At 43.8% G+C, this 57,671-nt stretch carries 56 protein-coding genes (1 of these 56 running past the window's edge); 36 read left to right on the top strand and 20 right to left on the bottom strand.

The features are described 5' to 3' along the window. Positions 1–640 precede the first annotated feature (640 nt). Positions 641–3,106 (top strand): replication restart helicase PriA, encoded by a 2,466-nt coding sequence (gene priA, locus QVD32_RS03720; protein ID WP_118686889.1) that lies wholly within the window; start codon positions 641–643, stop codon positions 3,104–3,106. Between the two features lie 31 nt (positions 3,107–3,137). Further along, a complete protein-coding gene (locus QVD32_RS03725) occupies positions 3,138–4,226 on the top strand; it encodes an SGNH/GDSL hydrolase family protein (protein WP_118686888.1) in 1,089 nt (362 codons plus the stop codon). 61 nt (positions 4,227–4,287) lie between these two features. On the opposite strand, the gene QVD32_RS03730 is transcribed toward QVD32_RS03725, so the two are convergent. The 6 genes from QVD32_RS03730 to pyrB are packed head-to-tail and all read right to left on the bottom strand — an operon-like array spanning position 4,288 to position 9,042. Beyond that, entirely contained in the window at positions 4,288–5,001 is a 714-nt protein-coding gene (locus QVD32_RS03730) for an SGNH/GDSL hydrolase family protein (RefSeq protein ID WP_229033609.1), read from the bottom strand. 60 nt (positions 5,002–5,061) lie between these two features. Then, positions 5,062–6,342 carry a serine hydroxymethyltransferase gene (gene glyA / locus QVD32_RS03735; protein WP_021891123.1) on the bottom strand — a complete coding sequence of 427 codons (1,281 nt, stop codon included), beginning with the start codon at positions 6,340–6,342 and terminating at the stop codon, positions 5,062–5,064. A gap of 23 nt (positions 6,343–6,365) precedes the next feature. After that, positions 6,366–7,055 (bottom strand): porin family protein, encoded by a 690-nt coding sequence (locus QVD32_RS03740; protein ID WP_021891122.1) that lies wholly within the window; start codon positions 7,053–7,055, stop codon positions 6,366–6,368. A 10-nt stretch (positions 7,056–7,065) separates the two neighbouring features. Beyond that, the gene (locus QVD32_RS03745; protein WP_046411325.1) at positions 7,066–7,632 is read right to left on the bottom strand and encodes a flavin reductase family protein; all 567 of its coding nucleotides are present in this window, start codon (positions 7,630–7,632) and stop codon (positions 7,066–7,068) included. A 12-nt stretch (positions 7,633–7,644) separates the two neighbouring features. Beyond that, positions 7,645–8,106, bottom strand: coding sequence for an aspartate carbamoyltransferase regulatory subunit (pyrI, locus tag QVD32_RS03750; protein WP_021891120.1), 462 nt, complete (start codon positions 8,104–8,106; stop codon positions 7,645–7,647). Positions 8,107–8,127: 21 nt separating this feature from the next. Continuing rightward, positions 8,128–9,042, bottom strand: coding sequence for an aspartate carbamoyltransferase (pyrB, locus tag QVD32_RS03755; protein ID WP_046411328.1), 915 nt, complete (start codon positions 9,040–9,042; stop codon positions 8,128–8,130). A gap of 350 nt (positions 9,043–9,392) precedes the next feature. Here pyrB and QVD32_RS03760 point away from each other — a divergent pair, with 350 nt between their 5' ends. Then, positions 9,393–11,756, top strand: coding sequence for a transglycosylase domain-containing protein (locus QVD32_RS03760; protein ID WP_373134880.1), 2,364 nt, complete (start codon positions 9,393–9,395; stop codon positions 11,754–11,756). A gap of 60 nt (positions 11,757–11,816) precedes the next feature. Here QVD32_RS03760 and QVD32_RS03765 read toward each other — a convergent pair whose 3' ends face one another. The 3 genes from QVD32_RS03765 to QVD32_RS03775 are packed head-to-tail and all read right to left on the bottom strand — an operon-like array spanning position 11,817 to position 13,449. Further along, positions 11,817–12,410, bottom strand: a complete 594-nt coding sequence (locus QVD32_RS03765) for a LysO family transporter (RefSeq protein ID WP_021891116.1) — start codon at positions 12,408–12,410, stop codon at positions 11,817–11,819. Next, positions 12,407–12,682, bottom strand: a complete 276-nt coding sequence (locus QVD32_RS03770; protein WP_157260369.1) for a LysO family transporter — start codon at positions 12,680–12,682, stop codon at positions 12,407–12,409. The genes QVD32_RS03765 and QVD32_RS03770 overlap by 4 nt, the downstream gene beginning before the upstream one ends. 38 nt (positions 12,683–12,720) lie before the next feature. Beyond that, complete coding sequence (locus QVD32_RS03775) at positions 12,721–13,449, bottom strand: tyrosine-protein phosphatase (RefSeq protein WP_008862568.1); 729 nt, start codon at positions 13,447–13,449, stop codon at positions 12,721–12,723. A 136-nt stretch (positions 13,450–13,585) separates the two neighbouring features. Here QVD32_RS03775 and QVD32_RS03780 point away from each other — a divergent pair, with 136 nt between their 5' ends. The 4 genes from QVD32_RS03780 (at position 13,586) to QVD32_RS03795 (ending at position 16,983) form a co-directional block, all read left to right on the top strand. After that, complete coding sequence (locus QVD32_RS03780) at positions 13,586–15,442, top strand: biotin/lipoyl-containing protein (protein WP_118686886.1); 1,857 nt, start codon at positions 13,586–13,588, stop codon at positions 15,440–15,442. Between the two features lie 183 nt (positions 15,443–15,625). Then, positions 15,626–15,877 carry a type B 50S ribosomal protein L31 gene (locus QVD32_RS03785; protein ID WP_008862566.1) on the top strand — a complete coding sequence of 84 codons (252 nt, stop codon included), beginning with the start codon at positions 15,626–15,628 and terminating at the stop codon, positions 15,875–15,877. Positions 15,878–16,042: 165 nt separating this feature from the next. Next, complete coding sequence (locus tag QVD32_RS03790) at positions 16,043–16,423, top strand: diacylglycerol kinase family protein (RefSeq protein ID WP_046411335.1); 381 nt, start codon at positions 16,043–16,045, stop codon at positions 16,421–16,423. Positions 16,424–16,425: 2 nt separating this feature from the next. After that, the gene (locus tag QVD32_RS03795) at positions 16,426–16,983 is read left to right on the top strand and encodes a phosphatase PAP2 family protein (protein WP_118686885.1); all 558 of its coding nucleotides are present in this window, start codon (positions 16,426–16,428) and stop codon (positions 16,981–16,983) included. Positions 16,984–17,160: 177 nt separating this feature from the next. On the opposite strand, the gene nqrF is transcribed toward QVD32_RS03795, so the two are convergent. The 6 genes from nqrF to QVD32_RS03825 are packed head-to-tail and all read right to left on the bottom strand — an operon-like array spanning position 17,161 to position 23,032. Then, positions 17,161–18,429: an NADH:ubiquinone reductase (Na(+)-transporting) subunit F gene (gene nqrF, locus QVD32_RS03800; RefSeq protein WP_008862557.1), complete on the bottom strand. Its 1,269-nt coding sequence runs from the start codon at positions 18,427–18,429 to the stop codon at positions 17,161–17,163. Between the two features lie 25 nt (positions 18,430–18,454). Next, positions 18,455–19,069 (bottom strand): NADH:ubiquinone reductase (Na(+)-transporting) subunit E, encoded by a 615-nt coding sequence (gene nqrE / locus QVD32_RS03805; protein ID WP_008862556.1) that lies wholly within the window; start codon positions 19,067–19,069, stop codon positions 18,455–18,457. A 24-nt stretch (positions 19,070–19,093) separates the two neighbouring features. After that, complete coding sequence (locus tag QVD32_RS03810; protein ID WP_229033610.1) at positions 19,094–19,714, bottom strand: NADH:ubiquinone reductase (Na(+)-transporting) subunit D; 621 nt, start codon at positions 19,712–19,714, stop codon at positions 19,094–19,096. 2 nt (positions 19,715–19,716) lie between these two features. Further along, positions 19,717–20,427 (bottom strand): NADH:ubiquinone reductase (Na(+)-transporting) subunit C, encoded by a 711-nt coding sequence (gene nqrC, locus QVD32_RS03815; protein WP_118686883.1) that lies wholly within the window; start codon positions 20,425–20,427, stop codon positions 19,717–19,719. An 8-nt stretch (positions 20,428–20,435) separates the two neighbouring features. After that, on the bottom strand, positions 20,436–21,653 hold the full coding sequence (locus tag QVD32_RS03820; protein WP_195242022.1) for an NADH:ubiquinone reductase (Na(+)-transporting) subunit B: 1,218 nt from the start codon (positions 21,651–21,653) through the stop codon (positions 20,436–20,438). 29 nt (positions 21,654–21,682) lie between these two features. Beyond that, the gene (locus tag QVD32_RS03825) at positions 21,683–23,032 is read right to left on the bottom strand and encodes a Na(+)-translocating NADH-quinone reductase subunit A (RefSeq protein WP_021891108.1); all 1,350 of its coding nucleotides are present in this window, start codon (positions 23,030–23,032) and stop codon (positions 21,683–21,685) included. A gap of 579 nt (positions 23,033–23,611) precedes the next feature. On the opposite strand from QVD32_RS03825, the gene QVD32_RS03830 reads away from it, so the two are divergent. The 25 genes from QVD32_RS03830 (at position 23,612) to QVD32_RS03950 (ending at position 46,756) form a co-directional block, all read left to right on the top strand. Continuing rightward, positions 23,612–24,421 (top strand): MotA/TolQ/ExbB proton channel family protein, encoded by an 810-nt coding sequence (locus QVD32_RS03830; protein WP_008862551.1) that lies wholly within the window; start codon positions 23,612–23,614, stop codon positions 24,419–24,421. A gap of 27 nt (positions 24,422–24,448) precedes the next feature. Then, positions 24,449–25,063: an ExbD/TolR family protein gene (locus QVD32_RS03835; protein ID WP_008862550.1), complete on the top strand. Its 615-nt coding sequence runs from the start codon at positions 24,449–24,451 to the stop codon at positions 25,061–25,063. A gap of 26 nt (positions 25,064–25,089) precedes the next feature. Then, positions 25,090–25,773, top strand: a complete 684-nt coding sequence (locus QVD32_RS03840) for a biopolymer transporter ExbD (protein WP_008862549.1) — start codon at positions 25,090–25,092, stop codon at positions 25,771–25,773. Between the two features lie 25 nt (positions 25,774–25,798). Continuing rightward, positions 25,799–26,617, top strand: coding sequence for an energy transducer TonB (locus QVD32_RS03845; RefSeq protein WP_008862548.1), 819 nt, complete (start codon positions 25,799–25,801; stop codon positions 26,615–26,617). A gap of 93 nt (positions 26,618–26,710) precedes the next feature. Next, entirely contained in the window at positions 26,711–26,941 is a 231-nt protein-coding gene (locus tag QVD32_RS03850; RefSeq protein ID WP_008862547.1) for a hypothetical protein, read from the top strand. Between the two features lie 8 nt (positions 26,942–26,949). Then, entirely contained in the window at positions 26,950–27,915 is a 966-nt protein-coding gene (locus QVD32_RS03855) for a PstS family phosphate ABC transporter substrate-binding protein (protein WP_021891106.1), read from the top strand. A 31-nt stretch (positions 27,916–27,946) separates the two neighbouring features. Next, on the top strand, positions 27,947–29,620 hold the full coding sequence (locus QVD32_RS03860; protein WP_021891105.1) for a tetratricopeptide repeat protein: 1,674 nt from the start codon (positions 27,947–27,949) through the stop codon (positions 29,618–29,620). Positions 29,621–30,104: 484 nt separating this feature from the next. Beyond that, positions 30,105–30,455, top strand: a complete 351-nt coding sequence (locus tag QVD32_RS03865; protein ID WP_008862544.1) for an NADH-quinone oxidoreductase subunit A — start codon at positions 30,105–30,107, stop codon at positions 30,453–30,455. Further along, complete coding sequence (locus tag QVD32_RS03870; protein ID WP_008862543.1) at positions 30,446–31,030, top strand: NADH-quinone oxidoreductase subunit B; 585 nt, start codon at positions 30,446–30,448, stop codon at positions 31,028–31,030. The genes QVD32_RS03865 and QVD32_RS03870 overlap by 10 nt, the downstream gene beginning before the upstream one ends. 14 nt (positions 31,031–31,044) lie before the next feature. Then, on the top strand, positions 31,045–32,667 hold the full coding sequence (locus QVD32_RS03875; protein ID WP_021891104.1) for an NADH-quinone oxidoreductase subunit D-related protein: 1,623 nt from the start codon (positions 31,045–31,047) through the stop codon (positions 32,665–32,667). 33 nt (positions 32,668–32,700) lie between these two features. Beyond that, entirely contained in the window at positions 32,701–33,777 is a 1,077-nt protein-coding gene (nuoH, locus tag QVD32_RS03880) for an NADH-quinone oxidoreductase subunit NuoH (protein ID WP_021891103.1), read from the top strand. 38 nt (positions 33,778–33,815) lie between these two features. Next, a complete protein-coding gene (gene atpD, locus QVD32_RS03885) occupies positions 33,816–35,327 on the top strand; it encodes a F0F1 ATP synthase subunit beta (protein WP_008862540.1) in 1,512 nt (503 codons plus the stop codon). 14 nt (positions 35,328–35,341) lie between these two features. Then, on the top strand, positions 35,342–35,575 hold the full coding sequence (atpC, locus tag QVD32_RS03890) for an ATP synthase F1 subunit epsilon (protein WP_021891102.1): 234 nt from the start codon (positions 35,342–35,344) through the stop codon (positions 35,573–35,575). 16 nt (positions 35,576–35,591) lie between these two features. Beyond that, positions 35,592–36,671: a F0F1 ATP synthase subunit A gene (gene atpB, locus QVD32_RS03895; protein ID WP_021891101.1), complete on the top strand. Its 1,080-nt coding sequence runs from the start codon at positions 35,592–35,594 to the stop codon at positions 36,669–36,671. A gap of 26 nt (positions 36,672–36,697) precedes the next feature. Beyond that, positions 36,698–36,952: an ATP synthase F0 subunit C gene (atpE, locus tag QVD32_RS03900; RefSeq protein ID WP_008862537.1), complete on the top strand. Its 255-nt coding sequence runs from the start codon at positions 36,698–36,700 to the stop codon at positions 36,950–36,952. A gap of 3 nt (positions 36,953–36,955) precedes the next feature. Then, on the top strand, positions 36,956–37,453 hold the full coding sequence (gene atpF, locus QVD32_RS03905) for a F0F1 ATP synthase subunit B (RefSeq protein ID WP_008862536.1): 498 nt from the start codon (positions 36,956–36,958) through the stop codon (positions 37,451–37,453). A gap of 6 nt (positions 37,454–37,459) precedes the next feature. Beyond that, positions 37,460–38,002 carry a F0F1 ATP synthase subunit delta gene (locus QVD32_RS03910; RefSeq protein WP_021891100.1) on the top strand — a complete coding sequence of 181 codons (543 nt, stop codon included), beginning with the start codon at positions 37,460–37,462 and terminating at the stop codon, positions 38,000–38,002. A gap of 1 nt (position 38,003) precedes the next feature. Then, positions 38,004–39,581, top strand: a complete 1,578-nt coding sequence (atpA, locus tag QVD32_RS03915; RefSeq protein ID WP_008862534.1) for a F0F1 ATP synthase subunit alpha — start codon at positions 38,004–38,006, stop codon at positions 39,579–39,581. Between the two features lie 12 nt (positions 39,582–39,593). Further along, positions 39,594–40,466, top strand: a complete 873-nt coding sequence (gene atpG, locus QVD32_RS03920; RefSeq protein ID WP_118686881.1) for an ATP synthase F1 subunit gamma — start codon at positions 39,594–39,596, stop codon at positions 40,464–40,466. Positions 40,467–40,559: 93 nt separating this feature from the next. Then, entirely contained in the window at positions 40,560–41,027 is a 468-nt protein-coding gene (locus tag QVD32_RS03925) for a NuoI/complex I 23 kDa subunit family protein (protein WP_008862532.1), read from the top strand. An 8-nt stretch (positions 41,028–41,035) separates the two neighbouring features. Next, positions 41,036–41,554, top strand: coding sequence for an NADH-quinone oxidoreductase subunit J family protein (locus QVD32_RS03930; protein ID WP_008862531.1), 519 nt, complete (start codon positions 41,036–41,038; stop codon positions 41,552–41,554). Positions 41,555–41,560: 6 nt separating this feature from the next. Continuing rightward, positions 41,561–41,872 carry an NADH-quinone oxidoreductase subunit NuoK gene (gene nuoK / locus QVD32_RS03935; RefSeq protein ID WP_118686880.1) on the top strand — a complete coding sequence of 104 codons (312 nt, stop codon included), beginning with the start codon at positions 41,561–41,563 and terminating at the stop codon, positions 41,870–41,872. Between the two features lie 5 nt (positions 41,873–41,877). Then, positions 41,878–43,785 (top strand): NADH-quinone oxidoreductase subunit L, encoded by a 1,908-nt coding sequence (nuoL, locus tag QVD32_RS03940; protein ID WP_008862529.1) that lies wholly within the window; start codon positions 41,878–41,880, stop codon positions 43,783–43,785. 35 nt (positions 43,786–43,820) lie between these two features. Continuing rightward, entirely contained in the window at positions 43,821–45,311 is a 1,491-nt protein-coding gene (locus QVD32_RS03945; RefSeq protein ID WP_046411356.1) for a complex I subunit 4 family protein, read from the top strand. Positions 45,312–45,322: 11 nt separating this feature from the next. Next, on the top strand, positions 45,323–46,756 hold the full coding sequence (locus QVD32_RS03950) for an NADH-quinone oxidoreductase subunit N (RefSeq protein WP_008862527.1): 1,434 nt from the start codon (positions 45,323–45,325) through the stop codon (positions 46,754–46,756). 113 nt (positions 46,757–46,869) lie between these two features. Here the strand turns inward: QVD32_RS03950 and QVD32_RS03955 are convergent, their stop codons facing one another. Next, on the bottom strand, positions 46,870–47,739 hold the full coding sequence (locus tag QVD32_RS03955; RefSeq protein WP_118686879.1) for an AraC family transcriptional regulator: 870 nt from the start codon (positions 47,737–47,739) through the stop codon (positions 46,870–46,872). Between the two features lie 139 nt (positions 47,740–47,878). On the opposite strand from QVD32_RS03955, the gene QVD32_RS03960 reads away from it, so the two are divergent. After that, on the top strand, positions 47,879–49,822 hold the full coding sequence (locus tag QVD32_RS03960; RefSeq protein ID WP_195242023.1) for an alkyl/aryl-sulfatase: 1,944 nt from the start codon (positions 47,879–47,881) through the stop codon (positions 49,820–49,822). 234 nt (positions 49,823–50,056) lie between these two features. Here the strand turns inward: QVD32_RS03960 and QVD32_RS03965 are convergent, their stop codons facing one another. Together QVD32_RS03965 and pta are read right to left on the bottom strand one after the other, a co-directional pair. Beyond that, positions 50,057–51,265 carry an acetate kinase gene (locus tag QVD32_RS03965; RefSeq protein ID WP_046413059.1) on the bottom strand — a complete coding sequence of 403 codons (1,209 nt, stop codon included), beginning with the start codon at positions 51,263–51,265 and terminating at the stop codon, positions 50,057–50,059. Between the two features lie 16 nt (positions 51,266–51,281). Continuing rightward, the gene (pta, locus tag QVD32_RS03970; protein ID WP_287710150.1) at positions 51,282–52,289 is read right to left on the bottom strand and encodes a phosphate acetyltransferase; all 1,008 of its coding nucleotides are present in this window, start codon (positions 52,287–52,289) and stop codon (positions 51,282–51,284) included. Between the two features lie 229 nt (positions 52,290–52,518). Between pta and QVD32_RS03975 the strand changes: the two genes are divergently transcribed. From QVD32_RS03975 to QVD32_RS03985, 3 genes are all read left to right on the top strand, one after another. Then, positions 52,519–52,902: an START-like domain-containing protein gene (locus tag QVD32_RS03975; RefSeq protein WP_046413063.1), complete on the top strand. Its 384-nt coding sequence runs from the start codon at positions 52,519–52,521 to the stop codon at positions 52,900–52,902. Between the two features lie 120 nt (positions 52,903–53,022). Next, positions 53,023–54,966 carry an LptF/LptG family permease gene (locus QVD32_RS03980; protein ID WP_021891614.1) on the top strand — a complete coding sequence of 648 codons (1,944 nt, stop codon included), beginning with the start codon at positions 53,023–53,025 and terminating at the stop codon, positions 54,964–54,966. 2 nt (positions 54,967–54,968) lie between these two features. Next, positions 54,969–56,186, top strand: coding sequence for a bifunctional 3,4-dihydroxy-2-butanone-4-phosphate synthase/GTP cyclohydrolase II (locus QVD32_RS03985; RefSeq protein ID WP_008862520.1), 1,218 nt, complete (start codon positions 54,969–54,971; stop codon positions 56,184–56,186). Between the two features lie 119 nt (positions 56,187–56,305). Here QVD32_RS03985 and QVD32_RS03990 read toward each other — a convergent pair whose 3' ends face one another. After that, on the bottom strand, positions 56,306–57,436 hold the full coding sequence (locus tag QVD32_RS03990; protein WP_021891613.1) for an AAA family ATPase: 1,131 nt from the start codon (positions 57,434–57,436) through the stop codon (positions 56,306–56,308). 214 nt (positions 57,437–57,650) lie between these two features. After that, positions 57,651–57,671, bottom strand: the 3' portion of a protein-coding gene (locus QVD32_RS03995) for a hypothetical protein (RefSeq protein WP_021891612.1). It continues 618 nt past the right edge of the window; the window shows 21 of its 639 coding nt (coding positions 619–639); its start codon lies off the right edge, out of view — the gene reads right to left on this strand; its stop codon occupies positions 57,651–57,653.

Below are 57,671 nucleotides of genomic sequence, written 5' to 3' on the forward strand. Positions count from 1 at the left end.
GGGAGAGGGTTGATACCTTGATACGTTTTCTCTGTTGCGGATATTTTTTAACCCCTCCGTCACTACGTGCCACCTCCTCTATATTTTGCGTTGCAAAACGCAGGGGAGGAGTGTAGAAATCTTTCGATAACATGGTTCTACTGTTTTTACTCTCCGGCTGTGCTACCTTGCTCTATACTTTGCGTTGCAACCCCCGTAAGGCTACGAGACACGGCTAGGGAGGAGTGTGTGAATGTCTTGCAATGCCGTGGAGTGTAGGGGGGGTAAAGGGACAAATCTCACTGATTTCCTACTGTGCCCGAATAAACCCGTTTCTACCTTTGACTTTCACTATATTTATATAGATACGGTTCGGCATAGTCAAGTCGGAAATATGATTTCCGTTTGTCTTTGCACTCTCTTTTCGCTATCTTTGAGTTGAAACTCGAAGATACCTCCGCTCGGCAGAATAAAATTAAAGCGAGCTTTGTTTTGCTCTGCTCTTGCTTATATGTATCTTTGTCACTATGGAGATAGGGTTCGGTTCGGCATGGTCAAGTCGGAAATGAAATTTCCATTTGCCTCTGCTCTCACCTTTCGCTATCTTTGCATGAAAGAGAGAGGGTATTTTCGATTTCTCTTGGAAAGAACAGGACTTGATATGAGCACACTTGCCGACGTTGTATTACCGCTGCCGTTATATAAATATTTTACGTATCGGATTCCTTCCGATTTGCAGGAGGCTTTGCAAATTGGCAGTCGGGTCGTGGTTCCTTTCGGCAGGAAAAAGTATTATACGGCTATTGTAGTTCGGTTGCACGATGTCATGCCACAGGGATACGAGGTGAAAGAGCTTATTTCGGTGCTTGACGAGCGTCCTGTTTTGCGCCGTCCCCAATTACAGTTCTGGGAATGGATCGCCGATTATTATCTCTGTTCGGTCGGCGATGTGTATAAAGCAGCGTTGCCTTCGGGATTGAAACTCGAAAGTGAAACGACGGTCACGTTGAATACGGATTTCGAGGAACCGGACGATAATCGTTTGAAAGAGCGCGAATGGATGCTGTTGGCGGCATTGGGCAAGAAGTCACGCATGACCGTGCAGGAACTCGAAAAGGAGAGCGGAATGCGCAATATTTTACCTACTTTGCGGGTGTTGCTCGAACGAGAGGCTGTTTTTGTCTCCGAACAGTTGAAGACGAACTACCGTCCGAAAACGGAAACTTATATTCGTTTGACGTTCCAACAAGGCGATGATGCGGCTTTGCGCCATGCGTTTGAATGCGTGAAGCAAGCCAAGAAGCAGGAGACGATGCTACTGTCGTTTCTCGATTTATCTTTGTTTATGCAAAAGGGAAAACTGAGAGAGGTTTCCCGGAAGAGCTTACTCGATCGTTCGGGAATGTCTTCGGCGGTTTTGGGTGCTATGGTCGAGAAGGGGCTGTTCGAACCGTATAAGAAAGAGATAAGTCGTTTCGAGGCAGAGGTTTATACTGTTCAAGAGGCTGCTCCGTTGAGCGATGCCCAACAAGTTGCATATCGGCAAATATCTGATTCATTTAAAGAGCATTCCGTCACGTTGTTGCATGGAGTCACATCGAGCGGGAAAACAGAGATTTATGCTCATTTGATAGACCGTGTTCTGCACGAAGGCAGGCAGGTATTATACTTGGTTCCCGAAATAGCATTGACGACACAGTTGACGAATCGTTTACGCAAAATTTTCGGGGATAAATTGATGATTTATCATTCGAAGTTCTCGGATAACGAGCGGGTGGAGATTTGGAATACATTGCTCGACGACCATTCTCCCCGAATCGTTTTGGGTGTGCGGTCTTCCATTTTTTTGCCGTTCGGCGATTTGGGATTGGTAATTGTCGACGAGGAGCATGAAACTTCGTATAAGCAGTACGACCCGGCTCCCCGTTATCATGCTCGTAATGCGGCGATCGTTTTGGCGTCGATGCATGGGGCTAAGACTTTGTTGGGAACGGCTACCCCGGCTGTCGAAACTTATTTCAATGCGAGGCAGGGGAAATATGGTCTGGTAGAATTGAAGAGTCGATTTAACGATGTGGAGTTACCCGAAATTATCCCGGTAGATGTGCGGGAGATGAGGAAAAAGAACCGTATGCGAGGGAATTTTACACCTGAATTGCTCAATCGCATGCAGATTGCTTTGGACGGGGACGAGCAAGTTATTTTGTTTCAAAATCGGCGGGGATTCGCGCCCATGGTGGAATGTAAACAGTGTGCATGGGTTCCCAAGTGCGAACATTGCGATGTGAGTCTGACTTATCATAAGCGTTTTAATCAGCTGACGTGCCATTACTGCGGTTTTACGTATGAGATACCGAAAGTGTGTCCGGCTTGCGGACAGCCTACGATCGGGGTGATGGGTTTCGGAACGGAACGGATAGAGGAGGATATTGCTCAACATTTCCCGAATATACCGGTATCTCGTATGGATTTGGACACGACCCGTTCCCGTAGTGCTTATGAGCAGATCATCGAAGATTTTTCAAAGAAAAAGAATAAAATCCTTATCGGCACGCAAATGATTACGAAGGGATTGGACTTCGACCATGTGAGCGTGGTGGGGATATTGAGTGCCGACTTGATGATGAATTATCCCGATTTCAGAGCCCATGAGCGAGCTTTCCAGATGATGGAGCAAGTTTCGGGACGAGCCGGTCGGAAAAATCGGAAGGGCGTGGTCGTATTACAGACTTCTCAGCCGGAATCTCCTCTGATACGTCAGGTAATCGCTCATGATTACGAGGGTATGTATAACATGCAGTTATCCGAGCGAAAGGCTTTTTCTTATCCACCTTATACCCGGTTGATATATATTTATCTGAAACATAGGGACGAGACTCTTTTGCAGGAGTTGTCGGTACGATATACATCTCTGTTGAGAGAGGTATTCGGCGCACGTGTGTTAGGCCCCGATAATCCGCCTGTGGCTCGTATTCAGTCTTTATATATACGGAAGGTCGTCTTGAAAATGGAACTTTCGGCATCGATGCCGAAAGTAAAGGAGATTTTGAAACAGGTCTATGAAAATATGTTGGTGGACGACCGGTTTAAGACTTTGTTGCTCTATTATGATGTAGACCCGATGTAGTGTAATCAATAACTAATTTATAATCATATCCATGGAACATAGAAATTTAATTGCCGCTTTGTGTATGATTTCGGCTTTTATTTTGCCAATAAATGCGGAATTGAAGTATGTAGATGCGTCTCGTTTGACGCTCATCGGGAAAGTGATGCCGACTCCCGAAAATGTCTATCACCGGGTCGATACGGTGAAGTATAACGATATGCCGTTTCAAGTAAAGCGGTTGTTTACGCATTCGGCCGGATTGGTCGTTAGTTTTAAGACCAATAGCCCGACGGTTGCCGCTCGTTGGACAACGAAGGGAAAAGGTGTGATGGGAAACGTTACGCCGATATGCGATAGAGGATTGGATTTGTATATGAATGACGGCGGAAAATGGATACCGGTGGGCGCAGGCACTCCGTCGGCAGGAAAAGCGGAGCAAGAGCGGGTCATCACCAAGAATTTAAAGCCGGGGGTACATAGGTTTTTGTTATATCTTCCGTTGTTCGAAGAGGTACGTTCGTTGGAAATCGGAGTAGACGAGGGGTCTTTTATCGAGGCAGAGCCGTCTCCGTTCCGTCATACGGTTCTTATGTATGGATCGAGTATCTTGCATGGGGCTTGTGCCAGTCGTTCGGGGCTGGCGTACCCTGCGCGAATGTCGAGAAATACGGGTATCAATTTCGTGAATTACGGTTTGAGCGGAAACGGTAAAATGGAGGCTGCGGTGGCCGATATGTTGAAAGATATCGATGCCGATGCTTTTATTTTGGATTGTATGCCGAATCCTTCTCCTAAGGAAATCACGGAGCGTACTCAATATTTGGTGAACACGATTCGGAAATATCATCAGGGAACTCCTATTATCATGATAGAGACTTATATGAGGGAAAACGGATACAGTGACCAAGCTGTGCACGATCGTTGTACCCGTCAAGGCGAGGCATTTGTGAAACAGTATGAACTGTTAAAGAAACAAGGTATAAAAGACCTGTATTTGATTCGGGACAATCATGCCATCGGGACAGATCATGAAGGTTCGGTGGACGGTACTCACCCTAACGACTTGGGATTCGATCGTATGGTAGAGCAATACCAACCTCAGATTATGAGGATATTAAAGAAATACGGAATCAAATGATAAAAAGAAAAAGGCTCGAAAAATTCGAGCCTTTTTATGGAAATCGCTTGGAGATGGCGACCTATGGGCGGGATAACGCTCGTTTGATTCCTTTAACAACCAATGGTTCCATAACTTTGTATCCGTCGAGGTTGGGGTGGACGCTATCCCTGCCGTAATTGGGGTTTAACCCTTTTTGTTCATCGACAAGGGCGGTATAAAAATCGACGTAAACCAATCGTTTCGAGCGGGCGTAATCTTTAATGAGTTCGTTCAAGGCAATAATCGTATCTGCCGGTTGGACTTCGGGAGACCAGCCGTATCGATTGGCAGGGAGTACGGAACATAAGACGACTTTTATATGGTTGGCTTGTGCCAGTTCTGTCATGGATTTGATATTGTCCATGATCATATCGATATTCGTCGGGCCGGTATTCCCGGCTATGTCGTTTGTCCCGGCCAATATGACGACTGCTTTGGGAACCAGATGTATCACGTCTTGTCGGAATCGCAGAAGCATTTGAGAGCTGGTTTGTCCGCTGATTCCTCTTCCGATGTAGTCATTTTCGGAAAAGAATTGCGGATCCAGAGAAGCCCAATTTTGTGTAATTGAATTACCCATGAAGACAACCCAATTTTTACGGGCATCTTCCGAGTCGTTTTTCCTCATTTCCATAATAGCTTTGTTGGCATCGCGATAACGATTCAGATTGGGCCAATCTTGCGCTGCGCATTCAAGAGTCAGTATTGCTGTAAAGAATATGAATGGTAAAGAAAGTTTCGATAGAAGTTTCATGGTATTTAAAATGAAGTAAGAACACTCCATTCGGAGTGTTCTTGAAATGAATAAACGGTGTTAATAAGCAAAGATGGGGTATTCTTTCATCATGCCGTTGACCTTTTCCCGAACGGCTTTGATGACGGCTTCACTTTCTGGATTGGCCAAAACCGTGTCGATAAGTTCTACGATTTCGCACATCATTTCTTCTTTTGCTCCACGAGTCGTTATCGCCGGAGTTCCCACACGGATACCCGATGTTTGGAACGGAGAGCGGCTATCGAACGGAACCATGTTTTTATTCACCGTGATGTCGGCTTGAACCAATGCTTTCTCGGCGACTTTTCCTGTCAATTCGGGGAATTTGGTACGCAAGTCGATGAGCATGCAGTGGTTGTCAGTACCGTTGGATATGATTTTGTATCCTTTATCCATGAATGCTTTTGCCATAGCAGCGGCATTTTTCTTCACCTGAGTCTGGTATTCGATGTATTCGGGTTGCAGGGCTTCGCCGAACGATACAGCTTTAGCTGCGATAACGTGTTCAAGCGGACCACCTTGTACTCCCGGAAAGACTGCCGAATCGAGTAATGCTGACATTTTCTTTATTTCTCCCTTAGGTGTTTTTTTACCCCAGGGGTTTTCAAAATCTTTACCCATGAGGATAATACCTCCACGGGGCCCGCGCAGGGTTTTATGAGTGGTCGAGGTGACGATGTGAGCGTATTTCAAAGGATTGTCCAACAATCCGGCGGCTATGAGCCCGGCGGGGTGAGCCATATCAACCATAAAAATGGCGCCTATTTCATCGGCTATTTTGCGCATGCGGGCATAGTCCCATTCGCGAGAGTAAGCCGAGGCTCCGCCGATAATCAGTTTCGGACGTTCGCGCAAGGCTACCTCTTCCATCATGTCATAATCGACGTATCCGGTATCTTCTTTCACACTGTACTCCAACGGGTGGAACATCAGTCCGGAGAAATTTACGGGGCTTCCGTGCGAAAGGTGGCCTCCATGTGAAAGGTTCAGCCCCAAGAATTTGTCACCGGGGTTCAACACGGCCATGAATACGGCCATGTTTGCTTGTGCTCCCGAATGCGGTTGAACATTCGCCCATTCGGCATTGAACAGTTTCTTGATACGGTCGATAGCGACTTGTTCGCTTTGGTCTACCACTTCGCAACCTCCGTAGTAGCGTTTCCCGGGATACCCTTCGGCGTATTTGTTGGTCAGGCAAGAACCCATTGCCTGCATGACCTGATCGCTGACAAAGTTTTCCGAAGCAATCAATTCAATGCCTTTTCGTTGTCGTTGATTCTCTTTTTCAATGATGTCGAAAATAATGTCGTCTCTTTTCATATTGTGTTGTGTATTAAAAGTTTTTACCATAAATATCCTATTGAAATGCTCAATTCGTTGACGGCTCTGGACAGTTTTACCTGACTGGTTTGGAGCTCATCGGGATTGACTTTGAAAGATAAATCTTTGGAATTTCCCACACAATAGGCATACCGAAAGTCGATGTATAGATGCCCTATGGTGGTGCTCAATCCGCCGATCAAATAGAATGAAAAGCTGTTAGGGGATTCATCGTAGATTAGGTTGCGGAATGAACCTCCCGTAGTGCTTATTCCGCTTGTTTCATTAAAGATGTAGGAAACCCGGGGACCAGCAAAAAGATTCATGAGGTATGGGCCATGTTTGGTGATGTTATAGCCATATAGTATGGGAACATCGAGGGTATAAGCCGAAGTATTGATTTTACGTAATTCGTAGTCGGGATTATATAGCCGGGTATGGAACTGATGCATGCCCACTTCGAGTTGTATATAATGTTTTTTGAAATTGTATCTTCCTATAAAAGAGCCGGATAATCCCAGCCTCGATTCGGAATCGGATTCGTCGACTTTGTTTCCGTTCAGGGTCAAATGTCTTATGTCGACTAACGGCGCATTGACTCCCAAGCGGATTCCCCAATTGAATCGCTTGCTTACGTTCAATTCTTGTATTTGAGCTTGAACTGTAAGAATCCATAAGAGTGCCATGCAGATAACCGTAGTGATTCTCTTCATACCTGTCTATTTATTTTTTCTTTTGGACAGACCAACCGAATTTCCCTATTTCTTTTCCTATTTCGTAGTAATGCCCGTGGGAATAGACCAATAGATCGGCCTTTTGCATATCGAACGCGCCTGTCTCGGGATTTATATATTTATCATCGGCCAATATGTTTACTACGTCGGATATGAACATATCGTGGGACCCGAGGCTGATAATTTCTCTTACCTTGCATTCTATACAGAGGGGAGATTCCTCGACGTAGGGAGCTTTTACGATTTGAGCGGTTTTCGGAGTGAATCCTGTTTTTTCGAATTTGTTATAATTCTTTCCGGAGGAAACGCCGCACCAATCGGTCGCTTTTGCCATTTGAACGGTCGTGAGATTGATTACGAACTCCATGTTTTTTCTTAGAATCTCGTAGGAATATCTTTCCGGTCGAACGGATATGTAGCACATGGGAGGATTGGTACAGAGCGTGCCGACCCAACTTACCGTAATGAGGTTATACTCTTCGGGCGTATTACCGCAACTGACCAGAACAGCCGGCAACGGGTAGATGGTAGTCCCGGGTTTCCAACTTTGTTTCATATATCGGAAGAATTAACAGATTTCTATTTCTTCTTTGGTTACCGACCGCTCGCAATAATGGCATTTTACTTGGACATCGATTTTGTCGGTCACATGAAATATGGTTTCCATCGGTTCGTTATTCGTGATGCATTTGGGGTTTCCGCAGCGGATAATGCCATGCACGATGTCCGGTAAAGATACTTTCCGTTTTTCGATGACTTGGTAATCGCGGATAATATTGATTTGTGCAGCCGGGGCTACCAATGCGATCTTATTCAAGTCTTCTTCTTTGAAGAAACGGTCGGCAACTTTGATGATACCTTTTTTCCCTATTTTTTTACTGGCTAAGTTATTGCCGATGGTGATGCTGTTCGTACAGTTTTCAAGTCCTAAGATAGACACTACTTTGAATAATTGGCTCGAAGGTATATGGTCGATGACGGTTCCGTTTTCGAGAGCCGCTACTTTTAGTTCTTTTTTTTCGTCGTTCATGATTACCGAAAATAAAAGGGGTTAAACTTCAATTCCTAAAACTTTACAGATAATGGCTTGCCGAGCGAATAGTCCATTTTTGGCTTGTTGGAAATAATAGGCTTTGGGATTGCTGTCGACATCGTAAGAAATTTCATTAACCCGGGGGAGCGGGTGTAAGATTCTCAGATTAGCTTTGCTGTGTTCGAGCATACTGTTGTGCAGCGTATATACGTTTTTAACTTTTTCGTATTCCATGAGGTCGGTGAATCGTTCGCGTTGAACCCGGGTCATGTATAGAATATCCGCTTGATTGATTACCTCTTCGGAAAATTCGGTGTGTTCGAAGTAGGGAATATGATTTTGTTCACAGAAGAGTTTATACTCGATAGGCATTTTCAGTTCATCGGGTGCGACGAAATGAAATGTGGGATTGAAATGAGACATAGCCATCAGCAGGGAGTGTACGGTACGTCCGTATTTTAAATCTCCCACCATAGTAATGTTCAGGTTCGATAGAGTGCCCTGTGTCTTGTAGATGGAATATAAATCGAGCATGGTTTGCGAGGGGTGCTGATTCGCTCCGTCTCCTGCATTGATAACGGGAACGGAAGAAATTTCAGAGGCATAACGGGCAGCACCTTCGAGATGGTGGCGCATGATGATTAAGTCGACATAGTTGCTTACCATCATGATGGTGTCTTTCAGTGTTTCTCCTTTTGAGGAGCTGGTCGTGCTGGCGTCTGAAAATCCAATGACTTTTCCGCCTAATCGGTTGACAGCGGTTTCAAAGCTGAGTCGAGTGCGGGTAGAAGGCTCGAAGAACAGAGTCGCCACGACTTTACCTTCCAGAATTTTTCGATTGGGATTTTCTTCGAATCGACGCGCTTTTTCGAGAAGATCCAGAATTTCTTCTTTTGAAAAATCGGTAATAGATACTAAACTCTCACGTTTCATCGTCGGTATGATTTGTTTTTATATTACAATGCTCGTTAACAAAAAAGCCAACACGACTATAAAAGTCATATTGGCTTTTTATTTTGTTTCTCTTCAAGAGAATATATTTCTTGGCTTTTATAAAAATGCCTGTGCCGTAATGGATTATATGTTTGTTCTTGCCCACTCATTTCACTAAGCAAAGATAGTAAAAAAAGACCGAAAGCCAAGTGTTCAGACATAAAAAATATTCTTTATAAATCTACAAAATGTATTCGGATAAAATATATTTGTTACCTTTGCTTTAACAATTGGCTGCGGATAGAGCGAATGGCTTTTAAGACTTTGTTAATAAATGCATAGATGGAGAGATGAAAGTGGGTAAGTTGAAAAAATCTATCGGGGATACATCGCGTATTGTGCGGTATATGTGGTATGCCTTTGGGGGAATCGTTGTTCTTGTCGTTGCGGCCTTTGCGATGATTGCATGGGGGTGGATAGGATATATGCCGCCGATAGAGGATATGGAAAATCCGAAAGATAAATTCGCCTCGGAGATTTATTCTTCCGATATGGAAGTAATAGGCCGGTTTTATCAAAGCAAGAGTAACCGGGTGTATGTACATTATGATGAAATTTCTCCTTATTTGGTCAATGCTCTTATCGCTACGGAGGACATTCGTTTCAAGGACCATTCCGGCATAGATGTGAAGGCTTTGTTCCGGGCTTTTATCAAACGAGGGCTATTATTTCAAAAGAGTGCGGGGGGAGGAAGTACGATTACCCAACAGTTGGCCAAACTCCTTTATTCTCCTAATGCCGATAATGTGGTGGAACGGTTGTTCCAGAAGCCGCAGGAATGGGTTATAGCTGTACAGCTCGAACGTTTTTATACCAAAGAGGAAATCGTGAATATGTATCTGAATCATTTCGATTTCCTGAATAATGCAGTCGGGATACAATCGGCGGCATACATTTATTTTCATACGACTCCCGATAAGTTGAAAATAGAGGAGGCTGCGACGTTGGTGGGTATGTGCAAGAATCCCTCGTATTATAATCCCCGCAGGTTTAACGAACGCACGAGGGGGCGTCGTAACACGGTTTTGAACCAAATGTATAAGGCCAAGTATATTACAAAGGCGGAACTTGACTCTTTACAAGCTTTGCCTTTGGAGCTGAAATATACCCGGGTGGATCATAAAGAGGGGTTGGCTCCTTATTTCAGAGAGCAATTGAGATTGATGATGACGGCAAAAAAGCCTGTGAAATCGGAATATCGGGGGTGGGAAGCTCAAAAATTCATAGACGATTCCATTGCTTGGGCGAATAATCCGTTGTATGGTTGGTGCGAGAAAAATGTGAAGGCTGACGGAACCAAGTATAATATTTATACCGATGGGTTGAAAATCTATACGACGCTCGATGCGCAGATGCAACGGTATGCCGAGGAGGCTGTGGAAAAACATTTGGGCGGGTATTTACAACCTCGCTTCTTCGTCGAGAAAAAAGGACGGAGTTATGCGCCGTTCTCCCGAAGCATAACTCGGGAAGAGCGGGAGTCAATCTTGGATAGGGCGATGAAGCAGTCGGATCGTTATCGGGCGATGAAGGCGTCGGGTGCGAGCGACGAGCAGATTCGAAAGGCATTTATTACTCCTGTCGAGATGCAGGTCTTTTCGTATCAAGGTTCGATCGACACGATTATGTCTCCATTGGATTCTATCCGTTATCAGAAATCTTTCTTGCGAGTGGGATTTATGTCTATGGATCCGAATACAGGTCATGTGAAGGCTTATGTGGGCGGTCCTGATTTTACGCATTTTCAATATGATATGGCTTCGGTGGGACGGCGCCAGATAGGATCGACCGTGAAACCGTTCTTATATACATTGGCGATGGAGGAGGGATTTACTCCTTGCGATATGTTTTTAAATGAACAGCCTACATTGATTACAGAAGACGGGAAGCCCTGGTCTCCTCGGAATTCGTCGAAAGCGCGTGTGGGCGAGATGGTTTCTTTGCGTTGGGGGTTGGCAAATTCGAATAACTGGATTTCTGCTCGATTGATGGATAAGTTGTCGCCCTCGTCATTGGCGAGGTTGATGCATTCGTTCGGGATTAAAAATAAGATAGATGAAGTCATCTCTCTTTGTTTAGGTCCGGTCGAGGTCTCGGTCGAGGAAATGGTGACGGCTTATACAGCCTTTTCGAACAAAGGCGTGCGTGTAGACCCTTTGTATGTGACTCGTATAGAGGATAATTTAGGGAATGTAATAGCCGAGTTCACGCCTTCGATGACCGAGGTTTTCAGTGAACAGGCTTATTATCGCATTTTGCCGATGTTGAAAGATGTGATAGATCACGGAACGGGCGGTCGTGTTCGTTTCCGTTATGGTATTACTGCTCCTATGGGAGGTAAAACAGGGACGACCAATAATAATTCGGACGGTTGGTTTATGGGATTTACTCCCGATTTAGTTTCCGGTGTATGGGTAGGAGGCGAGGATCGCTCGATTCACTTCGATGGTATGGCCGATGGGCAGGGAGCCAGTATGGCATTGCCTATTTATGGTCTTTATATGCAGAAAGTTTATGGGGATCAAAGTCTGGGTTATTCACAAGATAGCGACTTCGAGATTCCTGAGGAGTATTCCGATCCTTGTAGCGGAAGTTCATATATCGAAGAATCCGTTACAGCTCCCGTGGAGAGCATAGAGGGTATATTCGATTGATTTTTGCACCGTTTTGGTCGTTTTGACAGATACCCGTGTGGTTCTGTATGTCGGGGGCAATCACAGGTATAATAGCCAGATGAGGACGGGAACTGAAATATCGACGATGATGCCGTGAAAGATGGCGAAGATGACGTATTTTTCTCCGAGGGTGGCGCTGATGAGAGGTAGAGTCGTGTCGATGGAGGTTGCTCCTGCGGCTGTAATCGGGGCTAATTTCCCGCAATAACGGGCAAGTAGCGGAATTGTAAGAAGTGTCAAAAGCTCTCTGCTCAGATTACAAATAAGAGCGATAGTACCGATGTCGGCTCCTGCAAGCTCGTTCAGTAAAATTGCCGATAGACTGTAATATCCGAATCCGCAACCGATGGCAACGGTTTCTCGTAACGGAACGGGACAGAATAGCGAGAACAGACAACAAGCGGCGATTGTCCCGACGATCGTGGATAACGGTATTAACAAAATCTGGAATTTATATTTTTTGATGGGAGCGGATAGTGCGGTTAAATCACTGCCGAGTCCTATTCCCACCAAGAACATCATGACGTACAGGATATAGAGGCTGAGGGAGTCGTCGCACTCGGGAATTATGCCCCAGTAGGAACAGAGTACTCCCGCCGCAAAACATAACAGAATGATGAGACTATTTTTCATGATCGTTGGTCATCTTCTTTTTTGAATAGGTGACGGTAAACGATCCATGATAAAAATACGCTCCCTGCAATGGATACAACGGAGATTGCGATACCTAAGAGGCCGAGGGTTCCCAGCCCTTGTATAACTTGCGGGTTGCTACCTACCGATAGACCCATCACGAAAAGTAACAGGAAAATAATGTAAATGTTGATTTTGGAAACGAGGGCGGGTATGGCTCGAATATTCCGTAGTATATATCCGATCAGAACACCGGATAACATGACTATCATTACACCGAACATGCCGTTGAAATTGAAATAATTTTATTTTACAAGTGGTTGTTTTTTATGTGGATATTTCTCATGTGCTTGGGATATTCTTTCCCGGATAAATATTTGTTGATGTGCAGGACATGGGAACTGTTGTGCAAATCGCTTCCCAGGTAGTCTACCATCTGTTTGGAAATCAGCCATTCGGCGACCTCTTTCGCTCTTTTGTTGTAATACCCTGCGAGGGAAAGTAGATTGACTTGAAATTCACACCCTTGTTCATGTAGCTCTTTGTAGATTTTTTTGTCATCGTAATAATAAGCATATCGTTCGGGGTGGGCTAAAATGGGGGAAAGTCCTTTAATCTGCAAATCGAAGACGAGACTTTTGATGTTCCAGAACGGTTGTAGAAAAGAGTTTTCGATAAGGATATGGTTGCCCGGCATGGGTATGATTTCTTCTCTTTGCAGTATGCCCAAAAAGTTATCGTCCATTCGGTATTCTGCGGAGTAGCAGAGTTTAATTCCCAGTTCGTCCAAATTGGTCTCTTGGCAAAGCCGGGAGTATGCCGACCCGATGGTTTGTGGAGTGTTTTCGAATGAAGCCTCGGTCACATGAGGCGTAGCTATGATTCGTTCAAGTCCCCATTCTTTCATTTGATGAATGAGGGCGAGGGAGTGTTCTACATCGGGAGACCCGTCGTCGATACCCGGTAATACATGGCAGTGAACCTCTGTCGTATAGGGTAATTTGGGAGTATTGTTTTTCTTTTTTAAGAAATTAAACATATCTGAATGGCGTAAAGATTTTATTTGTGATACAAAAGTACGCTTTTTCCTTTGATAATAAGTTAAAGAATATTATTTTTGTATTCTTAAATTCATGTAATGTGAATAGATGTAACACCTATAAAATCAAATGGCTATGTCAAGAAAATTGAAAATCCGAGATCTTACTCTTCGTGACGGGCAACAGTCTTTGTTTGCAACTCGTCTTACCCAAGAACAGATAAACCGCGTTTTACCTTATTACAAGGATGCCGGTTTCTTTGCGATGGAAGTTTGGGGTGGTGCTGTGCCCGATTCGGTGATGCGTTATTTGAACGAGAGTCCGTGGACTCGTCTTAAAACAATCAGTGAAGCTATTGGGGGAGCATCTTATTTAACGGCACTTTCTCGTGGCCGTAATTTGTTCGGGTATGCGCCTTATCCCGATACGGTTCTTGACGGATTTTATCGCGAGGCCGTGGCAAACGGGTTGGGTATCATGCGTATATTCGATGCACTCAACGATTTGAACAATGTAAAATCTTCTGTGGAAAAGATAAATGCTGTCGGGGCGATTTCCGATGGAGCCGTATGTTACACGGTAGATCCGCATTATACCATAACGTTTATGGATCGAGTAAAGGCGTTGTTCGGTAAAAAATTGCCGAAACCTATCTTTACCGATGAATATTTTGTGGAAAAAGCACTCGGTTTTGAAAAGTTGGGTGCAAAGATGGTTACTCTCAAAGATATGGCCGGATTGGTGAATCCTTCTCGAATCGCTTCTTTGATGCCTAAATTGAAACAGTCTTTGAAAGTGCCGGTCGATTTTCATACCCATTGTACACCGGGGTGTGGCCTCGCATCGTCGTTGATGGCTGTTATACACGGTGTGGATATTTTGGATACTAATATTTGGTATTTTGGCGGAGGTTCGGCGGCTCCGGCCATAGAATTGCTCTATATTTTCTGTAATAAATTGGGCGTAGAGATGGAAGTCAATATGGCAGCCGTAAGTAAAATACGTGCCGAGTTGCTCGGTATTCGTCGCGAGCTGGCTGCATACGACTTGAAGAAAGACTCGTTCCCCATTGCGTTCGATCCGTTGATCGATAAGTTGCCCGATCATATCGACAAGTTGTTCGATACGGCTATCGAAGCCGCGCGTCAGAATAACGAAGCCGCTTTGCTGGATGCTTGTCATGCCATCGAAGATTATTTCGGATTCCCGAAACCGAATGAGTTGGTGAAGGCTGCGGAGGTTCCCGGCGGTATGTATTCCAATATGGTGGCTCAGTTGAAGCAGCTTAAAGCCGAGCATGTGCTCGATGATGCCATGCGATTGATTCCGAAGGTTCGTTCTGATGCAGGATTGGTTCCTTTGGTTACGCCTACCAGCCAGATTGTAGGAAGCCAAGCCGTAAGTTGTGCTTTGGATAAATTGAAAGGGAATCCGGAATATACGACGGTTTCCAACCAGTTCAAGGCTTTGGTGAAGGGAGAATATGGCAAGACTCCGATCCCTGTCGATCCTAAATTCCGTGAAAAGATTACCGGCAGTCCGATTGAGACTCCGTATGATACGAACTCTTACAAGGCTCCCGAAAATCCTGTGTTGCCGGAGTATGGCAATGTGAAATTGGCCGAAAATGAACAGGAGTATTTGCTGCTCGAACTTTTCCCCAACGTTGCCACCACTTATTTGAAGGGTGTGCGGGCAGCTGAGTATGAGGCTAAGAAACCGGCTGTCGAGGAGGTGAAAGAGCCCGCAGAGGAAGCAGCTCCCGTAGAACCTATAACGGGCCCGACTATCGATGCTCCTATGGGAGGGAAGGTTGTCGAGATAAAAGTGAAGGTTGGAGACAAAGTGAAAAAAGACGATGTCGTGCTGGTGTACGAGGCCATGAAGATGGAGAACGATATACTCTCCACCCTTGAAGGAACCGTGAAACGTATTCTGGTAAAAGAAAACGATGTAGTGGGTACTAACGAACCGTTGATCGAGTTCGAATAATCGTCAGATTGCAAAATTAAAACATAGTCCGGTCGGCGCATCTTTGTCGCCGGCCGGCTTTTTTATGAAAAAGTGGAATAAATATTTTTCTAAATGAAAAGTTATCCCTACATTTGCAAGCCATTACGAAAAATCACGCTACCAACGTGAACATTTGATAATAATTAAAAAGACGATATAACAATGAAAAAAGGAATCCATCCTGATAACTACCGTCCCGTAGTTTTCAAAGACATGTCGAACGAAGAAATCTTTATCACTCGTTCAACCGTAGCAGCCAAAGAGACTATCGAAATTGATGGTGTTACTTATCCTTTGGTAAAACTTGAAATTACCAGTTCTTCACACCCGTTCTTCACCGGTAAACAGAAATTGGTGGATACGGCCGGTCGTGTAGATAAGTTCATGAGCCGTTATGGTAATCGTAAGAAATAATTGATTTTTTTCAATTATATGTTTGTGCCCCGGTTGTCAAATCGGGGCACAATAGTTTATATAGGTTGTTTCCCGATTTTATTGAAACGGATCTTAAATTCATAAATCTGTTTTATCTTTGTATTCAGGTATGACAATAGTCTGTACATGTAACGGTGTGATTCGATGGAAAATAAAAGATTCAGTATCAAGGATAGGATTTATAGTTTCAAGTATGCGGGGCGGGGCGTAGTTCGGCTTGTCAGCAGGGAACATAATGCATGGATACACTGTGCGGTGACCGTGTGTGTGATTGTAGCCGGGGGGCTATTGGGCCTCTCGACTTTCGAGTGGATCGCTGTAGTTCTATGTATCGGAGCCGTGCTGGCAGCCGAGGGTGTCAATTCGGCTATCGAGGCATTATGCGATAAAGTGTCGCCCGAGTACGACGAAGCTATCAAGCATACGAAGGACTTGGCGGCGGGGGCCGTGTTGATATTGGCTGTCATGTCGGTGATTGTAGGTTTGTTGATTTTTGTTCCTAAGATATTATCACTCTTTCATTGAGTATGTTTCGTCGAATTGTCGTGCATATATGTTCGCTCCTTTTATTTGTGTTTCCTGCTGGGGCAGAGGGTTTGAGTCGGGAACGAAAAGCTGTTAAGGTGTCGGGCGATGTATTGTTGGCTGCTATGCCCGTGGCTACGGTTGCCACTGTTTTGGCTATGAAGGACTGGACCGGGGCCAAGCAGGGGCTTTTTACGGGTGTGACGACACTCGGTGTTTCTTATTTGCTGAAATTTACGGTAAAGAAGGATCGTCCCGATCATAGCAATCGATATTCTTTTCCTTCGGCCCATACTTCTCTTCTGTTTGCCAATGCTGCTTTTGTTCAACGCAGATATGGTTGGAAATGGGGTGCTCCCGCCTATGTGTTAGCTTCGTATGTGGGTTGGAGTCGTGTGTATGGACGGAAGCACGATTGGTGGGATGTGGCGGCGGGAGCTGTTATAGGAGCCGGTTGTGCATATATTTATACTCGTCCGTTCGCTCAAAACCATAGGTTGGTTATATCGCCTCTTACCGATGGGAATTCTTTCGGGGTGTATGCTTCCATGACATTTTGATTGATCGGGGTGTAGGGGGTAAATTCCCTTTTTGTTACCGACTTCGTTTTTCATGCCAGCCGTGCAGAAGGTGGGAGTCAGTCGTTTATGTGTCTATCTGGTGATTATACGATAAAAAGCAGGCAGGAAAATCAATCGATTTTCCTGCCTGCTTTTCAATATCTGTCGGGTGATTTATTACCCTCCGAAGTTGTCGTACATCAGATTTTCTTCCGGTACACCCAAATCCCATAGCATTTTTTCTACGGCTTTGGACATCGGGCCGGGGCCACACATGTAATATTCTATATCTTCCGGGGCCTCATGGTCTTTCAGATAGGTATTGTATATAACTTGATGAACGAATCCCGGCGTGTATTTAACTCCTGCCGCATCGGCTGCGGGATCGGGGCGGTCGAGTGCCAAATGGAAAGAGAAGTTGGGGAACTCTTTTTCCAGATCCAAGAAATCTTGTAGGTAGAATACTTCGTTTAATGCTCGGGCTCCGTAGAAATAAGACATCTTCCGGTCGGTCGTATGAAGCGTCTTGGTCATGTGCATGATTTGTGACCGCAATGGAGCCATACCTGCACCTCCGCCTATCCACATCATTTCGTTTTTGGAGTCGAATATGGGGTGGAAATCGCCGTAAGGGCCGCTCATGATAACTTTGTCGCCCGGTTTCAGCGTAAAGATATATGACGAGGCGATACCCGGCATCACATCTTGGAAGCCCACCTGCGGTTTCGGTTTGAACGGTGGCGTGGCGATACGCACCGTCAACATGATTCGATCTCCTTCTGCCGGATAGTTCGCCATAGAATAGGCGCGAATCGTAGGTTCCGTGTTTTTACATTTCAATCCGAATAACCCGAATTTTTCCCATGAAGGCAAGTATTCATCTCCGATGAGGCTTTTATCGATATCTTTGTCATAGTCCATCGTGTAGGCGGGAATTTTGATTTGAGCATAAGAACCCGGAATAAAATTCATGTGTTCTCCGGGTGGCAGGGCAACGATAAATTCCTTGATGAAAGTCGCTACGTTTTTATTTGAAATCACTTCACATTCCCATTCTTTTACACCTAATACCGATTCGGGAACGATTATTTTCATGTCGTTTTTCACTTTCACCTGACAGCCCAGCCGCCAATGGTTCAGTTGTTGTTTCCGGGAGAAGTGTACTTGTTCTGTCGGTAAAATTTCTCCCCCGCCTTCCAATACCTGACAACGGCATTGGGCACATGAGCCTCCACCTCCGCACGCCGACGGCAGGAATATTTTTTCGTTAGATAGCGTGCTCAGTAAACTGCTTCCTGTTTCGACTTCGATTTGCTTGTCGTTATTGATGGTGATTGTCGCTTTCCCCGACGGGACAAGATATTTTTTTGCAACGAGCAGTATCACGACTAAAAGTATCGATACACCCAAGAATAAAACGATACTCGATATGATAGTACTTGTCATTGAACTTATTTCTAATAACATCGTTTTAAAGTTTAATTCCTAAAAAGCTCATAAAGGCGATACCCATTAGTCCTGTAATGATAAATGTGATACCTATACCTCGCAATGGAGCCGGTATGTTTGAATAACTTAATTTTTCTCGAATGGCCGCTAAGCATACGATGGCGAGCATCCAGCCTATTCCAGAACCTATCCCGTAAACGGTCGCACTCGTAACAGAGGGGAAGTTGCGTTGTTGCATGAATAGCGAGCCTCCCAATATGGCGCAGTTTACAGCAATCAGCGGCAGGAATATTCCTAAGGAGGCGTATAGGGAGGGTGAATATTTTTCTACGAACATTTCGACCAATTGTACCATCGAGGCAATAATAGCGATAAACATGATTAGGCTCAGGAAGCTCAAATCGAGTTGAGCGTATTCGGCTCCCAACCATTTCAAAGCGCCTGCTTTCAAAACATAGGTCTCTAACAGATAATTGACCGGCAAAGTAATCGCTAGTACAAAGGTCACGGCGATACCCAGTCCAAAGGCTGTTTTTACATTCTTCGATACGGCCAAATAGGAACACATACCGAGGAAGTAGGCAAATATCATATTGTCTATAAAAATAGACTTGACGAACAGATTTAAATTTTCCATATATAGTTATCTTATCTCTGTTTCTTATTGTTGCAAATCTTTATTTCGAGAACGGTGTACCCAAATGATACAAGCTACGGTAATAAGGGCCATAGGCGGAAGTATCATTAAACCGTTGTTCTGATAGCCCCAATCGTATAATTGTTGAGGTATGACCGGATATCCGAATAGCGTACCCGAACCTAGCAGTTCTCTGAAAAAGGCGACTATGACTAATATGATTCCGTATCCTATTCCATTTCCTATACCGTCTAAGAACGACTCCCACGGTTTATGACTCAGAGCGAAGGCTTCGAGACGACCCATGAGGATGCAGTTGGTAATGATAAGTCCCACGAACACCGAGAGCTGTTTGCTCACTTGGTACATATGGGCTTTGAGAATTTGGTCTACGATAATTACCAGTGCGGCGACGACGACTAATTGAACGATGATGCGGATACTGTTGGGTATCGTGTTTCGCAGTAACGAGATGATGACATTGGCAAATGCGACCACGGCGGTAACCGATACTGCCATAACAAGAGCCGGTTCGAGTTTAGCCGTGACGGCTAATGCCGAGCAAATACCTAATATTTGTACGATAACCGGGTTATTCTTGGAAAGGGGGCCTAAGAGAATCTCTTTGTTCTTTTTTGACAACATGGTTATATATTCTTTGAATTAAGCGATTCTAAAAATTTGGCATAAGGCTTTACACATTTTTGAAGCATGGTTTGTACTCCTTTGCTTGTGATTGTCCCTCCTGAAACAGCATCGACATAGTCGGCTCCGTTTTGGGGCTTTTGTCCTGTTTTTTCAACAGCGATGGAGGTAAAATTGCCGTCTATGAAAAAGTGTTTCCCTTGAAACTGTTCTTGAAACTGAGGTTTTTCTATTTCGGCTCCGAGACCCGGGGTCTCGCCTTGATGAGCGAAATAAGCACCATAAACCGTATTGCCATCGTTTTCCACCGATATGTATCCCCAAATGGGTCCCCATAGCCCGCTACCGGAAAGAGGGATAATGTATTTGGGAGACTCGTTATTGTCGGTGTAGATGAATACGGGCAAGGTTTGTCGGTTTTCAGGCAGTTTCAGTTGATCTGCAATGTTTATCGAGAAAGATTCCCCTTTTGCCAATTCGCCTTTCGAATTGATTATAAAAGAATCGTCGATATATTTTCCGTATAACTCCTGAGCGTTCTCGGGAGTCGATGCGATGTTTACGGAGTTGAGTATTTGGCTCATCTTGTCAATAGCGATGTTTCGTTCCTGTGCAGGTTTTAGTCCTATCGCTGCAAAGGCCAAAATAAAAGCTACGGCAATAACCATGACCGAGGTATAAATAATTGTGTATGTATTACCTTGTTTATTCATAGCTGTTTTTATTTTGTCAAGTTTTTTGCTCGTTTGAGTCTGTGGCGAATGTTGGCTTCGACTACGAAGTAATCTATGAGAGGAGCAAAAGCGTTCATGAGCAGGACTGCCAGCATGGCGCCTTCGGGGTATCCGGTATTGAACACCCGGATTAAAATCGCTAATACGCCGACTAAAAATCCGAATATATATTTTCCTGTATTAGTCCTTGACCCGGTTACGGGGTCGGTAGCCATGAATACGGCGGCGAATGCAAATCCTCCCAAACATATTTGACAGGCCGGCGAAAGCTGTGCTGCCGGATAAATGTCGGGGTTGGCGAACCAGTTACAAATGTAGCTCATGAAAATGCCTCCTGCAAAAACAGAGAGCATGACTCTCCAACTGGCTATCCCGGTAATTAGCAGTATGGCTCCACCGATGAGTATGGCTAATGTCGAAGTCTCTCCTATGGAACCGGGTATAAATCCGAGGAACATGTCATTCAGGAAAAGGGGATTTCCCAATATATCGGTTAGTTGGAGCGGCCCTCCTGAATGGGTAGCGGCTTGTCCGAGAGGGGTAGCCCCCGAAAAACCTTCTACTATTTGACCGGCTCCTAATCCGAATGTATCGCTCGTGCGGATAAAGACTTCGTCACCGGACATTTTTGATGGATAAGCGAAGAAGAGGAATGCCCTTGTTACCAACGCTATATTGAAAATATTCATTCCCGTACCTCCGAATACCTCTTTTGCGAAGATTACGGCAAAGGCAGTCGCGACGGCGATCATCCATAAGGGTGTATCTACCGGTACGATCATGGGAATGAGCATGCCCGAAACGAGGAATCCTTCTTGTATTTCATGATGCCGTATTTGGGCGGCGGTAAACTCTATTCCCAATCCAACTACGTATGCTACGACGATTTTGGGCAGAACTGCCAAAAAGCCGAAGAAGAATATCGACCAGAATGAGGTACGAGCCAATTCTCCTATCGACAAGTAATGTTGATAGCCTACGTTATACATGCCGAATAGCATTGCAGGCAATAAAGCGATGATAACGACAATCATCGTTCGTTTAGAGTCTATACTGTCATGAATGTGAACACCGGATCGTGATGTGGTGTTGGGAACAAAAAGGAATGATTCAAACCCTTCGAACACAGATTGGAACATAGACAATTTTCCTCCCGGTTCAAAATGGGGCTTGATTTTGTCTATATAATTCTTTAAAGCTTTCAAGGTTGTTTTGTATTAATGTTGTTACTGAATTAGTTCATTTCCTTCATAAGTCTGTCGAGACCGTCGCGCACGATTTTTTGTAATTCGAGCTTCGACGTATCGACAAATTCGCAAAGCGCGAAATCTTCCGGGGCGACTTCGTAGATACCCAAGTTTTCCATTTTATCGATATCGAATGCTAAAATGGCTTTGATAAGATACTCCGGGTAGATGTCCATCGGGAAAACCCGGTCGTATTCGTCCGACATGATAATGGCTCGTTCTCCGCCCCTTATTCTGGCATCGATGGTGTATTTTTTCTTTTTTCCCAATAGCCAAGAAAAATAAGAGTGACTCGTGCTATATTTATGGGGATTGAGAGAAGCCCAACCTAAAAATTCGTCGTAATTGTTTCCTTCGGGGATTACCGTTATTTGAGAATGGGTCGCTCCGATGTAACCGTCTGCATTGGTTTTAACCCCCGTCAATACATTTCCGCTGATATAGCGTTGTTCGTATTCGACCGCTTTTACCATACCTTGTGTGATAGAAGCGATGGATGCGCCTATACGGGTGCGTACGTAGTGCGGGTCGTCTATTTCTGAGCCTGTAACGGCGACTATGCGAGAAAAGTCGGCGATGCCTTTGTCGAATAGTCTTCCTATGAAGAGTACGTCGAGAGCGCTCATCGTCCATACTGTGTCTCCTTTATTGATTGGAGCGATATGATTGATTTGTATACCTACGTTTCCAGCAGGATGCGGTCCGTCGAATATAACAGACGTAGCATTTTTTACGTCTATGGGTTGTCTTTGTGATATACCTACGTAAACTTTTCCGCTTGTGAGTTTATTTAACGCTTTTAATCCGGTTTCGAAGTGCTGTTTTTCTTCTTTGAGAATGAAGGCATAATCGGGGGCCAAAGGAGCGGAGTCGAATGCCGTAACGAATATGTCGCGAGGAGCGGTATCGGGATTCGCTACGATATCGTAGGGCCGCTGTTTTATAAAGGCGAAAATGCCCGATTTCAACAATAAATCTTTGATTTCGGAGCTGTCCATGTTTTCGAGATCGAACCTTCCGAACTCTAAGGCTTGTTGAGAGGCATCCGGCTTAATGGTTATTTTTATGACTTTTCGCCTTTCTCCTCGCTCTATTGTTACAATTTCACCACTGACAGGCGAGGGCACGACGATATTCGGGTGCGTTTTATCGTGTATGACCGGAGAACCGGTTAAGACTTTTTCTCCGGGTTTAACAATTACTTTGGGAGTCAAACCTACAAAATCGTCGGGAATAATGGCGTATAGCTGACTATCCGGTGTATTAGATATTTTAGGGCTTGGAATTCCTTCTAATTGAATATCAAGTCCTTTCTTTATTTTGACTACATGATCCATATTGATATTTGTAGAAAATGAATTTTGTCGCAAAATTACAATTCTTTTCGATTCGTTGATAGAATCTTTGCCTCATTTTTTTCTGAGAGCTCGTACTAATTGAATTTTATCTTTTTTGTTCTGCTGGAATCCCTGTAAATGGATTAAATAATGTTATTTTAAAATTAAAAACTCGTGTGTTTTTTCTGTTTGAGGAGCAAAGTCTATTGGCTTTCTCTTTTACTATTATAGTATAAAATAAAAGGATATGAGTGAAATTTATATTTTATAACGTGTGAAGGGGTAGGCCGTCAGGCCTGTTTGGACGGGGTGTTGCGTTCGTAAAAAAAAGCGAATTATTTTTTTTGTATGGAAATAATGTGCTACATTTGACGCACGAATGCGAAGAAAGAGAAAGGAAAGGTGCATGTAAAGTGCTAAATTTTTATACTTGTTTCTTTGCATATAATATTGTGAAAATAGATGCGTTTCTTATAGAGGGTGGAAACACAATGAGTGGAGATACTGATATAGGAAGTTACAAAGGATTGGATACTAATTTTAAAATAACTAATACAAACACTTAGATTTTATTTAATTATGGAAGCTAAAAAGGCTAAAAAAAACAAAGTGCGCGGTATTAAAAACGCGTTTATTGTAATTATCATCTGTTTTATCGTTGCTTTGGTAGTATTTACCCAAGTACTTGGTGCTCCTGAAAACTTTGAAGGTGGAGATCCTGCCGGAGGACATCCTCTGAATTTGTTAGGTACAATTTATAAAGGAGGTTTTATCGTACCTATTCTTCAAACTTTGTTATTGACTGTGATTGTTCTTTCGGTAGAACGTTTCATCGCTATGCTTAGCGTAAAAGGAAAAGGAAATACCAATAAGTTTATCGCTGCCGTGAAAGCTGCTTTGGAAAAAGGCGACATCGCCGGTGCTCAGGCTCTTTGCGACAAACAACGTGGAACCGTTGCAAGTGTTGTTTCTTCGGCTTTGATTAAATATAGCGAAGTTGAAAAAGACGATACTTTGTCGAAAGAACAAAAAATCGAGGCTATCAAAAAACAATTGGAAGAAGCCGCTGCTCTTGAAATGCCTTCCATGCAACAGAATTTGCCTATCGTAGCGACTATGACGACGCTGGGTACTTTGGTCGGACTTCTTGGTACTGTGTTGGGTATGATCAAATCGTTCCAAGCTTTGGCTACCGCCGGTGCTCCTGACTCTGTGGCTTTGTCGACCGGTATTTCGGAGGCACTTGTGAACACTGCTTTCGGTATTGCAACCGGTGCTTTGGCTGTTATTTCATATAACTATTTCTCTAACAAAATTGATAATGTTACCTACGCTATCGATGAGGTAGGTTTCTGTATTGTTAACACGTTCGCTGCTACTCACAAGTAATCGGCATAAAATCGAAAGGACCATTATATGGCTAAAGTAAAAGTAAAAAGGAAGAGTACGCTCATCGACATGACAGCGATGAGTGACGTTACCGTGCTTCTGCTTACTTTCTTCATGCTGACATCGACCTTCGTTCAGAAAGAGCCTGTGCAAGTGAGTACCCCATCTTCGGTATCTGAAATCAAAATCCCAGAAATTAATGTTCTGCAGGTGTTGGTTGAACCGTCCGGGAAAATCTTTATCAGCCTCGACAAACAAGAGGATAGGGTGAATGTATTGAACGCAATGAGTAGTATGTACGGAGTACCGTTTACTCCAGAGCAAATAAATAAGTTCAGATTGGCAAATTCGTTTGGTGTGCCTATCAAACAAATGCCGGGATTCTTGGATTTGAAATCCGATATTCAGGATCAAACTTTGAAAAATTATGGTATCCCGTGCGATAGCGCCAATAACGAGTTTAAAGAATGGGTGCGTGCTGCACGAAAAGCAAATCGCGATTTGAAGATTGCCATCAAAGCCGACCAGGCTACACCGTATGACAAAATCAAAAACGTGATGTCTTCGTTGCAGGATATCAAAGAAAACCGTTACAATCTGCTTACGTCGTTGAAGACTTTACCCGCAGAAGAAGAACAATAACCAAGTCATGAAAGGAAAGAAAAATTATGGCAGAAGTAGAAGTAAAAGACTCGGGTAAAGGCGGTAAGAAAGGTCAACAGAAGAAAATGAAAATCCATGTGGACTTTACCCCCATGGTTGATATGAACATGCTTTTGATAACCTTCTTCATGTTTTGTACTACGTTGAGTAAACCGCAGACGATGGAAATCAGTATGCCTACCAACGATAAGGTAACAGAAGAAGAGCAGAATAAGGTGAAGGCTTCGGAGGCTATCACAATCCTCTTGGGCGATAATGACAGGGTATTCTATTATTTGGGTGAGCCCCAGTACGAAGATTACACTTCGTTGATCGAGACATCTTATAATGCCGATGGTATCAGAGCCTTGCTCCTTGATCGTAACAAAGAAGTTGTTGCCAAGGTGAAAGATTTGAAGGAACGTAAAAAACGCGAGGAGATCAGTGAAGAAGTTTTTGACTCGTTGGTCGTAGATGCCAAAAAAGCCAAAGGCGCTCCGGTGGTCATGATTAAAGCGAAATTGCCCGATGAAGAAGGAAAGAACGGTGCGACTTACCGCAATTTGATAGATGCTCTTGATGAGATGATCATTTGCAGTATCGGTAAGTATGCTATCGTTGACATCACAGAAGGTGATTTGTTCCTGATGGAGAATTATGAGAAGAAGGGTGCTCTTTCCGATCAGATAGACACCAGTAAAAAGAACTAATAGTACACATTAAAAAAGAAGAGAAATGTCAAAGAACGTAGATTTAACTTCGAAAGAATGGTGCGATTTAGTTTTTGAGGGAAAAAACAAAGCATTTGGAGGGTATCTTTTACGGGTTAACTCGCCGAAGCGATATACATGGGCTACCGTTGGCGTAATCTGTGTGGTTGCATTTGCTTTCGTACTTCCCTATATTGTCGAGTCATTTAAGTTCGGAGAAGTTGAAGAAGAGACAACAGTAGTTGTGGAGATGACACAATTGCCAGAGGCCGAGGTAGAGAAACAAGAAGTTCAACCGTTGGTTGAAACTCCTCCTCCCCCTCCGTTGAAGAGCTCCATTAAGTTTACTGCACCTGTCATTAAGAAAGACGAGGAAGTGTCTGATGAAGAAGAATTGAAATCGCAAGATGAATTGACACAATCCAAAGTGAATATTTCTATTGCCGATGTGAAAGGTAATGACGAAGAACACGGACAGGATATCGCTGATTTCCGAGAAGTAATCGCCGAGCCTGTCGTAGAGGAAGAAAAGCCCTACGAGGCAGTAGAACAGATGCCTACTTTCCCGGGTGGAGAGACCGAGTTGATGAAGTTTATTCGTGATAACCTCAAATATCCGGTTATAGCTCAGGAAAACGGTATTCAGGGTCGTGTTATTTTGCGTTTCGTTGTTTCGAAGACAGGAACGATTGATAATGTTACGGTTTTGCGTAGTTTGGATCCTACTTGTGATAAGGAGGCTATTCGAGTAGTGAAGAGTATGCCTAAATGGATCCCGGGTAAACAAAACGGTAATAATGTGCCAGTTTATTTTACACTGCCTGTTGTATTTAAACTTTTGTAATCTCTTGTTTGTTTAAGAAGAGATTCGTGAAATATAGTACTCGCAGCCTATTATCATAGATTTTAGGTTGCGGGTATTTTAAAAAGTTCGATTATGGAAGAAAAGTATGGCCATTACAACGATGATACGGAAAAGAAGAACCGCTTGGGCATGAATGTCGTTTTCGGCATGATTATGATAGCTATTTATTTAGGTATGGCCTATTTGCTGTTATTTACTTCATTGTTTTCCAATTTATACGATATAGTACGCTATATTATGGGCGGTGTATTTGCCGTATATGGAGTATTTAGAGGATATAGATTGTTTGTTGGAATGAAATAAAACGAATTATGAATAAGCTAATATTACTTCCAGTCGCAATTTTTGTAGCCGCGTCTGCTTTGTCTTCGTGTTCATCTTGCCAGAATGAAGAAAAAGAGGGACAAAAGGTTAAGGAGACCATCACGTCGGGTGTGATAGATATCAGCTGTGACGAAAGTTTCGAGCCGATTATGGAGCAAGAAATCATGGTCTTTGAAGCAGCTTACCCGAAGGCTTCGATTATTCCTTATTATGTAAGTGAATCGGAAGCCTTGAATATGCTTTTGCAAGATAGTGTGCGGTTGGCTATTGCTACTCGTCCGTTATCCCCGAAAGAAGAAGATTCTTTTAAATCCCGCCGGTTAAAGGTGCGCACCGTGCAAATCGCCTTAGACGGCATTGCTTTTATTGTGAATAAATCTAACAAGAATGATATAATTTCGGTAGATGATTTGCGAAAGATCGTAACAGGAGAGGTCACGAAATGGAACCAGATTTATCCGGGATCTACGTTGGGAGACCTTCATTTTGTATTCGACAATCAAGGTTCCAGTTCTATGCGTTATGCCATAGATTCTCTTTGCGAGGGAAAAACTCTGTATAAAGGTTTGTTTGCCCAAAAATCCAATCAGGCTGTGATCGATTATGTGGCTCAAACGCCTAATGCGATAGGGGTAATAGGAGCAAGCTGGATTGGGAATAAAGCAGACTCGACCAATACTTCGTTTACCGATGTCGTAAAAGTAATGGCTGTGCGTAAAGCACCGGGATTTAAACCCTATAAACCCTATCAATATTATATAGCGTCGGGAGATTATCCGTTGACTCGGCCTATTTACATGATTACAACGGATCCTCGGAATGGATTGCCTACCGGCTTTATTAAGTTTGTGTCTTCTCAAAGAGGGCAGTTAATAATTTTTAAGACCGGTATTGTACCGTGGCAAACTAATATTGCGTTAAAAAGAGATGTAAGCATTACCGATGCTTTTTAAGTAAGAAAATTATTAATTTAAAAATATATCAATGAAATCAAGTCTTAAATTATTTTTTTCACTGTTTCTTGCTGCCGGCAGTTTCACTGCTTTTGCTGCCAGCTATACTGATGGAATAGAGTATTTTAAAGCGGGTCAACCCGATCGGGCAAAAATTTTGCTTGAACGCACCCTTGATGATGCAGGAACGAATAAAGCAGAATCTTATTACTATTTGGGAGAGATAGCGTTTGGCAACAAGGACTATACGGCTGCCGCAGAGTACTATAAGAAAGGTCTTGAAGCCGATCCTTTGTTCGCTTATAATCTCGTCGGTCAAGGTAAGCTCGCATTGAATGGAAGTGCAGATAAGGAACAAGCTGAAAAAGTGGCTGAAAAATATTTCAAAGAAGCACTTAAAGGAAAAAATAAGAAAGATGCCGGTCTTAATTTGGCAATTGCCAAAGCATATTATGAGACCGGGACTCCGGGTTATGAGGAGTATATGAAGAAGTCTTATAAAGCAGACAAGAAGTTTCCCGATTATTTTATGTTTGAGGGCGATGTCTTGGTAAACCAACAGCAGTATGGGGATGCTTGTGGACGGTATGAAAATGCGATTTATTTCGACCCTAATTGTATCGAAGCGTATGTGAAATACTCGCATATTTATTTCGATATAAATCCGACATTGGCCATTCAAAAGTTGGAAGAGTTGCAAACTATCGCTCCTAATTCTGCTATTGCACAACGTGAGATGGCCGAAGCGTATTATAAGAATTCTCAATATACAAAGGCTGCCGAGGCTTATGAGAAGTATATGCAGAACCCCAACCATTTCCAAACAGACCGTCCCCGGTTGGCTACTCTGTTGTTCTATGGCAAACGCTTTGATGAGTCATTGGAACTTGCAAAAGATATTTTATCTCATGATCCTCAAAACTTTGTTATTCGTCGTATCGTTATGTACGATAATTATGAACTGGGGAATTTTGAGGCCGCAGAACAGGCTGCAATCGAGTTCTTGGGAATGAATCCGGGTGACAATGTGTTTACGGCGCGCGATTATATGACGTATGGCGATATTTTATCCAAACAAAAGAAGTATGGAGAAGCCGTTGCTCAATATGAAAAAGCTTATGAACTGGATAATACCCGTACGGATATTCTTAAAGTTTTGAGCGATACCTATGAGCGTAATAAAGATTATGTAAAGGCAATCGATACTTATGAGAAGTATATGAATGCCGATACGGTGAATAATCAACGTGTCATGGACTATTATTTGCTCGGTCAAATTTGTTATAGTGCAGGCCAAGCTGCACAAGATAGCGTGGAGTTGATGAATATGTATTTGTTGAAAGCAGATACTATGTTCCAAGTTGTGGTAGAGCGTTCTCCGACGGATTATCGGGGATATTTGTGGCGCTCTCGTGCGGCCGCAGTGCGTGACCCTGAATTGAAAGAAGGGTTGGCCAAACCTTTGTATGAAGAGACTTTGACTGTTTTGGATCAAGATCCTTCCAATAAGGAGAAAGCTGCTACAAAACGTGTTTATATCGAGGCTTATAAATATTTGGGATATTATAATTATCTGCAAACCACCAATCCGGCCAAGAAAAACGAGGCTATCGCGGCTACAAAAGATTATTGGAACAAGATGCTGGAATTGGATCCGGGTAATACAGAGATTCTCGAAGCTCTTAAAACTCTCGATTCGTTGTAATAGGAGTTTTTTTGAATGTATTCATTGCGTGACAAACTATTTTTGTCGCGCAATTTTTTTGAGGTGGTGTTCCAAAAGCAGAATAATTTGTCCGGAATTGCGGATTAAAAATAAAAAAGAGTCTAACGTGAGGCTTTTGTTGGAAATAAAATTCGTATATTTGTGCGACAAAATTTTTCGAAGAATAATTTGCAGTGAAACAAAGGATTTTGGGGTGATATTCATCGTTCGGAAAATAAATTTGTCCGTTGTATAAATCCTTGACTAAGAAAGAAAAGAAATCGTATGTTTGGTTCTATATGGAATAAGACAATATCAGATCGCGAGACTAATACCGGAATGGAGCGATGTCGTATTTCTTTTTCTTATGAAAAGAGAAAGATTTTTTATTTATAGACGATCGGGCCTTGTATTGTTGTTTTAGCAATATAGGGCTTTGTCATTTGGAGAAAAGAATAAAAATAAATACAAACTAAATTAACGTATGAATTCTGCACTATTTGTAGTTGTATTGATTACCGGATTAGCGTTGGTGGGCGCGGCTTTGTTGATTGCAGGGCTTATTTCGCCTCGCTCGTTCAACCCACAGAAAGGTGAGGCTTATGAGTGTGGTATCCCATCGCGCGGCGAATCTTGGATGCAGTTCAAAGTAGGTTACTACTTGTTTGCCATTCTGTATTTGATGTTCGACGTAGAAACGGTATTCTTGTTCCCGTGGGCGGTTATATTGAAAGATTTAGGTGTAGCCGGATTATTTAATATTTTATTTTTCATGGTTATACTTGTTTTAGGACTGGTATATGCATGGAAGAAAGGAGCACTCGAATGGAAGTGAAAATTAAATCGATGAAGTATGAAGACTTCAAAGACAATGAATATATTGAACATCTTGTTGATGAGCTCAAAGCCTCTCATACCAATGTGGTGGTGGGATGCTTGGACGAACTTATTAACTGGGGGCGGTCTAACTCTTTGTGGCCGCTTACCTTTGCGACAAGTTGCTGTGGTATCGAGTTCATGTCGCTCGGCGCAGCGCGGTACGATATGGCCCGTTTCGGGTTTGAAGTAGCCCGTGCCAGTCCGCGTCAGGCCGATTTTGTGATGGTGGCCGGTACGATTGTACATCGTATGGCTCCCGTTCTTAAACGTTTGTATGACCAGTTGGCCGAACCGAAATACGTGGTAGCTGTCGGTGGATGTGCCGTTTCGGGCGGACCGTTTAAAAATTCGTATCACGTGTTGAAAGGTGTAGATGAGATTCTTCCGGTCGATGTGTATATACCGGGGTGTCCTCCTCGTCCCGAGGCTATGTTTTACGGTTTGATGCAATTACAACGTAAGGTAAAAGTCGAGAAATTCTTTGGCGGGGTCAATCGTCAAGAAAAGCGAGAGAAAGTATTCGGAAAATAATATAAGTTACCTATATGGCAAACATACAGCAAGAAATAAGTAGTTTTCTGCCGGAGGCTACCTTCGTGGAAGGGACTATTTTGGAAGTGTCGGTTCCTGATGCCAAGTGGCATGATTTAGCGCTTTATTTGCATAATCAACTGCACTTCGATTATTTGGTTTCTATTGTGGGCATGGACTGGGGCGAGACCGTGGGTTGTGTCTACTATTTGACTTCTACCGTCGATAATTCACAAGTTTCGGTTAAAATAGAGACCGCAGATAGAGAGAATCCTCTGCTTCATTCTGTTTCGGATATTTGGAAATCCGCGAATTTATACGAACGTGAAGTCTATGATTTTTTTGGAATCCGTTTCATCAACCACCCCGATATGCGCCGGCTGTTTTTGCGAAACGACTGGGTGGGGTATCCTTTCCGAAAAGATTATAATGCAGACCCTGAATTGAATCCTATCCGATTGGAGCATGAGTCTGTCGATGATGTCACACACTCCGTTGTCGAAACGGAAGATGGAAAGCTCGAAGAACGGACGAATACGATATTTTCTCCTCAGGAATTCGTGGTAAATATCGGTCCTCAACATCCTGCGACTCATGGTGTGTTGCGTTTACGTACCTCTCTCGATGGCGAGACGGTTAAAAAAATCGATGTGTATTGCGGTTATGTGCATAGGGGAATAGAGAAACTATGTGAGTCTCTTACCTATCCTCAGACTCTTCACTTCGCCGATCGTCTTGATTATTTGTCCGCTCAGCAGAACCGACATGCAGTCTGTCTTTGTATAGAAGATGCTTTGCAAGTAGAAGTGCCCGCACGTGCACAGTATATACGTACGATCATGGACGAGTTGATGCGTATTTCTTCGCACTTGTTATTCTGGTCCACATTCTGTATGGACTTGGGAGGAACGACAGCATTCTTCTATGGTTTCCGCGATAGAGAAAAGATTCTCGATATATTTGAGGAAACGTGTGGTGCGCGTATGACTTTCAATTACTATACGATTGGAGGTTTGATGGCCGATTTACATCCCGATTTCCAGCGTAAGGTCAAAGAGTTTTGTGCCTATATGCCGGCTAAGCTGAAAGAGTACCACACGTTGTTTACCGGTAATGTCATTGCCCAACAACGTATGAAAGGAGTGGGAATTCTTTCTCGCGAGGATGCTATTTCGTATGGAATTGCGGGACCGTCGGGGCGTGCTTCGGGTTGGGCTTGCGACGTGCGTAAGAATCACCCGTATGCAATGTATGACAAGGTGGAATTTAATCAAGTTATCCGTACGGAGGGAGATGTTTTTGCCCGTTACATGGTACGCTTAGATGAAATATTGGAATCTATACATATCATAGAGCAATTGATCGACAATATCCCCGAGGGTGATTATGCCGTTAAGATGAAGCCTATTATCAAGCTGCCCGAAGGCCGTTATTTCCGCCAAGTAGAGGCCAGTCGTGGTCCGTTGGGTATTTTTATCGAAAGTCATGGAGATAAGAATCCTTATCGTTTGAAGATAAATTCGGCATGCTTGCCGCTGGTCGCTGGTCTCGATCCAATGTGTCGCAATGGAAAGATCGCCGATTTGATTGCTATCGGAGGGTCGCTTGACTATGTAATCCCCGATATGGACAGATAATTGAGTAATAAAAAATAAATTAAAGAATAAGTTATGTTCGACTTTTCGATAGTTACCCACTGGATCGATAATTTGTTGAGAAGTGTAATGCCCGGTTGGGGAGCTTTACTTGTTGAATTTGTATTGGTAGGCGTGGTGCTGTTGCTGTTGTATGCAGTTTTGGCATTGTTCTATATATATTTTGAGCGTAAGGTCTGTGCCTTTTTCCAATGCCGTTTGGGTCCGAATCGTGTAGGTCCTTATGGTATTATTCAGAGTGTTGCCGATATGTTCAAGATATTGATTAAGGAGTTGATTACTTTGAATCATATCGATAAGTTCTTATTTAATTTAGCTCCTTATTTGGTAATCGTCGCTTCCATGTTGGCCTTTGGTTGTTTGCCTTTTGGAAGAGGATTACAAGTTATCGATTTTAATATCGGCGTGTTCTTCCTGATCGCCGTTTCGTCCATAGGAGTGTTGGGTATTTTGTTGGCCGGTTGGTCCAGTAACAATAAATTTACACTTATCGGTGCTATTCGAAGCGGTGCTCAAATGGTGAGTTACGAACTTTCGATTGGGTTGTCTGTATTGACGATGGTCGTCTTTGCCGGAACAATGTCGATAACCGGTATAGTAGAAGCTCAGACTAACGGTTGGTTCTTGTTTACAGGTCATATCCCGGCGATAGTCGCATTTTTGATTTATTTGGTTGCCGGTACGGCCGAGACCAATCGTGGTCCGTTCGACTTGCCCGAAGCCGAGAGCGAGTTGACAGCCGGATACCACACAGAATATTCGGGTATTCATTTCGGATTTTTCTACTTGGCTGAGTATTTGAATCTGTTTATTGTGTCGGGTATGGCTACATTGCTTTTCTTGGGAGGTTGGATGCCATTCCACATACCGGGTTGGGAAGGTTTTAACCATATTATGGATTATATTCCGTCTGTGATTTGGTTCTTTGGAAAAGCGATACTTGTTTCGTTTGTGATTATTTGGTTCAAGTGGACATTCCCCCGTTTGAGAATAGACCAATTATTGCGGCTCGAATGGAAATATTTATTACCTTTGAACTTGATTAATCTCTTTATTATGGTGCTTATTGTGATTTACGGATTGCACTTTTAATGAATTAAAAATATAATACTGATAATAGAGGTAAAGTTATGGCAGATAAATTTGGATATATCACGCAGGTCATCGGGCCGGTTGTCGATGTCGCTTTTGAAGGCGAAGGCAATGAAGTACCTCCCATATATGCCGCTCTTAAAATCGAACGAGAGAACGGGGCAGAGCTGATTGTCGAGGTAGAACAACATATCGGTGAAAATACGGTGCGTTGTGTAGCGATGGATTCTACCGATGGACTGAAACGGGGTATGAAGGCTATCGACTTGCAAAGACCGTTATCGATGCCTACCGGTTCGCAAGTGAAAGGTCGGTTGATGAATGTCATCGGTGAAACGATCGACCACCTTCCTGCATTGGATTATACCGAATTAAAATCGATTCATCAGGAGGCTCCGGCTTTCGACGACCTCTCTATCAGTACCGAGATGCTTTATACGGGAATCAAGGTGATCGATTTACTCGAACCGTATTCAAAAGGTGGAAAGATCGGTTTGTTCGGAGGGGCAGGTGTTGGTAAGACCGTGTTGATTATGGAACTTATCAACAATATAGCCAAAGGGCACAACGGTTTTTCGGTGTTTACCGGAGTGGGGGAGCGTACCCGTGAAGGTAACGACCTTTTACGTGAGATGATCGAGTCGGGAGTTATGTCGTACGGCGATAAATTCAAAGAAGGCATGGAACGGGGCGAGTGGAATCTGCGTGATGTCGATATGGAGAAAGTGAATGAATCGCAGGCAACGTTGGTGTTCGGTCAGATGAACGAGCCGCCGGGAGCCCGTCTGCGTGTCGCTTTGTCTGGGTTGACTGTTGCCGAACAGTTCCGTGATTCCGATGGCGGAGGTAAAGAGATACTTTTGTTTATTGACAATATATTCCGTTTCACTCAGGCGGGATCCGAAGTTTCGGCATTGTTGGGTCGTATGCCTTCTGCCGTGGGATATCAACCTACTTTGGCTTCCGAGATGGGTAAGTTGCAAGAACGTATTACGTCTACGAAGCAGGGCTCTATTACATCGGTACAGGCCATTTATGTACCGGCCGATGACTTGACCGACCCGGCTCCGGCGACTACATTTAGCTTTTTGGATGCTACGACGGTATTGAGCCGTAAGATTTCTGAGTTAGGTATCTATCCGGCAGTGGATCCGTTGGAGTCTACGTCCCGAATCCTCGATCCGAATATTGTAGGCGAGGAACACTATCAGGTTGCTCAGGGTGTAAAACAGCTTTTACAGCATTATAACGAATTGCAGGATATTATCGCCATTTTGGGTGTCGATGAGTTGTCGGACGAAGACAAACTGGTGGTGAATCGTGCTCGTCGGGCACAGCGGTTTTTGTCGCAACCTTTCCACGTGGCCGAGCAGTTTACCGGTCTTCAAGGTGTGATGGTTCCGTTGGAAGAGACTATCCGCGGGTTTAAGATGATTCTTAACGGCGAGATGGACGAATATCCCGAACAAGCATTCTTGAACGTGGGTACAATAGACGAGGCCATTGCCAAAGGTAAGAAGTTGTTAGAACAAGCGAAGACCGCTCACTAATAAAAACGAGAATTATGGTACTTGAAATTATATCTTCGGAACAAATCCTTTTTAAAGGAGAAGTCGAATCGGTTACCCTGCCGGGAGCAAAAGGTTCGTTTACAGTTCTTGAAAATCATGCATCGTTGATTTCTACGCTCGATGCCGGTACCATTGAGTATGTAACGGGCGGTGAGCGGCATTCGGTATCCGTCGGTGGCGGGTTTGTCGATGTGGATAATAATCGTGTAGCAGTTTGTGTACGGTAATTGGAGTAAAAAAGAGATGAGAAAACAAATCGCATACATAGTCGCTTTTTTGTTAACGGTATTTTCGTTCCCGCTGTCGGCACAGGAAAAGGCCGATGGTGAAGGAGAAAAGGCCTTTGACCCGAAAGAGACAATTTTTGAGCACCTGCTCGATGGCTATGGTTGGGAATTACCTTTCTCGCATGAGCATAAAATCCCACTTCCGGTTATCGTGCGGGATTATAAGGGCGATTGGAAAATATTCGGGTCGCATCGGCTTGAACACGGGCAGACTTATGAAGGTTTTTATGTCGCTCAGGACGGCCCGAATAAAGGAAAGGTCGAGAGTGTCGATGATAGGGGAAATCGTTATCGTCCGCTCGATTTGTCGATTACCAAAAATGTGTTGGCGTTGATTATAGCGGCATTCATTTGTGGGTGGTGTGTGCTTTCGGTGGCTCATTGGTATAGAAAGAAACGTTTCAAAGCCCCTAAAAAAGGTGTAGGAGCCATAGAATTTCTTATCGAGTTCGTTTATACGGGCGTGATAAAAAGCACATTGGGCGATAAAGCACCTCGTTTTGCCCCTTATTTATTGACCGTATTTTTCTTTATCCTTTTGATGAACCTGTTAGGGCTGATCGTAATTTTCCCCGGTGGCGCTAATTTGACGGGTAATATAGCCGTTACTATGGTTCTTGCTTTGTGTACATTTATCGTAGTAAATGTGCGCGGAACAAAAGAATATTGGAAAGAAATATTTTGGCCCGATGTACCGTTGTGGTTGAAGTTTCCGTTACCTATCATGCCCTTGATCGAGGTGTTCGGAATATTTACCAAACCGGCGGCTTTGATGGTGCGTTTGTTTGCCAATATGATGGGCGGGCATATGATTATATTGTCGCTTATATCGCTCATTTTCATTTTTGGAGCATTCGGAGCGGTTGTTATAGGGGCAACGACAGTCGTATCGGTGTTGTTCTCTTTGTTTATGTTGCTTATAGATACGTTGGTATCGTTTATTCAAGCCTATGTGTTTACCATGCTTTCGACTCTGTTCATAGCTTTGGCACAAGTCGATGGGCATCATGAAGGAAAAGTGGAAGAAATAAAATAATGTATAATCTCTAAACAACAAACATTATGTTAGGAATGATTTTATTACAAGCAGCAGCCGGTGCAAGTCTGGCTAAGTTGGGCGCCTGTATCGGCGCTGGTATCGCCGCTATTGCAGCAGGTATTGGTATTGGTAAGATCGGTTCATCGGCGATGGATGCCATAGCTCGTCAGCCCGAAGCCAGCGGTGATATCCGAAGCAACATGATCGTGATTGCCGCTCTTGTAGAAGGTGTTGCATTGTTCGCTGTGATTGTTTGCGTGATGTCATTATTCCTCTAAGATATGGAACTGTTCACGCCCGAATTCGGCTTGGTATTTTGGATGTTCGTTGTCTTCGTCATCCTTTTTGCCATTCTTGCGAAGTTTGCTTGGCCCTATATTATCCGCAGTCTCGACGAACGTGCCGAGCTTATCGATAAGGGGGTTGAGTATGCACAAGAGGCAAAAGCGCAATTAGACAACGCACAAGCGGATGCCAAAGCTCTTTTGGTCGAAGCGCAGAAACAACAGATGGAGATTCTGCACGAAGCTGCCCAGATGAAAACTCATATCATAGAGGAGGCTCGTCAGGCAGCATCGGTAGAGGCGAAGAAAGTAATGGACGCTGCGGCCGTGTCGATCGAGCAAGCTCGAAAAGAGTCGGAACTTCAATTCCGCCGCGAGGTAAGCGAGTTTGCCCTGCAAATTGCAGAAAAAATGATGCGTAAGCAACTTTCTGATGACAAAACGCAGGTCGAAATGATCGACAAACTGTTGAATGAAATTGAGAATCAAAACTAATAGGATATGAACGAAGGGTTAATACCGAGCCGATATGCGAAAGCTCTTTATAAGTATGCTCAGGAGCATCATGTGGCCGCTCCTATTTACGAAGAGATGAAACGGCTTGATGCAGCTTTTGCAACTCATACCGAGTTGTCTAAGGCACTGAGTAACCCGGCTCTCTCTGCTGCGGATAAGGTGCGGGTATTGTCATCGGCTTTCGGTGAAAAGCCCGACGATTATCTTCTCCGTTTTGTTCAGTTAGTGATTAGGAACCGTCGCGAAACGTTTGCAAGAGCCATTGCTTTGGCTTATCAGGATATTTACCGGCGAGCTAATCATATAGCTCGTGTTACGATAATAACTGCTGTTGCTTTGGATAAGGAAGTTCTCGACCGTATAGGTGATCTCATGAAAAAGCAAACGGATAAGACGTTGGAATTCGTTTATGAAATAGATCCTTCTATCATCGGCGGATTTATTTTACGGGTGGATTCGATGCAATTAGATGCTTCGGTAAATAGTGAATTAAAGAAATTGCGTTTGAAATTGCTAAACAGCAAATGATATGATTAAACCCAGTGAAATATCGGATATTTTAAAAAAGCAACTCGATGAAGTCGATTCCAAAATCAATTTCGAGGAAGTGGGTACTGTTCTCGAAGTGGGTGATGGGGTGGCTCATGTCTATGGACTCGAAAATGTGCGGTCAAGCGAACTTATCGAGTTTGAGAATGGAGTGCACGGAGTTGCGATGAACCTCGAAGAGAGCAATGTGGGTGTCATTTTGCTCGATAATGTCGATAAGGTTACCGAAAATATGACGGCTCGTCGTACGGGAGAGATTGCCTCTCTTCCTGTTGGCGAAGGATTGCTAGGGCGGGTCATCAATACGTTGGGTGAACCCATTGACGGGGCCGGTCCCATTCAGGGTGATTTGATTCGATTGCCTCTTGAACGTAAGGCTCCGGGTGTTATTTTCCGTCAGCCGGTGAACGAGCCTTTGCAGACCGGTATCAAGGCGATAGACTCTATGGTTCCTATCGGCCGTGGACAGAGAGAGTTGATCATCGGCGACCGTCAAATCGGGAAAACGGCTATCGCCATCGATACGATTATCAATCAACGAGATAATTATAAAAACGGTAACCCCTTGTATTGTATTTACGTAGCTATCGGTCAGAAGGCTTCTTCTGTGGCTGCGTTGGTGAATACATTGAAAGAGCACGGAGCGCTCGATTATACGGTCGTTTTGGCAGCGAACGCTTCCGATTCGGCTGCTATGCGTTATTATGCGCCTTTTGCGGGGGCTGCTATCGGGGAGTACTTCCGGGATAGCGGGCGTCATGCATTGGTAATTTATGACGACTTATCGAAGCAGGCGGTTTCCTATCGTGAAATTTCGTTGATTCTTCGTCGTCCTTCCGGTCGTGAGGCCTATCCGGGCGATATATTCTATTTGCATTCCCGTTTGCTCGAAAGGGCTGCTAAGATTATCAATAATGACGAGGTTGCTTCTTCGATGAACGATTTGCCCGAGGTGATGAAACCGATGGTGAAAGGTGGCGGATCTTTGACGGCATTGCCTATTATCGAGACACAGGCCGGAGACGTTTCGGCTTATATCCCTACGAACGTGATTTCGATTACCGACGGACAGATATTCTTGGAAACGGCATTGTTTAACCAAGGGGTACGTCCGGCTATCAATGTGGGTATCTCTGTTTCCCGTGTAGGTGGTAACGCTCAGGTAAAAGCCATGAAGAAGATTGCCGGTACATTGAAAATAGATCAAGCTCAGTTCCGTGAGCTCGAATCGTTTACAAAATTCGGTGGCGATGTCGATCCTGTGACGGCCATGACAATCGATAAAGGGCGTAAGAACGAACGTATTCTTATACAGCCTCAGTATTCGCCGGTTCCCGTGGAAGAGGAAATCGCTATTATATATTGCGGTACACAGGGATTGTTGCACAATGTCCCGATGGACAAGGTAGCCGAGTTTGAAAAATTGTATTTGCAAATATTGAAATCAAAATATAGCCACGAAGTGATGGACGAATTGCGTGCAGGACATCTTGACGACAAGATTGCTGCTCTCATGACCGAAGTTGCCGAAGAGGTTGCTAATCGATTTAAGGCATAAACTATGGCATCAATGCGCGACTTAAAAGGAAGAATCGGTTCAGTCGCTTCTTCCGAAAAAATAACCGGTGCGATGAAGATGATTTCATCGGCCAAGATGCATAAGGCCGAGTCGGCTTTGCGTCGTGTACGGCCTTTCAGGGATCAAATTCAAAACACCATCGATCACCTTATTTCGGCTGATGCTGAATATAGTTCTCCGCTTACCGAGATTCGTCCCGTAAAGCGGAGGGCGATTGTTTTGCTCAGCTCGGACGAGGGATTGTGTGGCGCATTTAATATGAATCTTTTTAAACGCACGCTCGAAATTATCAATCAGGCACGAATGGCAGAGACCGAAAATCCAGTCATGTTTGTTGTTTATCCGATTGGAAAGAAAGCCTCTAAATTCGCTCAAAAACTTGTGGGGGATAATGTCGATGTTACTGCCGATGAAATGACCGCTAAAAGCTCTGCCGAGGATATCGCCCGTTTTACCGGAGAATTGACGCGGGAGTTTATTGCCGGAAAAGTCGATTGCGTGGAAGTTGTATATACTCATTATAAAAGCGCGAGCAAACAGATTTTAGCGACTCGTCAATTATTGCCGATTGCCGCCGATGATTTGGCGACGGGTGAAAAAGTCGAGCGTAATAAACCTTATTTGTTCGAGCCCGATGTGAATACGATCTATAATGAGGTATTACCGCTTTATGTTCTGTCGAGTATGCAGGAGGCTATCTGTTCCAATCGGGTGTCAGAACAGGCGGCCCGGGTGATGGCCATGCAGTCGGCGAACGATAATGCGAAAGAATTGTTGGACGAACTGCAATTGGAATATAATAAACTGCGTCAGCAGAGTATTACGTCCGAATTGTTGGATATTATCGGAGGAAAAGTAGATTGAAATCAAGGGGCTTGAAGAACCAAGCTCTTTTTTATGAACGAAATAAACCATAGTGTTAACTAATAAAAATAGAAGAGTTCTATAAAGAAATTTATGGGAAGTTTTAAAAATTACATCACATCTTTCTGGAAAGGATTACTGAGCCTTCTTAAAGGAATGGGGGTTACCGGTAAGTATTTTTTCAGCCGGAAAGTTACCGAACAGTACCCTGAGAATAGGGCTACATTGAAAATCCCCGAGCGTTTCAGAGGTACGTTAACTTTGATTTATGACGAAAACGGACAGCACAAGTGCATTGCGTGCGGTATTTGTCAGATGAATTGCCCGAATGGGACAATCAAAATCGAGGCTTCGAAAATTACCACCGAAGATGGTAAGACGAAACGAGTGTTAGATAAATATGTGTATGATTTGGGTAGTTGCACCTTTTGCCAATTGTGTGTGACTACATGTCCTCACCATGCTATCAAATTTACAAACGAGTTTGAGCATGCCGTTTATACGCGTGAGAAGTTGGTGAAACAACTGAATCGTACCGATAACCCAACAGAAAATAATTGATTAACATTATGGAACAAATAGCAAATCAAGTTATCTTCGGCTTGCTTGCATTGGTCATCGTGGTTTGTTCGATTCTTACGGTAACCACGCGGCGCATATTGCGGGCGGCTACTTACCTTCTGTTTGTGCTTTTTGCGACGGCGGGTATCTATTTCCAGCTTGACTATACATTTTTAGGAGCCGTGCAATTGGCCGTTTATGCCGGTGGTATCGTAGTCTTGTTCGTCTTCTCTATCTTGTTGACGAGTCACCCGGGAGACAAATCGGAATTGTTGACACCTAAAAAACGTGTAGTAGGTCTTATTGCTTCGATATTCGGTGCAATCGTGTGCGGATATACATTATTTACTTATCCGTTTTTCACGAAACCGCTTACCAGCGTAATTACCGGAGAGGTAGATATGAAAGAAATAGGGCATGCTCTTATGGGTATGGACAAGTTTCAGTATCTGTTGCCTTTCGAAGCTGTCAGTGTGTTGTTATTGGCTTGTATCATCGGTGGCATTATGATTGCCCGTAAAAGATAAGAGACTATGGAAATACCAATGATTGCCTATTTGGTGGTAAGTACCATCATGTTTTTTGCCGGAGTTTACGGGTTCGTCACACGTAAAAATATGCTGGCTATGCTCATTTCCCTTGAATTGATGCTGAATGCGGTGGATATCAATTTTGTGGTGTTTAACCGTTACCTTTATCCCGAGGCATTGGAGGGATTCTTTTTCACCCTCTTTGCAATAGGCATCGCCGCTGCCGAGACAGCGCTTGCTATTGCGATCATTATCAATATTTTCCGTCATATACGGAATGTTGAAGCGCGTAACCTTGATAAAATGAAATATTGATCGATATGGAATATTCAGTTATAATACTTTTACTTCCGCTTTGCATGTTCCTGTTTTTGGGACTTGTGGGGCATAAGTTGAGCGAACGTGTTGCCGGGATATTGGGAACAATCGGATTGTCGGTAGCTGCCGTTTTGGCTTATGTAGTGGCGTTCAACTATTTTACCATGCCCCGCAATGCAGAAGGCGTTTTCGACACCTTGCAGCCGATCAATTTCGAATGGTTGCGTTTTACAGAACATTTGCATATTGACTTGGGCATTTTATTAGACCCTATTTCCGTGATGATGCTGGTTGTTATCACAACCGTGTCGTTGATGGTTCATATTTATAGTATGGGCTATATGCATGGAGAAAAAGGGTTCCAGCGTTATTATGCGTTTTTGTCGTTGTTCAGCTTCTCCATGTTGGGGTTGGTGGTAGCGACGAACATTTTCCAAATGTATATTTTCTGGGAGTTGGTAGGTGTTTCTTCCTATTTGCTCATCGGATTTTATTATACTAAGCCGGCGGCTGTATCTGCTTCTAAAAAGGCCTTTATCGTTACCCGTTTCGCCGACTTGGGCTTTTTGATCGGTATTCTTATCCTCTCGTTCTTTACCGAGACTTTCGATTTTGCTACATTGATGTCCAATCCTTCGGCATTGGTGAGCGAAACGGCCGGCATGACCTTTATGGGCTGTTCGGTAGCCGCTTGGGCTATGGCTCTTATCTTTATGGGAGGTGCAGGTAAGTCGGCTATGTTCCCGTTGCATATATGGTTGCCCGATGCGATGGAAGGTCCTACTCCTGTATCGGCGCTTATCCATGCCGCTACGATGGTTGTAGCCGGTGTTTATTTGGTAGCCCGGTTGTTCCCTATGTATTGTGCCGTGCCCGAAGTGCTCGAACTGATTACATGGGTAGGAGCCATTACCGCTCTTTATGCTGCTGTCGTTGCGTGCGTGCAGACCGATATTAAACGGGTGCTCGCTTTCTCGACCATTTCTCAGATCGCTTTCATGATGGTAGCGTTGGGAGTTGCCTCCGATGTCGATTTGCACACCGGACTCGGTTACATGGCTTCCATGTTCCACTTGTTCACGCACGCCATGTTTAAAGCGCTGCTTTTCTTGGGTGCGGGTTGCATTATCCATGCCGTTCACTCCAACGAAATGTCCGAGATGGGAAACCTTCGCAAATATATGCCTGTGACCCATATCACGTTCCTTATCGCATGTTTGGCTATTGCCGGTATTCCTCCGTTCTCGGGATTTTTCAGTAAAGACGAAATCTTAACCGCCGCATTCGAAAAGAGTGCGTTCTGGGGCGTTTGGATGACGGCTGTCGCCGGTCTGACGGCTTTTTACATGTTCCGCTTGTATTACCGTATCTTCTGGTGGAGCAAACCTTCTTACGAACATCATACTCCGCACGAGGCTCCTGCTGCCATGTATTTGCCTTTGGTATTTCTCGCGTTGGTTACGTGTGTTGCCGGATTCATTCCTTTCGGAGAATTCGTATCGGTAAACGGCGAGGCCTATCATATACATCTCGACTGGTCGGTAGCGACTACAAGTATTATAGTCGCAGTAGCCGCTATCGCTTTGGCTACATGGATGTACCTCTCGGAAAATACCAAACCCAAAGCTCTTGCCGATAAGTTCCGTGCTTTGCATACGGCGGCTTATCATCGATTCTATATGGACGAGCTCTATATGTGGGTGACTCATAAAGTGATATTCCAGCGAATTTGTCGGCCTATCGCATGGTTCGATCGTCATATCGTCGATGGCACGATGAATATGTTGGCGACCGTTACCAACGGGGTTTCCTACGGCATACGCAAGTTGCAGTCGGGATATATCCAGTGGTATGTATGGGTATTCATTATGGGTGCATTGTTAATCGCCGTATTGGCCATGTGTTTTTAACTGATGGTTGAACGATAAAATATTAAAGAAACACTATGAATTTTCTATCATTATTTGTGCTTATCCCTCTCTTGATGATGCTGGGTCTTTGGATCGCAAGAGATATGAAACAGATACGAACGGTAGCGGTTATCGGTTCGACCATTTTGTTGGCGTTGTCTGTATATACTCTCGTTGAGTTTTTGGCCGAACGCGCTGCCGGAAATACGGCTACAATGCTGTTTACCGATAGCAGAATGTGGTATGCTCCGTTAAATATTCACTATGCTGTGGGTGTGGACGGAGTGTCAGTGGCCATGCTATTGCTTTCTTCTATTATTGTATTTGCCGGAGTGTTCGCTTCTTGGAAGATAAATCCTCTTCCCAAAGAATATTTCTTGTGGTTCATGTTGTTGTCTACCGGTGTATTCGGTTTCTTTATTTCGGTGGACCTTTTCACTATGTTCATGTTCTACGAAGTGGCGCTTATTCCCATGTACTTATTGATAGGTGTTTGGGGAAGCGGCAGAAAGAACTATTCGGCAATGAAACTGACCTTGATGTTGATGGGTGGTTCTGCTTTGTTGATGATTGGTATCTTGGGTATCTATTATCAATCGGGGCTCCATTCGATGAATGTAGTCGAAATTGCCGAGCACGGTAATATCCCCATGAACTGGCAATACTTCTTGTTCCCGATGACTTTCGTGGGATTCGGTGTGTTGGGGGCTATGTTCCCGTTCCACACATGGTCGCCCGATGGTCACGCTTCGGCTCCTACGGCAGTGTCTATGTTGCATGCCGGCGTATTGATGAAATTAGGAGGATACGGTTGTTTCCGTGTAGCCATTTATCTGATGCCTCAGGCTGCGACCGAATTGGCTTGGATATTCTTAATACTTACCGGTATCAGTGTAGTTTACGGAGCGTTCAGCGCTTGTGTTCAGACCGACCTCAAATACATCAACGCTTACTCTTCGGTGAGTCACTGCGGTTTGGTTTTGTTCGCCATATTGATGTTGAACACGACGGCTATGACCGGAGCCGTGATGCAGATGCTTTCTCACGGTTTGATGACCGCTCTTTTCTTTGCCCTCATCGGTATGATTTATGGACGTACACATACCCGTGATATTCGGGAGATGGGAGGTTTGATGCAAATCATGCCGTTCCTTTCGGTTTGTTACGTGATTGCCGGTTTGGCTTCGTTGGGTCTCCCGGGATTGAGTGGCTTCGTTGCCGAAATGACTATATTCGTCGGTTCGTTCGAGCATACAGATACGTTCCACCGAGTGTTTACCATCGTAGCTTGTACTTCGATTGTGATTACGGCGGTTTATATTTTGCGGGTTGTTGGTAAACTTTTGTTCGGCGCTGTTCAGAACGAACATCACCGGGAGTTGACCGATGCCGAATGGTGGGAACGTCTGTCGGCCATTACCTTGATCGTATGCGTGGCCGCTATCGGCTGTTTCCCGAATTGGATTGCCGATTTGATTCGTCAAGGTGTGGAACCTATAACTAATTTGTTGTCTCAAGCTCTTTAATAAAACAGTATATGGACTATTCACAGTTTTTAATTATGCGCGGAGAAATATCGCTGCTGCTTGTGTTTTTGCTGATATTTCTTTTTGACACCTTTGGAGGGAAAAAGAGCCTCAAAGGATTATCCATTACGGCATGCGTTTTATTCGCCCTGCATACGGTTTGGAATATAATACCGGTCGATTCTGCTACGGCGTTCGGGGGTATGTATCAGACTTCTCCCATAGCTTCGATGGTTAAAACCGTACTCAATATAGGCACATTGATTGTTTTGTTACAATCCATTTCGTGGTCCGATACCCCCGATGTCAAATTGCGCCGAGGAGAGTTTTACGAATTGTTATTGGTTACCTTGTTCGGTATGTATTTAATGGTTTCGTCGGGACACTTCTTGCTGTTCTTTATCGGACTCGAAACCGCATCGTTACCGATGGCCGCTTTGATAGCTATCAATAAGAAAGATACGGAATCGTATGAGGCGGGAGCCAAATACCTCTTTACGGCGGTTTTCTCTTCGGCTGTCTTCCTGTTGGGCCTTTCGTTCCTCTATGGAGTATCGGGCTCTCTCTATTTCGGCGATATAGCCGTAGCGATTGCATCTAATCACACGCCACTGTTGATCGCCACGCTCGTTTTTGTATTGGCCGGTATGGGATTCAAACTTTCGCTGGTTCCGTTCCATTTGTGGACAGCCGATGTTTATCAAGGAGCTCCCACACAGGTGACTTCTTATTTGTCGGTTATATCGAAAGGGGCTGCTGCTTTTGCATTGATGTTGATCCTTTACAAAGTCTTCTTCCTAGATCCTGTCATCTGGCAAGGTATCATGTGGGCTTTGATCGTGTTGACCATTACAGTGGGTAACTTGTTCGCTATTCGTCAGAAGAATCTGAAACGCTTTTTGGCTTTCTCTTCTATCTCTCAGGCAGGATATATTATGTTGGGTATTATAGCAGGTTCGGCACAGGGTATGGCTGCGTTGGTTTACTATGTGCTGGTGTACATATTCTCCAACTTGGCTGCATTCGGTGTGATATCGTCTGTTGAGCGTAGTAGTGGAAAGGTAGGAATGGACGACTATAACGGTCTGTACAAAACCAATCCCAAGTTGAGTGTCGTTATGATGTTGGCGATGTTCTCTTTGGCGGGAATTCCTCCCTTTGCCGGATTTTTCAGCAAATTCTTCATTTTTGCTTCGGCTATCCATTCAGGATTCTATATTTTAGTACTTATCGCCTTGTTGAATACCATTATTTCGCTTTATTACTATTTGTTGGTGGTAAAAGCTATGTTCATCAACAACGAGAACGATTGTGCCATAGCTCCGTTCCGTAGCGATAACGCTTCCCGTGTCAGCCTGATTGTTTGTGTCGCCGGTATTTTACTGTTGGGAATCGTAAGTTGTGTCTATACCTACTTCACAGATCTCAGCTTGATAGGAGCTTAATGATAGAATAAAGAGCAAAATAATTCCTTGTATCATGTTAGACAGATGGCAGACAGCTATCTGTCTAATTTTTTTTGTATGAAGTCAGTACAGGTAGCGAATATTAGCGACTATCATGTGTTGCTCATAGAAATTTTGCGGTATCTTTCGGGCGATATGCCTGCCACTCTACTAAAATATTTTGAGAATAGAGATTGGTCGTTGAAACCCAATTCATAGGCGATTTCTTTAATTGACATAGGGGAGTTGCGTAGAAGAATTTGAGCTTCGAGTACGGTATATTCCTCGATCCATTGTGAGGCACTGCGACCGCTTGCTTGTCGGATAACAGTTGTCAGGTGTCGTGGAGTCAGAGACAGAGCATCGGCATAGAATGAAACACGCCGATGCTGTCGGTAATTGGTGTGCAGTGAATCTAAGAAATCATAGAGAATCTTTTTGCTGTGCGAGGCAGGTGCTGCGGTTGCTTCCCGGTTTTGGCAGATATTGCGTATTTGAAAAAATAGACCGACGATGAGGGGATATAAAGTCCCTATCGGATCATGTTCGGTAGTATCGGCACAAAGGCAAAGCAGTTCATGAAAACGAGCAAGCCGATTTCGTTCCTCTTCCGTAACGATGATGAAAGCATCGTGCGCGGCAATTGAGCTTAATGTTCGTTCTGTAAAGAGTAATTGCCTCCAAAAGGATTTGGATAATAGCAGTCCGACGCATAGAAAATCGGGACTCCGTTTTACAATGCGACAGGCACATGGAACAGTGAAGCATAGTAAATGCTCCTTATCGAAATGATAGGTTTGTAAATTGATTTCTATTTCCATTTCCCCATTCCAACATAAAAAGAGACATGGAACATCGATTTTGACCGGATAGGCATGTGCGCCAAACAAATCCTTTTCACGCCATATTACGAAGGGTCTCTCTCCATCGTCGAGTTGCATACGCCTTAATAGAGTTTCAAATGTAAAAATCTGGTCTTGCATACAAAAAGACATTATTTCTTAATATATATAAGGAATTATATAGGATAATCGTACAAAAATACAAAATATAAGCAGAATAATACATTGCCGGATCCAGCATATCTCCGTTACTTTGTCGTGTAATCAAATTTAGAGAATAATGAAACGAAAAATTTTGAGTATTGCGTTTGGTTTGGTAGTTGTACCGTCGGCAATTATGGCGCAGACAGCAGCGACAGAGCATACAATACGTGCTAACGAGGCTGTAAAAACAGAGTTGGATTTCAATGACCGTCAGGATTTCGAGGATGCCAGTCGGGGATTCATTGCGACAGTTAACACTTCGGCCATCATGACCGAAGATGGGAAGGAGTCCTATTCGCTCGAAGGTTGGGATTTCTTGAAAAACGATGTTCCCGAAACTGCGAATCCGAGTCTTTGGCGACAGTCGCAGCTCAATCGCTTCAACGGTCTTTTTGAGGTCATTCCAGATAAACTCTATCAGGTTCGTGGTTTCGATATCGCCAATATGACCTTTATTCGTTCTGATCATGGTTGGATTATTATTGATGTAACAACGACCAATGCAGCTGCAAAAGCTGGTTATGACCTCATTAAGAAACACGTGGCCGATCTGCCGGTTGAAGGGGTTATCTTTACCCACCCGCACGGCGACCATTATGGAGGTATTGCAGCTATTCGCGAGGGGTCATCGAAGAAAGATTTCGAAATCATTGCGCCCAAAGGGTTCATGGCATCGGCTCAAAACGAAAATGTGCTAGCCGGTGTGGCAATGACTCGTCGGGCTACTTATATGTACGGCCTGCAATTGGAGCCGAGTGTTACGGGCAATCTCGGCTGTGGCTTAGGACAGGCTATGTCTACCGGTAGTAAAGGTATTGCACGCCCGACAATCGAGATCGAAACCACCGGTGAGAAACATACGATTGATGGAGTAGAGATGGAATTTGTCTATGTACTTGATACGGAAGCTCCGGTAGAAATTATGGTATGGTTTCCTCAAATGAAAGCATTCTGTACAGCCGAGGATATGACGCATAATATGCACAATCTGCAAACTTTGCGCGGTGCAAAGGTCCGTAACGGTTTGTTGTGGAGCAAAGCCGTGGATACGGCTATCGAACGTTATGGTGATGAAGTGGAGGTTTCGTTTGCCACACATCATTGGCCGACATGGGGAAATGAACGCATCGTAGATTATTGGGAGGCACAACGCGATTTATACCGGTATTTGCATGACCAAACCTTGCACATGGCCAATCGAGGTCTGACTCCGAATGAAATTGCCGAAGAGATGCAATTGCCTGCTTCTCTCGCTTCGCAGTTCCATTGTCGGGGTTATTATGGCACATTGAGTCATAACGTAAAGTCTCAGTATGATCTTTATTTCGGTTGGTTCGACGGAAACCCTGCACACTTGAATCCGCTGCCCCCTACGGAACTCGGAACTAAGTATGTCGAGGCAATCGGAGGTGCGGAAAAGGTTCTTGAAGTGGCCCGGGCTTCTTATGATAAGGGCGATTATCGTTGGGTTGCAACTCTGCTTGACCATCTTGTATTTGCGGAGCCGCAGAATATGGCGGCTCGTCGTCTGTTGGCTGATACCTACACACAACTGGGGTATCAGGCCGAGAGCGGTCCGTGGCGCAACTTCTATCTGACCGGCGCTCGTGACCTGCTGAAAAGCGATGTCCCTTATACTTCACAGCTCATTAACGATGGTGTGTTGGCGCAGATGGATATGGGAATGTTACTCGATTATTGCGCGATTCAGTTGAATGGAGAAAAGGCCGCAGACAAAGAGGCAGTCATCAATATAGACTTCACAGATACGAACGACAAAGTTGTGCTTATATTGAATAATGGTGTTTTGAACCATCGCTTGAATCGACAGGAGAAGGAGGCAGACCTTACGTTGAGTATCGCCAAAATGGATTTCGTAAAGCTGTTCTTTGGACGTACTGATACCGAAGCCTTACGTAATGCTGGCAAGATTAAGATGCAAGGAGATGAGAAGGCTATTGAAATGCTTCGCTGTTGTTTTGAAGCTGCCGATTCAAACTTCAAAATCGTACTGCCTTAAAAATTGGACGTGATATAGTAGTTCCCGGCGGAGGTATAAAATTTACCTCCGCCGGTTTGTTTATAAAATTATAAGTACGTATAGACCGGTTAGGTAATCTGACGATTGTTGAGATAGCGAAAGTAATGATGGAGAACCCATTTCTCAATTAAAACTCCCAAATTAATCTTGAATCAGGAAAATAAAAAAGGCGTACAATGCGTACGCCTTTTCTCGACATGTATGTATAAGATATTATTTCATTTTGCCGGACAGAACGGCTTTTGTATCCGAAGCAATCATGTATTCTTCGTCTGTGGGAATGACGACTACTTTTACTTTTGATGCCGGGGTGCTTATCACACATTCCGTTCCATGAATCTGTTTATTTATTTCGGGATCGATTTCTACTCCCATAAAAGCCAACGGTTTACATACGGCTTCGCGCGTTATGGTTTGATTTTCGCCTACACCTCCGGTAAAGACGATGATATCTACTCCGCCTAACGCCGCAGCATAAGCTCCTATGTATTTGGTGATTCGGTATTCATACATTTGTAACGCCAAAATAGCCCGTTCGTTTTTTGCGGCGACTCCGGCTTCTATGTCTCTCATGTCGGAAGATAATCCCGATATACCAGCCACTCCGCTTTTTTTATTCACCAAATTTGCTACTCCGGCAGAATCGAGGTGTTCTTTGTCCATTAAATAGGTGAGGACTCCTGCATCGACATCGCCCGACCGAGTTCCCATCATTAATCCTTCAACCGGAGTCATACCCATAGAGGTGTCGACAGACTTCCCGTCTTTAATCGCCGTAATGGAACCTCCGTTTCCGATGTGGCAGGTAATTATGCGTTGTTTCTCGTAGGGCACTCCTAAAAACTCGCAAGCTCGTTTCGATACGTAACGATGACTTGTTCCGTGGAATCCATATCGGCGTATCCCGTATTTTTTATATAAATCGTAGGGAAGGGCATACATGTAGGCATGCGCGGGCATGGTTTGGTGGAATGCCGTATCGAATACTCCTACTTGCGGAACCGTAGGCATCAATTTGGATATTGCTTCGATACCCGCCATGTTGACTGGATTGTGCAACGGCGCTATATCGTAACATTCTTTTATTTTTTCGATAACTTCGTCTGTGATGAGCACGCTTTTGTTGAATTTTTCTCCACCGTGCACGACCCGATGACCAACAGCATCGATTTCATCGAACGACTCGATACACCCATATTCTTTACCGGTGAGTACATTCAGTATGTTTTGAATAGCCGAATGGTGTTCCGGCATACTGGTTTTTAAAATTACTTTTTCTCCGTTGGGCAAAGTTAGTTTCAAGAAAGAATCTTCCAATCCTATTTTTTCTGCTCCTCCTTGTGCCAATACGGACTTGGAGTCGATGTCGAATAATTTGTATTTTACCGACGAGCTACCGCAATTTAATACTAATATTTTCATAAGGCATGCATTAAGGTTATTTTTTCAAACTGATGGCTTGATTACAAGTAATGGCTATCATTTTATAGATATCATCGACCGAACAACCTCTGGAAAGATCGTTGACCGATGCGGCGATTCCTTGAAGAATAGGACCTACGGCTTCGGCATGAGCTAACCTTTGAACCAGTTTATAAGCGATGTTGCCTACTTCGAGCGAAGGGAATACCAGTACATTCGCATGTCCGGCAATCTCGCTACCCGGAGCTTTGCTTGCTCCTACGGCCGGAACAATCGCTGCGTCGGTTTGCAACTCTCCATCGATTTTTAGAGAAGGTTCCATCTCTTTGGCCAGTCGGGTAGCCTCCACTACTTTATCGACCATTTCATGACTGGCACTGCCTTTTGACGAGAAACTCAACATGGCGATACGTGGATCGATGTTAGCGATATCTCGGGCTGTTTTCGCAGTGGATACAGCTATTTGGGCGAGTTCCGAAGCTGTCGGGTTGGGTAATACGGCACAATCGGCGAAAACCATCAATCCGTCTTCTCCGTATGAACGATCGGGGACGAACATGAGGAATGCTCCCGAAACGACCTTTACGCCGGGAGCGGTTTTGATAATTTGAAAAGCCGACCGTAACACATTACCTGTCGTGTTACGAGCTCCGGCAACTTCGCCGTCGGCATCTCCGTTTTTAATCATGAGGCAACCGAGGAAAAGAGGATCTTCGACCATCTTTTCGGCTTTTTCGAGGGTTACGCCTTTGGCTTTTCTTAGCTCATATAGAAGTTGAGTATATGTTTCTTTTTTTTCGTGGTTTGTAGGATTTACCAGAGTCGCCTTGTCGATGTGTTTCAGCTTGTACCGATCGGCAAGTTCCATAATTTCAGACGGTTCCCCGATGAGTATAATATCGGCGATGTTGTCGGCCAATATTCGGTCGGCTGCTTGTAAAGTACGTTCTTCCGTTCCTTCGGGTAAAACAATACGCTGTTTGTTTGCTCGGGCTTGTTCTACCATTCGTTCCATTAAATTCATAGTCGGATTGGTTTATGTGTTATTTAGACATTGCAAATGTAGTAATAAAATGTAATATCAAGATTGCAATTTAGGGTAAATATTATATAAAAATATCCCGAATTTTCTTTTTATATTTATTTTTTCTTGTTTTGCTATGTAAGATAAAAATAATATCTATATATTAGCCCCGAAAAAGAAAGAACTTTAATCGAAATTAAGCGGGAAATACTATAATATTGAGAGATTTATGAATAAGGAAAAGTTTATTGTAGAGTATGATTTAAAAAGTGTTTCTCCAACTTTGTTGTGGTCGTATATAGGAACGAAGAACGGATTGGCCGATTGGTTTGCCGACGATGTGCAAAACGAAGAGAAATTATTTACTTTTTTTTGGAATAAGTCTTCTCAGCAGGCTCATCAGATAGCTGTGCGTAGCGGGAGTTATATTCGGTTTCATTGGTTGGACGATGAAGATGAGAAAAGTTTTTTTGAACTTCGCATATCTTCTTCGGAATTAACCGGGGCGACTATGCTGGTTATTACCGATTTCGCATATCCCGACGAGATGGCGGACAGCCGTGGTTTATGGGACCACCAGATAGAGACTCTCCGTCGTAAATTGGGTGTATGACTTTTCTTGAAGAGGTTGAAGGGGAAGTTTTAATTTAGTGTTCTTCCGCAATAATCGTTATCGGCTGTTCGGAAATTCATTTTTTTGCGCTACTTTTGCATTCTGATAACCGGCGAAAGAATGTTCTATATCAAACGACTATACAGGTTTATTCTGAAAAGTTTCTTGCCCCTGTTTCTGATGACATTCTTCATCTGCCTTTTCATCGTGTTGATGCAATTCCTGTGGAGGTATGTCGATGAGATGGTGGGGAAGGGATTGGAAATGTCCGTATTGGCCGAGTTGTTTTTCTATGCCGCTGTGACAATGGTTCCTATGGCTTTGCCGTTGGCTATTTTGTTAGCGTCGTTGATGACTTTCGGTAATTTGGGAGAACGATTGGAATTATTAGCGATAAAGGCGGCGGGTATTTCTTTGCTCCAAATCATGCGGCCGTTGGTTATTTTTCTTATATTTGTTGCTATCGGGGCTTTCTTTTTCCAGAATAATGTTTTGCCGAAATCTCAGGTAAAGATGTGGACATTGCTTTATTCCATGCGGCAAAAATCTCCCGAACTCGATATTCCCGAGGGTGTATTTTATGATCAGATTAGCGGGTATAACCTTTATGTGAAAAAGAAAGATCATAAAACGGGTATGCTCTATGATGTCATGATTTATGATATGTCGGCTGGATTCGATAATGCCATGATTATTTTAGCCGATTCCGGGAAATTGAAAATGACCGATGATAAAGAACATCTTTTCTTAACGTTATATAGCGGGGAATCTTTTGAAAATCTCAGGGACCAAAGGACGAGCACCAGCAATATTCCCTATCGACGGGAGACCTTCTCGTTGAAGGAGATTATGATTGCATTCGATGCCAATTTCAACCGAATGGACGATGGTATCATGCAGAACCAATACATAGGAAAAGACTTGGCGGCATTGCAATCTTCTATCGACTCGATGACTTATCGGGTAGATAGTATCGGAAATAATTATGCCAATAGCTTGAAAGTATCGGGTTATTTTGCTTTATACGACCGTCCGGGCATGCATGTTTCGAAAGAGGATTCGATACGCGAGCAGAAGGCTGTCGCCGAGGCTGCGGAGTTGAATCTCGATAGTTTGTTCGACGGCGGCAGCCTCCAACGTAAGCAGTTGTATTTGGATCGTGCCGTGGCAAGAGCCGGACGATATAAATCGGATTATGAATTTCGCAGCTATACGATGGGCGATGAAAATAAAGTCATCAGGCGTCACCAGATCGAGATGTACAAAAAGTTTACGCTTTCGTTTGCCTGTATCATTTTCTTTTTTATAGGGGCTCCGTTAGGGGCTATTATCCGCAAAGGGGGATTGGGAATGCCGGTGGTGGTGTCGGTATTTATGTTTATCTTTTATTATATTATCGATAACAGCGGTTATAAGTTGGCAAGGGACGGACGTTGGGAAGTGTGGGAAGGTATGTGGCTCAGTTCTGCGGTGCTTCTACCATTGGGTATATTTTTGACCTATAAGGCGGTGAAAGATTCGGCCGTGTTTAACCCCGACGTGTATATCAATTTTTTCAGAAAATTGATCGGTCGCCAAGAATTGCGTAAGGTTGTTTTGAAAGAGGTGATTATCGAGGATATGAATCCGATGGAAGCCATTGAAAGGGCTCATCGTTTGTCTGATTCTTGTCAGCGGTTCCTTGATAAGGTGGGACGGAAGCGTCAGTCTTATTGGAAATATTGTTTGTACGGATATAACAAATCGGATATAATTGCATTGGGAAACCAAATTAACGAACTGGTCGATTATGTCTCGAACAGCCATAGTCAGATGGTGATTAGTAAGCTGATGGATTATCCTATTTTGCGTAATTTGTGGGTTTATCGTCCAGCTCCATCGGTGAAATGGGGTTATGTATTGGCGGCTCTTTTCCCGATAGGCTTGTTGTTATATTGGATAGGTTCACGGCAGCAACGACTGTTGCGGAATGAAGTGGAAGCTATCGTTCACACGAATGAAGAGTTGTGCGTACAGTTGGAGAAAGAGGAGAGCGATAGAATTGAAGAGAATAAAACTGTATAGATATGAGTAAAGATACGATTTTAAGTTCGATAGAAGATGCTGTCGAAGATTTCAGACAGGGTAAATTTTTGATTGTGGTCGATGATGAGGATCGTGAGAATGAAGGCGATTTTATCATCGCCGCAGAAGCCATTACCCCAGAGAAGGTAAATTTTATGTTGGCTAACGGCCGAGGAGTTTTGTGTGCTCCCATTACCATGCAGCGTTGTGAAGAATTGAATTTATACCGTCAGGTGAATCACAATACCTCTATGCTGGGTACACCTTTTACAGTAACCATCGATAAATTGGAGGGTTGTACGACAGGTGTTTCGAGCCACGACAGGGCGGCTACGATACGGGCTTTGGCCGATCCTTCTTCGACGCCCGAGACATTCGGGCGTCCCGGACATATAAATCCTCTTTATGCCCAAGATAAAGGAGTCTTGAAAAGAGCCGGACATACGGAGGCTGCGGTCGATTTGGCACGTTTGGCCGGCTTATATCCCGCAGCCGCATTGATCGAAATTTTGAATGAGGACGGTACAATGGCTCGATTGCCTCAGTTGGCTAAGGTAGCCGAAAAGTTCGGTATAAAGATTATCGCCATACGTGATTTGATCGCTTATCGCCTGAAACAAGAGTCGATGGTAGAACGTGGAGACGAGGTGGATATGCCTACGGAGTACGGACATTTCCGGTTGATTCCGTTCCGTCAGCTTTCCAATGGGTTGGAACATATCGCTTTGATAAAGGGATCTTGGGAACCCGATGAACCGATATTGGTTCGGGTTCATTCCTCGTGTATGACGGGTGATATTTTCGGGTCGATGCGTTGCGATTGCGGGGAGCAGTTGCATAAAGCCATGCAGGCGGTCGAATCCGAAGGAAAAGGTGTCATTGTTTATATGAATCAAGAAGGCCGGGGTATAGGGTTGATGAATAAAATCCGAGCCTATCGTTTGCAGGAGGGCGGTCTCGATACAGTGGATGCCAATTTGCATCTTGGATTTAAAGCCGATGAACGGGATTATGGTGTCGGGGCGAGTATTTTAAGGGATATAGGAGTCCGTAAGTTACGATTGATGACGAATAACCCGGTAAAGAGAATCGGTTTAGAGGCATACGGACTGGAAATTGTCGAAAACGTGCCTATCGAAGTTACACCCAACGAGTACAACCGTCGCTATCTGCTGACCAAAGAGAAGCGCATGGGGCATACGTTACATGTGGAAGAGTAGTAAAAAGAGCTTTTTCTAATGGAATAAAATTGGAGGTCATGATGAAATGGCTTCCAATTTTATTTTTAAGATTAGATATATTTATAGGATTTTAGATGAAATCCTATAAATATGTGATATTATATTCCCAATTCCTTTTTTAGCCACACTTTCATCACCGGGTCGGGAATAACAACTTGACGTTTCTCGATTTCTATAAGTTCTTTTTTTACTAATGCTCGTTTTATTATACTGACATTTGCCGATGAACCAAGTTGATATTTTTGTAGAACCTCTTGTGTAGTAAACTCACTATGAACCCCGTCTATGACAGCTCGCAGGAAATTCATTTGATAAGTAGTAAGGCTTTCGGTCTGTTTTTCGAACAATGGAGTATTCTGGTCGATGATATCCTGATATGCCGCCTCAAAATCCTGCTCGGTAGCAGTTTTATCCGTATGAATCCATACCAACCATGCTAACTGCTGTACGTAAGACGAATGGTTATCCACCCTTTGACATATCTTTTCGGCCAACTCTTTTGAAATCTGCTTGCCCGTAACTTCAAATCGCCTGCGTATGTAATCTATCCAATCTGTTGTACCTATCTTCTGTAAATAAATGGCATCGCCGAACTTGTAAAACGGCAGGTTCTTTTTCTCGAACAGTTCATTCATCAAATGCTTTTTACTGCCGAACAGACAATAGGATACCGACTTTTGTAGTTGCCATACAGAGCGCAGCCGTTTCTGAAATGTTTTAGAATCCTTGAACTCGGCAATCTGCTGAAACTCGTCGATACACACGACAATATTACAACCTTTCTTCTGTGCTATTCTTTCCGGAAGTTGTAAAATATCATCGACATCGTGGCTCTTGGGATTCATTTCGAGCGAAATGGAAAAATCTGTCATCGGATCTGTACCTATTGAGATTTTAGGACTGATACGAGAAAGGAATAGCTTGGCATTTTCCAACCATTCATCTAATTTCGAAGATGTTTGTTTGAGAATGGCAGCCGCAAATGCGGTATAGAAATCCTTGTCGTTACGACAAGAGAAAATATCGAGATACACAACTTTCAATTTATCGGATTGAGCCAAACCACACGCTTTCTGTACCAATGAAGTCTTACCCCAACGGCGAGGCGAAATCAGCACTGTATTTACACCATGCCGGAAATTGAGTAATAAACGTTCCGTTTCTTTCTCTCGGTCGGTAAAATTATCGCCCGATGTTGCAACACCAAATATAAAAGGCTTATTCTCCATCATCTTCACATATTATTTTGATGTAAAGATAAGTAATAATATTATTACTAATGACATTGTTACTAATAAATTTATTATAGACAATGTTTTTTATCCATGTCTATGTTTGCCCTTTATTGGGTTACATATCTTCGCCGAGGTTTATCGAAAGAACCGGAGCAGGGATTTTTGTTTTAAGACTGATACCGAAGTGTTTGTTGTGTCGGCCGGCGATTTACAACGGGTGCGACTCGAT

The sequence above is a fragment of the Barnesiella sp. genome, from assembly GCF_022723415.1.
GTDB lineage: Bacteria > Bacteroidota > Bacteroidia > Bacteroidales > Barnesiellaceae > Barnesiella > Barnesiella intestinihominis.

Bases quoted from the DNA above. Each gene is read 5' to 3' on its own strand.
- nqrF (WP_008862557.1), bottom strand. From the start codon at position 18,429: ATGACAAGTACTATCATATCGAGTATCGTTTTATTCTTGGGTGTATCG.
- QVD32_RS03795 (WP_118686885.1), top strand. From the start codon at position 16,426: ATGTTTCGTCGAATTGTCGTGCATATATGTTCGCTCCTTTTATTTGTG.
- nqrC (WP_118686883.1), bottom strand. From the start codon at position 20,427: ATGAATAAACAAGGTAATACATACACAATTATTTATACCTCGGTCATG.
- QVD32_RS03725 (WP_118686888.1), top strand. From the start codon at position 3,138: ATGGAACATAGAAATTTAATTGCCGCTTTGTGTATGATTTCGGCTTTT.
- QVD32_RS03810 (WP_229033610.1), bottom strand. From the start codon at position 19,714: ATGTTGTCAAAAAAGAACAAAGAGATTCTCTTAGGCCCCCTTTCCAAG.
- QVD32_RS03955 (WP_118686879.1), bottom strand. From the start codon at position 47,739: ATGCAAGACCAGATTTTTACATTTGAAACTCTATTAAGGCGTATGCAA.
- QVD32_RS03945 (WP_046411356.1), top strand. From the start codon at position 43,821: ATGAATTTTCTATCATTATTTGTGCTTATCCCTCTCTTGATGATGCTG.
- QVD32_RS03865 (WP_008862544.1), top strand. From the start codon at position 30,105: ATGAATTCTGCACTATTTGTAGTTGTATTGATTACCGGATTAGCGTTG.
- atpA (WP_008862534.1), top strand. From the start codon at position 38,004: ATGATTAAACCCAGTGAAATATCGGATATTTTAAAAAAGCAACTCGAT.
- QVD32_RS03910 (WP_021891100.1), top strand. From the start codon at position 37,460: ATGAACGAAGGGTTAATACCGAGCCGATATGCGAAAGCTCTTTATAAG.
- QVD32_RS03860 (WP_021891105.1), top strand. From the start codon at position 27,947: ATGAAATCAAGTCTTAAATTATTTTTTTCACTGTTTCTTGCTGCCGGC.
- QVD32_RS03730 (WP_229033609.1), bottom strand. From the start codon at position 5,001: ATGAAACTTCTATCGAAACTTTCTTTACCATTCATATTCTTTACAGCA.
- QVD32_RS03980 (WP_021891614.1), top strand. From the start codon at position 53,023: ATGTTCTATATCAAACGACTATACAGGTTTATTCTGAAAAGTTTCTTG.
- QVD32_RS03785 (WP_008862566.1), top strand. From the start codon at position 15,626: ATGAAAAAAGGAATCCATCCTGATAACTACCGTCCCGTAGTTTTCAAA.
- nuoK (WP_118686880.1), top strand. From the start codon at position 41,561: ATGGAAATACCAATGATTGCCTATTTGGTGGTAAGTACCATCATGTTT.
- QVD32_RS03740 (WP_021891122.1), bottom strand. From the start codon at position 7,055: ATGAAGAGAATCACTACGGTTATCTGCATGGCACTCTTATGGATTCTT.
- QVD32_RS03965 (WP_046413059.1), bottom strand. From the start codon at position 51,265: ATGAAAATATTAGTATTAAATTGCGGTAGCTCGTCGGTAAAATACAAA.
- QVD32_RS03875 (WP_021891104.1), top strand. From the start codon at position 31,045: ATGGCAAACATACAGCAAGAAATAAGTAGTTTTCTGCCGGAGGCTACC.
- QVD32_RS03840 (WP_008862549.1), top strand. From the start codon at position 25,090: ATGGCAGAAGTAGAAGTAAAAGACTCGGGTAAAGGCGGTAAGAAAGGT.
- atpD (WP_008862540.1), top strand. From the start codon at position 33,816: ATGGCAGATAAATTTGGATATATCACGCAGGTCATCGGGCCGGTTGTC.
- QVD32_RS03870 (WP_008862543.1), top strand. From the start codon at position 30,446: ATGGAAGTGAAAATTAAATCGATGAAGTATGAAGACTTCAAAGACAAT.
- QVD32_RS03825 (WP_021891108.1), bottom strand. From the start codon at position 23,032: ATGGATCATGTAGTCAAAATAAAGAAAGGACTTGATATTCAATTAGAA.
- atpE (WP_008862537.1), top strand. From the start codon at position 36,698: ATGTTAGGAATGATTTTATTACAAGCAGCAGCCGGTGCAAGTCTGGCT.
- QVD32_RS03985 (WP_008862520.1), top strand. From the start codon at position 54,969: ATGAGTAAAGATACGATTTTAAGTTCGATAGAAGATGCTGTCGAAGAT.
- QVD32_RS03770 (WP_157260369.1), bottom strand. From the start codon at position 12,682: ATGATAGTCATGTTATCCGGTGTTCTGATCGGATATATACTACGGAAT.
- glyA (WP_021891123.1), bottom strand. From the start codon at position 6,342: ATGAAAAGAGACGACATTATTTTCGACATCATTGAAAAAGAGAATCAA.
- QVD32_RS03835 (WP_008862550.1), top strand. From the start codon at position 24,449: ATGGCTAAAGTAAAAGTAAAAAGGAAGAGTACGCTCATCGACATGACA.
- QVD32_RS03960 (WP_195242023.1), top strand. From the start codon at position 47,879: ATGAAACGAAAAATTTTGAGTATTGCGTTTGGTTTGGTAGTTGTACCG.
- QVD32_RS03760 (WP_373134880.1), top strand. From the start codon at position 9,393: ATGAAAGTGGGTAAGTTGAAAAAATCTATCGGGGATACATCGCGTATT.
- QVD32_RS03765 (WP_021891116.1), bottom strand. From the start codon at position 12,410: ATGAAAAATAGTCTCATCATTCTGTTATGTTTTGCGGCGGGAGTACTC.
- QVD32_RS03830 (WP_008862551.1), top strand. From the start codon at position 23,612: ATGGAAGCTAAAAAGGCTAAAAAAAACAAAGTGCGCGGTATTAAAAAC.
- atpB (WP_021891101.1), top strand. From the start codon at position 35,592: ATGAGAAAACAAATCGCATACATAGTCGCTTTTTTGTTAACGGTATTT.
- QVD32_RS03745 (WP_046411325.1), bottom strand. From the start codon at position 7,632: ATGAAACAAAGTTGGAAACCCGGGACTACCATCTACCCGTTGCCGGCT.
- pyrI (WP_021891120.1), bottom strand. From the start codon at position 8,106: ATGAACGACGAAAAAAAAGAACTAAAAGTAGCGGCTCTCGAAAACGGA.
- QVD32_RS03925 (WP_008862532.1), top strand. From the start codon at position 40,560: ATGGGAAGTTTTAAAAATTACATCACATCTTTCTGGAAAGGATTACTG.
- QVD32_RS03850 (WP_008862547.1), top strand. From the start codon at position 26,711: ATGGAAGAAAAGTATGGCCATTACAACGATGATACGGAAAAGAAGAAC.
- atpC (WP_021891102.1), top strand. From the start codon at position 35,342: ATGGTACTTGAAATTATATCTTCGGAACAAATCCTTTTTAAAGGAGAA.
- nuoL (WP_008862529.1), top strand. From the start codon at position 41,878: ATGGAATATTCAGTTATAATACTTTTACTTCCGCTTTGCATGTTCCTG.
- QVD32_RS03855 (WP_021891106.1), top strand. From the start codon at position 26,950: ATGAATAAGCTAATATTACTTCCAGTCGCAATTTTTGTAGCCGCGTCT.
- QVD32_RS03975 (WP_046413063.1), top strand. From the start codon at position 52,519: ATGAATAAGGAAAAGTTTATTGTAGAGTATGATTTAAAAAGTGTTTCT.
- QVD32_RS03775 (WP_008862568.1), bottom strand. From the start codon at position 13,449: ATGTTTAATTTCTTAAAAAAGAAAAACAATACTCCCAAATTACCCTAT.
- QVD32_RS03845 (WP_008862548.1), top strand. From the start codon at position 25,799: ATGTCAAAGAACGTAGATTTAACTTCGAAAGAATGGTGCGATTTAGTT.
- QVD32_RS03780 (WP_118686886.1), top strand. From the start codon at position 13,586: ATGTCAAGAAAATTGAAAATCCGAGATCTTACTCTTCGTGACGGGCAA.
- atpG (WP_118686881.1), top strand. From the start codon at position 39,594: ATGCGCGACTTAAAAGGAAGAATCGGTTCAGTCGCTTCTTCCGAAAAA.
- atpF (WP_008862536.1), top strand. From the start codon at position 36,956: ATGGAACTGTTCACGCCCGAATTCGGCTTGGTATTTTGGATGTTCGTT.
- pyrB (WP_046411328.1), bottom strand. From the start codon at position 9,042: ATGAAACGTGAGAGTTTAGTATCTATTACCGATTTTTCAAAAGAAGAA.
- QVD32_RS03990 (WP_021891613.1), bottom strand. From the start codon at position 57,436: ATGGAGAATAAGCCTTTTATATTTGGTGTTGCAACATCGGGCGATAAT.
- nuoH (WP_021891103.1), top strand. From the start codon at position 32,701: ATGTTCGACTTTTCGATAGTTACCCACTGGATCGATAATTTGTTGAGA.
- priA (WP_118686889.1), top strand. From the start codon at position 641: ATGAGCACACTTGCCGACGTTGTATTACCGCTGCCGTTATATAAATAT.
- nqrE (WP_008862556.1), bottom strand. From the start codon at position 19,069: ATGGAAAATTTAAATCTGTTCGTCAAGTCTATTTTTATAGACAATATG.
- QVD32_RS03950 (WP_008862527.1), top strand. From the start codon at position 45,323: ATGGACTATTCACAGTTTTTAATTATGCGCGGAGAAATATCGCTGCTG.
- QVD32_RS03790 (WP_046411335.1), top strand. From the start codon at position 16,043: ATGGAAAATAAAAGATTCAGTATCAAGGATAGGATTTATAGTTTCAAG.
- pta (WP_287710150.1), bottom strand. From the start codon at position 52,289: ATGAATTTAATGGAACGAATGGTAGAACAAGCCCGAGCAAACAAACAG.
- QVD32_RS03930 (WP_008862531.1), top strand. From the start codon at position 41,036: ATGGAACAAATAGCAAATCAAGTTATCTTCGGCTTGCTTGCATTGGTC.